Annotated in this window: 46 protein-coding genes and 1 tRNA gene (1 of these 47 running past the window's edge); 27 read left to right on the top strand and 20 right to left on the bottom strand. The window is 45.9% G+C overall.

The window, feature by feature from the left end; all coding sequences use genetic code 11:
- Nucleotides 1-134: 134 nt before the first annotated feature.
- From VFC92_09025 to VFC92_09040, 4 genes are all read left to right on the top strand, one after another.
- Complete coding sequence (locus tag VFC92_09025; GenBank protein HZK08330.1) at nucleotides 135-1,115, top strand: hypothetical protein; 981 nt, start codon at nucleotides 135-137, stop codon at nucleotides 1,113-1,115.
- 83 nt (nucleotides 1,116-1,198) lie between these two features.
- The gene (locus VFC92_09030) at nucleotides 1,199-2,602 is read left to right on the top strand and encodes a TlpA disulfide reductase family protein (protein HZK08331.1); all 1,404 of its coding nucleotides are present in this window, start codon (nucleotides 1,199-1,201) and stop codon (nucleotides 2,600-2,602) included.
- Nucleotides 2,603-2,659: 57 nt separating this feature from the next.
- Entirely contained in the window at nucleotides 2,660-3,829 is a 1,170-nt protein-coding gene (locus VFC92_09035; GenBank protein ID HZK08332.1) for a radical SAM protein, read from the top strand.
- Nucleotide 3,830: 1 nt separating this feature from the next.
- Nucleotides 3,831-4,637: an SDR family oxidoreductase gene (locus VFC92_09040; protein ID HZK08333.1), complete on the top strand. Its 807-nt coding sequence runs from the start codon at nucleotides 3,831-3,833 to the stop codon at nucleotides 4,635-4,637.
- A gap of 266 nt (nucleotides 4,638-4,903) precedes the next feature.
- Here VFC92_09040 and VFC92_09045 read toward each other — a convergent pair whose 3' ends face one another.
- From VFC92_09045 to VFC92_09060, 4 genes are all read right to left on the bottom strand, one after another.
- The gene (locus tag VFC92_09045) at nucleotides 4,904-6,160 is read right to left on the bottom strand and encodes a glycosyltransferase (protein HZK08334.1); all 1,257 of its coding nucleotides are present in this window, start codon (nucleotides 6,158-6,160) and stop codon (nucleotides 4,904-4,906) included.
- A complete protein-coding gene (locus tag VFC92_09050; protein ID HZK08335.1) occupies nucleotides 6,157-7,287 on the bottom strand; it encodes a DegT/DnrJ/EryC1/StrS family aminotransferase in 1,131 nt (376 codons plus the stop codon). The genes VFC92_09045 and VFC92_09050 overlap by 4 nt, the downstream gene beginning before the upstream one ends.
- Before the next feature lie 256 nt (nucleotides 7,288-7,543).
- A complete protein-coding gene (locus VFC92_09055) occupies nucleotides 7,544-8,686 on the bottom strand; it encodes a glycosyltransferase (protein ID HZK08336.1) in 1,143 nt (380 codons plus the stop codon).
- A gap of 11 nt (nucleotides 8,687-8,697) precedes the next feature.
- Nucleotides 8,698-10,098, bottom strand: coding sequence for a radical SAM protein (locus tag VFC92_09060; protein ID HZK08337.1), 1,401 nt, complete (start codon nucleotides 10,096-10,098; stop codon nucleotides 8,698-8,700).
- A gap of 394 nt (nucleotides 10,099-10,492) precedes the next feature.
- On the opposite strand from VFC92_09060, the gene VFC92_09065 reads away from it, so the two are divergent.
- The 8 genes from VFC92_09065 (at nucleotide 10,493) to VFC92_09100 (ending at nucleotide 20,560) form a co-directional block, all read left to right on the top strand.
- Nucleotides 10,493-11,650: a hypothetical protein gene (locus VFC92_09065; GenBank protein ID HZK08338.1), complete on the top strand. Its 1,158-nt coding sequence runs from the start codon at nucleotides 10,493-10,495 to the stop codon at nucleotides 11,648-11,650.
- 97 nt (nucleotides 11,651-11,747) lie between these two features.
- Nucleotides 11,748-12,239 carry a DUF305 domain-containing protein gene (locus tag VFC92_09070; GenBank protein HZK08339.1) on the top strand — a complete coding sequence of 164 codons (492 nt, stop codon included), beginning with the start codon at nucleotides 11,748-11,750 and terminating at the stop codon, nucleotides 12,237-12,239.
- A gap of 169 nt (nucleotides 12,240-12,408) precedes the next feature.
- Nucleotides 12,409-12,723, top strand: a complete 315-nt coding sequence (locus VFC92_09075) for a hypothetical protein (protein HZK08340.1) — start codon at nucleotides 12,409-12,411, stop codon at nucleotides 12,721-12,723.
- Nucleotides 12,724-12,815: 92 nt separating this feature from the next.
- A complete protein-coding gene (locus tag VFC92_09080) occupies nucleotides 12,816-16,688 on the top strand; it encodes an efflux RND transporter permease subunit (GenBank protein ID HZK08341.1) in 3,873 nt (1,290 codons plus the stop codon).
- 111 nt (nucleotides 16,689-16,799) lie between these two features.
- Nucleotides 16,800-17,021, top strand: a complete 222-nt coding sequence (locus VFC92_09085; protein HZK08342.1) for a hypothetical protein — start codon at nucleotides 16,800-16,802, stop codon at nucleotides 17,019-17,021.
- Nucleotides 17,018-18,244 (top strand): TolC family protein, encoded by a 1,227-nt coding sequence (locus tag VFC92_09090; GenBank protein ID HZK08343.1) that lies wholly within the window; start codon nucleotides 17,018-17,020, stop codon nucleotides 18,242-18,244. Before VFC92_09085 ends, VFC92_09090 begins: the two co-directional genes overlap by 4 nt.
- 118 nt (nucleotides 18,245-18,362) lie before the next feature.
- Nucleotides 18,363-18,713: a four helix bundle protein gene (locus tag VFC92_09095; protein HZK08344.1), complete on the top strand. Its 351-nt coding sequence runs from the start codon at nucleotides 18,363-18,365 to the stop codon at nucleotides 18,711-18,713.
- A 5-nt stretch (nucleotides 18,714-18,718) separates the two neighbouring features.
- Nucleotides 18,719-20,560 (top strand): efflux RND transporter periplasmic adaptor subunit, encoded by a 1,842-nt coding sequence (locus VFC92_09100; protein ID HZK08345.1) that lies wholly within the window; start codon nucleotides 18,719-18,721, stop codon nucleotides 20,558-20,560.
- 165 nt (nucleotides 20,561-20,725) lie between these two features.
- Here the strand turns inward: VFC92_09100 and VFC92_09105 are convergent, their stop codons facing one another.
- Nucleotides 20,726-21,115 (bottom strand): hypothetical protein, encoded by a 390-nt coding sequence (locus VFC92_09105; protein ID HZK08346.1) that lies wholly within the window; start codon nucleotides 21,113-21,115, stop codon nucleotides 20,726-20,728.
- 382 nt (nucleotides 21,116-21,497) lie between these two features.
- Nucleotides 21,498-21,580 (bottom strand) — tRNA-Leu (locus tag VFC92_09110).
- Between the two features lie 172 nt (nucleotides 21,581-21,752).
- On the opposite strand from VFC92_09110, the gene VFC92_09115 reads away from it, so the two are divergent.
- From VFC92_09115 to pth, 3 genes are all read left to right on the top strand, one after another.
- A complete protein-coding gene (locus VFC92_09115; GenBank protein ID HZK08347.1) occupies nucleotides 21,753-22,694 on the top strand; it encodes a ribose-phosphate pyrophosphokinase in 942 nt (313 codons plus the stop codon).
- Between the two features lie 36 nt (nucleotides 22,695-22,730).
- Nucleotides 22,731-23,429, top strand: coding sequence for a 50S ribosomal protein L25/general stress protein Ctc (locus VFC92_09120; protein ID HZK08348.1), 699 nt, complete (start codon nucleotides 22,731-22,733; stop codon nucleotides 23,427-23,429).
- Nucleotides 23,430-23,518: 89 nt separating this feature from the next.
- Nucleotides 23,519-24,082: an aminoacyl-tRNA hydrolase gene (gene pth / locus VFC92_09125; protein ID HZK08349.1), complete on the top strand. Its 564-nt coding sequence runs from the start codon at nucleotides 23,519-23,521 to the stop codon at nucleotides 24,080-24,082.
- 64 nt (nucleotides 24,083-24,146) lie between these two features.
- Here pth and VFC92_09130 read toward each other — a convergent pair whose 3' ends face one another.
- The 4 genes from VFC92_09130 to VFC92_09145 form a co-directional block, all read right to left on the bottom strand.
- Entirely contained in the window at nucleotides 24,147-25,700 is a 1,554-nt protein-coding gene (locus tag VFC92_09130) for an aldehyde dehydrogenase family protein (protein HZK08350.1), read from the bottom strand.
- Nucleotides 25,701-25,896: 196 nt separating this feature from the next.
- Nucleotides 25,897-26,289 (bottom strand): LysR family transcriptional regulator, encoded by a 393-nt coding sequence (locus tag VFC92_09135; protein ID HZK08351.1) that lies wholly within the window; start codon nucleotides 26,287-26,289, stop codon nucleotides 25,897-25,899.
- A gap of 186 nt (nucleotides 26,290-26,475) precedes the next feature.
- The gene (locus tag VFC92_09140; protein ID HZK08352.1) at nucleotides 26,476-27,027 is read right to left on the bottom strand and encodes a hypothetical protein; all 552 of its coding nucleotides are present in this window, start codon (nucleotides 27,025-27,027) and stop codon (nucleotides 26,476-26,478) included.
- Nucleotides 27,028-27,211: 184 nt separating this feature from the next.
- Complete coding sequence (locus tag VFC92_09145) at nucleotides 27,212-27,538, bottom strand: NifB/NifX family molybdenum-iron cluster-binding protein (GenBank protein HZK08353.1); 327 nt, start codon at nucleotides 27,536-27,538, stop codon at nucleotides 27,212-27,214.
- A gap of 178 nt (nucleotides 27,539-27,716) precedes the next feature.
- Between VFC92_09145 and VFC92_09150 the strand changes: the two genes are divergently transcribed.
- On the top strand, nucleotides 27,717-29,168 hold the full coding sequence (locus VFC92_09150) for a DUF2779 domain-containing protein (GenBank protein HZK08354.1): 1,452 nt from the start codon (nucleotides 27,717-27,719) through the stop codon (nucleotides 29,166-29,168).
- On the top strand, nucleotides 29,169-29,741 hold the full coding sequence (locus VFC92_09155; GenBank protein ID HZK08355.1) for a nitroreductase family protein: 573 nt from the start codon (nucleotides 29,169-29,171) through the stop codon (nucleotides 29,739-29,741).
- A gap of 117 nt (nucleotides 29,742-29,858) precedes the next feature.
- Here the strand turns inward: VFC92_09155 and VFC92_09160 are convergent, their stop codons facing one another.
- The 4 genes from VFC92_09160 to VFC92_09175 form a co-directional block, all read right to left on the bottom strand.
- Entirely contained in the window at nucleotides 29,859-30,767 is a 909-nt protein-coding gene (locus VFC92_09160; protein ID HZK08356.1) for an Omp28-related outer membrane protein, read from the bottom strand.
- A 21-nt stretch (nucleotides 30,768-30,788) separates the two neighbouring features.
- The gene (locus VFC92_09165; protein HZK08357.1) at nucleotides 30,789-32,540 is read right to left on the bottom strand and encodes a DUF6029 family protein; all 1,752 of its coding nucleotides are present in this window, start codon (nucleotides 32,538-32,540) and stop codon (nucleotides 30,789-30,791) included.
- A 41-nt stretch (nucleotides 32,541-32,581) separates the two neighbouring features.
- On the bottom strand, nucleotides 32,582-33,103 hold the full coding sequence (locus tag VFC92_09170) for a TlpA disulfide reductase family protein (GenBank protein HZK08358.1): 522 nt from the start codon (nucleotides 33,101-33,103) through the stop codon (nucleotides 32,582-32,584).
- A gap of 65 nt (nucleotides 33,104-33,168) precedes the next feature.
- Nucleotides 33,169-34,149 (bottom strand): type I phosphomannose isomerase catalytic subunit, encoded by a 981-nt coding sequence (locus tag VFC92_09175; GenBank protein HZK08359.1) that lies wholly within the window; start codon nucleotides 34,147-34,149, stop codon nucleotides 33,169-33,171.
- A gap of 38 nt (nucleotides 34,150-34,187) precedes the next feature.
- Here VFC92_09175 and VFC92_09180 point away from each other — a divergent pair, with 38 nt between their 5' ends.
- Complete coding sequence (locus tag VFC92_09180; GenBank protein HZK08360.1) at nucleotides 34,188-35,336, top strand: amidohydrolase; 1,149 nt, start codon at nucleotides 34,188-34,190, stop codon at nucleotides 35,334-35,336.
- A 169-nt stretch (nucleotides 35,337-35,505) separates the two neighbouring features.
- Here VFC92_09180 and VFC92_09185 read toward each other — a convergent pair whose 3' ends face one another.
- Both VFC92_09185 and VFC92_09190 read right to left on the bottom strand, forming a co-directional pair.
- Nucleotides 35,506-37,959: a polysaccharide biosynthesis tyrosine autokinase gene (locus VFC92_09185; protein ID HZK08361.1), complete on the bottom strand. Its 2,454-nt coding sequence runs from the start codon at nucleotides 37,957-37,959 to the stop codon at nucleotides 35,506-35,508.
- A gap of 8 nt (nucleotides 37,960-37,967) precedes the next feature.
- Complete coding sequence (locus VFC92_09190; protein HZK08362.1) at nucleotides 37,968-38,768, bottom strand: polysaccharide biosynthesis/export family protein; 801 nt, start codon at nucleotides 38,766-38,768, stop codon at nucleotides 37,968-37,970.
- Between the two features lie 176 nt (nucleotides 38,769-38,944).
- On the opposite strand from VFC92_09190, the gene VFC92_09195 reads away from it, so the two are divergent.
- From VFC92_09195 to VFC92_09215, 5 genes are all read left to right on the top strand, one after another.
- Entirely contained in the window at nucleotides 38,945-39,616 is a 672-nt protein-coding gene (locus VFC92_09195; protein HZK08363.1) for an inorganic pyrophosphatase, read from the top strand.
- Nucleotides 39,617-39,788: 172 nt separating this feature from the next.
- On the top strand, nucleotides 39,789-40,514 hold the full coding sequence (locus VFC92_09200; protein HZK08364.1) for a DUF6544 family protein: 726 nt from the start codon (nucleotides 39,789-39,791) through the stop codon (nucleotides 40,512-40,514).
- Nucleotides 40,515-40,529: 15 nt separating this feature from the next.
- Nucleotides 40,530-41,195 carry a TatD family hydrolase gene (locus VFC92_09205; protein ID HZK08365.1) on the top strand — a complete coding sequence of 222 codons (666 nt, stop codon included), beginning with the start codon at nucleotides 40,530-40,532 and terminating at the stop codon, nucleotides 41,193-41,195.
- Nucleotides 41,192-41,920 (top strand): tRNA threonylcarbamoyladenosine dehydratase, encoded by a 729-nt coding sequence (locus VFC92_09210; protein HZK08366.1) that lies wholly within the window; start codon nucleotides 41,192-41,194, stop codon nucleotides 41,918-41,920. The genes VFC92_09205 and VFC92_09210 overlap by 4 nt, the downstream gene beginning before the upstream one ends.
- A gap of 67 nt (nucleotides 41,921-41,987) precedes the next feature.
- Nucleotides 41,988-42,692, top strand: coding sequence for a phosphoribosylanthranilate isomerase (locus VFC92_09215; protein ID HZK08367.1), 705 nt, complete (start codon nucleotides 41,988-41,990; stop codon nucleotides 42,690-42,692).
- Between the two features lie 270 nt (nucleotides 42,693-42,962).
- Here VFC92_09215 and VFC92_09220 read toward each other — a convergent pair whose 3' ends face one another.
- The 4 genes from VFC92_09220 to VFC92_09235 form a co-directional block, all read right to left on the bottom strand.
- Nucleotides 42,963-44,018: an anhydro-N-acetylmuramic acid kinase gene (locus VFC92_09220; protein ID HZK08368.1), complete on the bottom strand. Its 1,056-nt coding sequence runs from the start codon at nucleotides 44,016-44,018 to the stop codon at nucleotides 42,963-42,965.
- Nucleotides 44,019-44,181: 163 nt separating this feature from the next.
- Entirely contained in the window at nucleotides 44,182-45,477 is a 1,296-nt protein-coding gene (murF, locus tag VFC92_09225; protein HZK08369.1) for a UDP-N-acetylmuramoyl-tripeptide--D-alanyl-D-alanine ligase, read from the bottom strand.
- A 115-nt stretch (nucleotides 45,478-45,592) separates the two neighbouring features.
- A complete protein-coding gene (locus VFC92_09230) occupies nucleotides 45,593-47,092 on the bottom strand; it encodes an SUMF1/EgtB/PvdO family nonheme iron enzyme (GenBank protein HZK08370.1) in 1,500 nt (499 codons plus the stop codon).
- Nucleotides 47,093-47,121: 29 nt separating this feature from the next.
- Nucleotides 47,122-48,141 carry a type IX secretion system membrane protein PorP/SprF gene (locus VFC92_09235; GenBank protein ID HZK08371.1) on the bottom strand — a complete coding sequence of 340 codons (1,020 nt, stop codon included), beginning with the start codon at nucleotides 48,139-48,141 and terminating at the stop codon, nucleotides 47,122-47,124.
- 256 nt (nucleotides 48,142-48,397) lie between these two features.
- Here VFC92_09235 and porU (VFC92_09240) point away from each other — a divergent pair, with 256 nt between their 5' ends.
- The 4 genes from porU (VFC92_09240) to ispF all read left to right on the top strand — a co-directional run.
- A complete protein-coding gene (gene porU / locus VFC92_09240) occupies nucleotides 48,398-52,210 on the top strand; it encodes a type IX secretion system sortase PorU (GenBank protein HZK08372.1) in 3,813 nt (1,270 codons plus the stop codon).
- A 56-nt stretch (nucleotides 52,211-52,266) separates the two neighbouring features.
- On the top strand, nucleotides 52,267-56,103 hold the full coding sequence (gene porU, locus VFC92_09245; GenBank protein HZK08373.1) for a type IX secretion system sortase PorU: 3,837 nt from the start codon (nucleotides 52,267-52,269) through the stop codon (nucleotides 56,101-56,103).
- A gap of 92 nt (nucleotides 56,104-56,195) precedes the next feature.
- Complete coding sequence (gene porV / locus VFC92_09250; protein ID HZK08374.1) at nucleotides 56,196-57,380, top strand: type IX secretion system outer membrane channel protein PorV; 1,185 nt, start codon at nucleotides 56,196-56,198, stop codon at nucleotides 57,378-57,380.
- A 213-nt stretch (nucleotides 57,381-57,593) separates the two neighbouring features.
- Nucleotides 57,594-57,671, top strand: partial view of a 2-C-methyl-D-erythritol 2,4-cyclodiphosphate synthase gene (gene ispF / locus VFC92_09255; protein HZK08375.1) — the 5' end (the start) only. The gene runs 402 nt beyond the window's last position; only the first 78 of its 480 coding nucleotides appear in the window; it begins with the start codon at nucleotides 57,594-57,596; its stop codon lies beyond the right edge, outside the window.

The raw sequence follows: 57,671 nt of genomic DNA on the forward strand, positions 1-57,671 counted from the left end.
CAATGAGAAAATTATTTACATTTTTTGCAGTCCTATTAACTGCAAGTGTGTTTGCTCAATCACCCGACAAAATGAGCTATCAGGCAGTAATCCGTGACAGTAACCTTGAGTTAATAACAAACACGGCAATCGGGATGCAAATAAGTATTCTGCAAGGCTCGGCAAGTGGAACAGCGGTGTATGTTGAAACTCAAACACCAACCACCAATGCCAATGGTTTGGCAAGCATAGAAATAGGAGCTGGAACAGTTCAAACTGGCGATTTAGCAACTATCGACTGGGCAAACGGACCGTACTTTATTAAAACAGAAACTGACCCTGAAGGAGGAGCCAACTATACCATAACCGGAACAAGCGAACTGCTGAGCGTGCCCTTTGCTTTGCATGCCAACGAAACTGACCCAAGAGTTCCGCAAGGCACAAGCCCCGGCGAAATGCAATACTGGAATGGCACAGAATGGGTAATAGTTGCAGCAGGTAATGAAGGCGATATTTTAACCTTCGTTGGCGGTGCGCCTGCATGGGAAGGACAACAAACTGTGGGCGAAGTAGAAAATCCAGCTACCGGCAAAATATGGATGGACAGAAATGTGGGAGCTTCGCAAGTGGCAACCTCTCCTACCGATGCAGCTTCCTATGGCGGAATGTACCAATGGGGTAGGTTGACCGACGGGCACGAAATACCGACATCTGCCACAACTACTATTCTTAGTACAACTGATGTACCTGGACATGGCGATTTTATAATCGTCGATAATTCTCCTAATGATTGGCGTACTCCTCAGAACGATAATTTATGGCAGGGCGTAGATGGAATCAACAACCCATGCCCAAGTGGTTTTCGTCTGCCTACTGATGCTGAATGGGATGCCGAACGTCTAAGTTGGAGCAGCAACGATGCTGCGGGTGCTTTTGCCTCACCACTTAAATTGCCCCTTCCGGGCAACCGCGACGGCAAGAATGGCGTAATTGGCTCAGCCGGCAGTTGGGGCACTTGTTATTCCAGTACTATTGATGGCATTTATGTGTATTCCCTGTACTTCTATAGCGGCGGTGCAGGCAGGGACAAGGGTGTCCGAAGACATGGATACTCTGTTCGCTGCATTAAGGATTAAATGTGTTAAAAGTAGAAAGTTTGTAAAGTGAGTCCTTTATGAACTTTCTACTTTTTTTTAAACGATATAGAATTTCCTATTTTATGAATTTCAAAAGGTTTCCTTCACTTTTAATTATTTGTTTTTTATCGTTTCATGTTTTAGCTCAGTATAACATCAACGGTAGTTTTCCCCCTTTGGCAGGACAACAAGTTAAATTGGTAGGCTTTCAGGATTTTGGCATTTATACCATTGATAGCACCATAGTATCTAAACAAGGCAATTTCAAAATGAGTTATTCCGACAAAGACCAAGGCATGGGCTATTTGTCAGCAGCAGATAATGAAGCCTATTTTGTGGTGCTCGCGAATGAAAATATCCAGTTAAAGGGCCAAGTTTTTAGCCTACCGGAAACTATCACAACCCTATCGGGAAATGAAAATAAATTGTTTACACAATATGCTTTAGAACATCCGCGCAGAGAACAAGCCCTGAGTGCATGGGATTATTTGACTAAAATTTATACGCTCGATACGCTATTTGCTGTTCAGCCAGTCCCTAAACAAGCCATAGCCACCGAGAAACAACGCATTAAAGCAGAGGATAGCCTTTTTTTGGCTACCTTACCCAAATATTCTTATGTAAGTTATTATTTACCGCTTCGCAAACTGGTAAGTTCGGTTTCTACCATTGCCCAATACCGCACCGAAGAAATTCCGTCTGCCATCGCTACATTCCGCAATATGGACTATACCGACCCGCGTCTTTATAAAAGTGGTTTGTTGAAAGAAACCATCGAGAGTCATTTTTGGTTAATAGAAAATAGCGGTCGTTCATTAGATTCGGTGTTTTCCGAGATGAATATCTCCATCGACTTTATGCTAGGAAACCTTGCAGGTGATCCGAAAAAACTGAACGAAATAACCGATTTCCTTTTTAAATTATTGGAACGTCGCAGTTTATTTAAACCCGCTGAATATTTAGCTTTGAAAGTTCTGAATGAAGTTAGCTGCACCATCAACGACGACCTTATTGCGAAATTGGAAAGCTATCGTGCTATGAAAATAGGGAATATAGCTCCCGACTTTGATTTCGAAGACGATTGTTTTGCACCGGGCTACGATGTTGCCGATTCTCCCAAAAAACTGTCGGACATAAAGTGCAAATATACCGTTGTAATATTTGCTGCAAGTTGGTGCCCGCAATGCCCCGAAGAACTTTCACAAATTGGCCGTTTGTACCAAAAGTGGAAAACGAATGACGTAGAAGTGGTTCATGTTTCTTTGGATGATGATGAGCAAATTTTCAGAAATTTCACCAGCATCTTTCCTTTTATCAGTGTATGCGACTATCAGAAATGGGACAGCCCGGTGGCAAATGCATACCACGTTTTTGCCACACCTACCATTTATTTATTAAATGATAAGCAAGAGATTTTGCTAAAGCCCACCTCTGTGAGGCAATTAGATTCTTGGGTAGATTGGTATCTTGTGCAAGGCAACAAATAAAAAGGCTTGTAGAAAATAGATTAATTTTGAAAAATTAACCGAAACATTTTTTTCAGGATGACATCCAAATTTACAAGACATTATCTCCCTGAACTATTTGCACTGAATTTCAGACGCTCGAAACCAAGCGTAGTAACCGTAAACCTCACCAGCCGCTGCAACCAGAGGTGTATTTATTGCGAAATTGGTAAAAACATACCAAGCTCCTCAAAAGAGGAATTGACCAAAGAAGACTTGTTTTGGATCATTGATGAAATGGCCGCAAACAAAATTCGCAGAATGGCTTTGTGCGGCGGCGAACCTTTTTTGTTTGATGGCCTCATGGACGTTGTGGCATATGCCGGAAAAAACAAGATCCGCTGCGCCATTACAACAAACGGCATGACCGCCTACAAACTCAGCAAAGAAGAGCTAATCCTGCTCAAAAAACACAAGACCGAAATCAATATTTCCATCGATTCCTTTCGCGATAGCATCCAGTCGTTTACACGCGGCACTCCGGCTGCCCTCGCCAATGCGCTGAAATCGATAAAGCATTTGAGCGATAACAATATTCAACCTACACTACTCGCAGCCATCTCAAAATATAACTATCACGATTTATCGGAGTTCTTTGCCCAGGCATGGGAAAAAGGTATTAAACAAGTTTTGTTTCAACCCATCATTTATTACTCAAATTACCCCGACAGGCCTGCCATTGATGAAAAATCACTACTAAATGTAGGTGTCGAAAATATTGATGCCCTTTTGGTTGAATTAAGAAAGATTTTGCATTTTGAACGAAAACATCAAATAAAAACAAACGTATATCGAATTTTACCCTGGATTGAATATTACCTGAAAACAGCAGCAGGCCAGGGTAGTAAATGGTTTTTTGATGGTGTGCTTGACACATTTTATTGCAGGGAAATTTACGCTATCATCGATATTACCTACGATGGTGGAATACAACCCTGCGGCCTGGCTCTGGCCTCAATAAACATACACCAAAACCGGCAGTCCGGATTATTGGTTCTTTGGTCGGCAGCAACACAAGAAATTAAAGAGGATTTAGAAAACCAAAGATATCGTGAATATTGTAATGGATGCTGTCATCACTTTAGCCGGAATATGCTGGCCTCGATTATGAAACATCCCATAAAAAACAGGCTTGCATTGTACCGCATATTTCCATTGATATTCTGGCGGACATTTTGGGGCGTTTCGAAAAATTTTAAAAAGGCATAGTATGAAAATAATACTGGTAACCGGGGGAAACAGAGGAATAGGTTTTGAAATTTGCAGACAACTGGATAAACTTGGGTACCAGGTAATACTTGGGTCGAGAGACCTGGAAAAAGGAGTAGCCGCGGCGGCCTTGCTAAGTAAAAATGTCTTTGTACATCAACTTGATGTTACCAGCGAAGAAAGCATCCAGAGCCTATTTGGATTTGTTAAAACCGATTTTGGAAAGATTGATGTGCTAATAAATAATGCAGGAATTGGATCGGATGAGCAGGAGAAAAAACATACCATGGCAAGTGGAGTGAAAAATGTTTTGAAAACAAATTTGCCTGGTGTTTGGAAAATAGCTAAGACGGCTGTTCCCGTGTTGCGAAAAGCCGGTGTCATCGCACAAAAAGAAGGAGCCAAAGACGTTTCATTACAAAATGTAAAATGTTTGATGGATACTAATTTTTTCGGGCCCTGGCGTATGATACAGGTTTTTGTTCCGCTCCTCCAAAAAAGCGAAAACGGCAGGATAATCAATATTAGCAGTGGAAGGGGCGAATTGCAAAGCCTGACCGGAGAATATCCCGCTTACAGTATTTCAAAGGCATCGCTGAATGCAATAACTATTATGTTTTCGAACGAGCTGAAAGGAAAAGGAATAAGCGTAAATGCGATGTGTCCGGGTTGGGTAAAAACGGATATGGGTGGCACAGATGCACTGCGTAATGTTGGTCAGGGTGCCGACACAGCCGTTTGGCTTGCCACTGAAAAAGAAATTACTACAGGTAGATTTTTTAGGGATCGGCAGGAGATTGATTGGTAATGGCACTTTAAAAATCGGCTCTTTTACAAAAAAAGGCAATAAGGTTTAAGTTCGTGAGGGGTAAATATTTCTATTAAGATTGGGTACAGAAGAATTAGGTTTGCGATTTTCTTCGATGACTGCTTTACGGATTTGAAAAAATGATTTTTTCTAATAAACCAAGGAAAGGAAAATCAGTTTTCATCTTTTGCCAAAACCTTATCAATATTTTTAACCTTAGTAGAAAAAAGCTTGCCTAATGTATTCAACCTTATTAGCTTATCATTTCATAACATATGTGTTTTTGTACCTAGCAGAGTATCGGGCGAAGCGAGGGTGGGTAAAAGTTTCTCATAGAATTTAATCATCTGCTTTGCACAGTTCAAATAGTGGTACTCTGAAAAAGCCCGGTCATGTGCAGTCTCACCAACTTTTTGGCAAAATGAACGGGATGCAACACACTTCTTAATTTGGTGAACGAACTCTTCGGGGGTATCCGCAACCAGCACATCTTTGCCATCCATATATTTCATGCCTTGCAAGCCCACGGTGGTTGAAATAATACATTTTCTGAGTGCCATTCCCTCGATAATCTTGGCTCTGATTCCGCTTCCGCTCAATAAAGGAACAATCATTATTGCCTTATCTTGCTGATATTTTAAGGCATCAGGCACAGTGCCTTCAACAATCAGATTCAGGCGTTTCATCTTTAAAAAACTATCAGGCATTTTCTTGCCGGCCATATATACTTTCAAATCAGGCAAGGCATTTTCGAGCAGCGGCAAAACCTCGGACACAAACCAATGCATTGCTTCTGTATTGGGTCGCCAATCCATCGAGCCGAGATGGTACACCACCGGGAAGTTCTCGTATTGTTTTTCAAAATCATACTCTTTTAATGTATTAAAAATAAACCCGACAGGAATATTAACAACAGGAATACCTTTGGCAAAAGATTCAAAAATTTGTGCGTCGATTGGCGATATGGCAATGATACCATCGACTTTCGAAACTATCTGCTGTTCAAATATTTTGAGACGCGATGCAGCTATTCGCAAAAACATTTTTCGTATGGGATGTCTCAGGTTTTTCAATAATCTCTCCCAAATAACAAACTCAACATTTTGAGGCCGCAATACAATTTTAGCTTTCGTGTGCCGGCGGATGGTTTCGATGTAAAGACACAGGTAAAGATGCTCAAGCTGAATAATATCGAATGTGTTTTTGTTTAAGATATCAATAAGCACTTTTTCAAATAATTTAGATTGGAAACGCTGGATAAAATAGGATTTCCTACCAAACAAATTCTTAATGGCATCTGGTATTTTTATTCTGTTATCCACTGGTACGGCCACAAATTTTGTTTGGCTACGGAATGAAGGCGGGATCGTTTCGATGTCAATTTTATCGCGCAAAGGATTCATGGCCAAAACATTCACATCAGCCCCGGCCTCCAGCAAGCCAATTGCGGCATTGTAGATAGCAAGCGACCCGCCATCCTGAACCGGATAAGGAATTTTATGACAAACCTGTAATATTTTCAAAGCCTTGGTTTTTGAAATTCGATGATTGCCTGAGTGATATATTTTATTTCATTAACCGAAATATCATGAAAAAGTGGAAGGCATAAAATGCGGTCAGCATTGAAACGGGCTGTTGGCAAAGCGCCTGTTTTGTAAATTTTAAACTCACGATAATCTGTAATGAGTGGATAAAAATAGGTGCGGGGAAATATATTCTTACTTTCCAAATAATGCAATAATTCATCCCGGCCGGCACCAAATTTTTCGGGATGCACGATTACCGGGAAATAGCCATAATTATAGCTCACCGATTTTTTATTATCAAAAAGGCTGAGCCCCTCTACGTTTTTCAAATGTTCACGATATAGCAGCACAGCAGCTTTGCGCAAACCAATGACCTGTTTCATGTGTTTCAGTTGTGCCAGCCCAATGACTGCCTGTATCTCATTCATCTTCGCATTCAGGCCATAGCCCACAAGTTGATTGTCGGAGCCGATCCCGCTATTTTTCAGCGCATCAATATGTTTTTTTGTGGCCTCGTCATGACTGATGATTGCGCCTCCTTCGATGCTATTCATCACTTTGGTGGCATGAAAACTTAAAATGGATAAATCACCAAAATTAAGAACAGAATTATCATTTATATTCACGCCAAAACAATGCGCTGCATCGTACACCACCTTCAGGCAATGCTTCTGTGCAATCTTATCGATGGCCTCTACATCGCAGGGATTCCCAAATACATGCACCGGAAGTATGGCCGAAGTGTCGGGAGTAATGGCGTGTTCAATTTTACTAATATCCATATTGAGATCGCAGCTACTAATATCTACGAAAACCGGTTTCAGATTGTTCCAGTAAATACTCTGCGCTGTAGATATCCAGGAAAACGGGGTGGTAATTACTTCTCCGCTCAACTCTAGCGCCTTCAGAGCCAAAAGCAAAGCCATCGTACCATTCGAAACTAAGCTGATGTACTTTACCCCAAGATACGCGCAAAGTGCCTGTTCAAAAGCAGCATGGAAAACCCCGTCATTTGTTAGCTGCCGCGATTCCCAGATCTCTTCCAAATAGGGGCGAACTTCATCGAAGGGAGGCAAAAACGGCTTCGTTATAAAAATCTTCTTATTGTTGCTGGTATCGTCCATTATCGTAAAGATCGTATATAATATTTGTTTAAAGGTAACTGTTTAGGTGGTTTTTTAAATTTACATTTAGTGCCTGGTTCTATGAATTTAGGATTACCCATCGCGCATCCCCTGCCCCCTAAAGGGGGGAATTGCCAACGCACAAGCGAAAGTGTGTGGGAGGCTTCCCCTTTAGGGGATTGAGGGGTAGCGCGGGCATTTTGGAAATAAAGATTCATATGTTGAATTTATGTTTTCAAAGATAGCAGCTAAATAGTTACGTTTTAAGAATCATCTTATTTTCGGCATCAAACCTGGATGCTTTGTCTTTGCGGGCAAAAAGATGCAACCAATTTTTTCGGCTCACTAAAATATCAACAAAAGCCACCAGATAATAGAGATTAATCCTGACAAGATTAACCAGTCCGGATTGAAATTTTGTAATCATTTGCAAAATTGCCAGGATTAAAAACAACGACCCGGTACCAAACAGAATAAGAAACGCAAGGCCTTGTGGGATAAGAATTCCGCAAGCAATATAGCTTAGAAATAATAGCACAGGAATAAAGATGCGCAGGTATTTGTGCCAGAGCAGCATGGTGATTTGTAATTTGCTCAAATTAAAAATAATGCCTCTTTGGAAGAGCAACTGAAGGAGCCCTGTTAAATATCTTTTAGCCCTTTGGTAATTGTATAGCTCAGCAAAATTATCATCGATGATGGCGCAATGCTTAATCATAACTATCTGCTTTGATTTTAATATGTGCAGGCTCAGGTATAAATCGTCAAGGATAATATGATTGGGGATTGGCGCGAAATATTGTTTTTTGATAGCATACAAAGGTCCGTAAACTCCCATGGTACTGCCGAGCTTGCTTTCGCACGTTTTTATAAAGTTTTCGTGCCGGCGGACAATCGAATCGCAATTGTCTTTGTCGATAGGCGACAAGCACCCCGACACGGCCCCGACGGTTTTGTTTTTTAATGGCTCAACGATGCGTTGAAGGCTGTTTGGACAAAGTTGTTGACGTTGATCGCAAAAGATAATAATTTCGAGTCGCGCCTCCAAAACACCGCGATTCATCGAATCGGCAATGCCTTTGCGTTTGGTTTTTCTGATAATTCTAACGCCCGGCTGATGGAGATATTGATCGAGTATTTGTTGCGTGGAATCCCTGCTGCTATCATCAATAATGATCATTTCGTGGTTTTCGAATACAGCAAGTTCATTAATAAGGAAATCAATTTTATTTTTCAGAAATGCTTCTGCATTGTAGGTGAGCAAAATTAGAGAAATGCCATCGATTTGTTCGGTTTCTTTTGGTGGGGTTGCCCTCGCAGAAAATGCCAGGCACAACCCTAATGGGTATATTAAATAGAGTACAATAAAAATAGCGGTTATCCAGAGTATCGTTAGCATCAGGGTACTTTCTAAAAATTGTTCTTTTTCACAAATTTCATTCGGTAAACAGACTTCATAAGCATATACAATCTTTCTCCCATTTCATCGGGCAACAGATTTTGCATTTTTCTTGACGTTTCTTTGGCCACGTCAAACCACCAGTTTTTCTTGTCCTGATTGCTGTAAAAGCCCGCTTTCTTAGCCAACTTGATAGCCTTGAGCCTGTCGGCGTAAGAGAACTCTGGCGTTTCGAAAACAATGCGCGGGTTTATCGAATGAAAGTCGTGGATGATATCCGTAAAAAAATGGCCATGTTCCTTCACATAGTCCCATTGCGGGGTTCCCTTAAACGGGAGTACTGAATAAAAATTCACAAAATCGCATCCCGAATCTTTCGCATAGTTTATTGATTCTGTAACGGTTTCGAGGGTGTCGTCCGGACTTCCAATAACGAATTGCCCTAACACTTCTATGCCGGCATTTTTAAAAATCTTAATCCCCTCACTAATTTGTTCTATCGTTGACTTTTTATTGATTTTTTTCAATATCTCATTGTTTGCCGATTCTATTCCAATAGCCACATTGTAGCACCCTGCCTTCTTCATTTTGTCGGCAAGGGGCTGGGTAATGATGTCGGCCCGGATGGATGCCGACCACAATATCCGGGTCTTATTTTCTAAAAGCAAATCGCAAAAATCTTCGACTCTTTGCAAATCAATATTGAAACTATTATCACCAAATACGAATATCTTTTTCCCGTAATTTTTTATCAATAGCTCAATTTCTTCCATAATATTTGCTGCACTGCGTTTTCGCCAGTTGTCGCCCCAGATGGAAGATGAATTGCAAAAAGCGCAGGCATACGGGCAGCCTCTGCTCGACACAATCCGGTGAAGGGGATACTTGTGCATAGGATAAATATCATAAGCCGGCAGGGGTATCGAATCGATGTCTTTGATTTGCGCTCTCGGTTTGTTTGTAATTATTTCGCCGGCGGCACTTTTATACATCAGTCCATCAATAGCTTCAATTTTACCCTTTCCCTTCAAATGGTTTATCAATGTCGAAAAGGTGATTTCGCCTTCACCGTAAACAACATAATCTGCAGGTGTTTCCGCGAAAACATCCTGCATAATGGTGGTTACATAAGGCCCTCCCAGACAAATTGGTGTGGTGGGATGTTGCTTCCTGATACGGCGAAAGAGGGATTTTACCTCAAAATAAACCGGGCAAAATACCGTCATGCCGATCAAATCGAAGTGGGTGTTGAAGAAGGCGTTGGTTTCTTTGCTTGAAGCTACGCGGGTATCGAGGTAGGTAAATTCCAAATCATCGTGATGCATGCGGGCATACGCCACAAGATATCCCAACCCAAGATGCATGGTCTTGTACCTTCTGTCCTTGTTCGGAAAAATCAATCCTATTTTCATGTTTGTTTTACTGTTGTCCGACTAAATTTTTGAAGAGATGCTCATGATAGATCTTACTACTATCCGACATGAATTAAAACGGCACAAATTAAACGCTATTTTTAACATTTCAAAGATACAATAACAATTCAAAATGGGCGCCTTCGCCACGCTATTTTAACCTGAAAGCACCTTGCTTTTCTATTGGGCCAAAGATAAATCCTTCCTAAAGGCCGGGTTTACTTGTAGAACTTTCTCCGCACCCGCCTTTTATTTCTGATTTTTAGGAAACCGGCGTGGCGCCTTAAACAGTTGATAGCAGGTGGATCGCGGTGTTTCTGGCTGTCGGCGTGCTTCTTGGCATGTTCTTTTCTCTTAGCTTTCTTTTCATTTTTATAAAAATAAACATTACAACATGAACCATTTCACATTGGACGATTTCAGGAAATTAGCACAAAAGCATCAACCCCATTGCGTAAGCATCTTTATCCCTACACACCGTGTGGGGCAGCAGGTAAAACAGGGCCACGACCAGTTGGTGTTGAAAAATAAGCTCAAAGCAGCCCGTCAGCAACTTGCCGAATACAAGCTGAGCGATCGTGAGATTGATGCGTTGCTGAAGCCGGCCGATGCACTGCTTTCCAACGGCAGCTTCTGGAGCAATCGTTCCGATGGGCTGGCTCTGTTTATCTCGCCCGGTGAGTTTCTCTTTTATTCGCTGCCGGTTTCTTTTGATGCTTTCTTGTTTGTCGACACACATTATTATTTGATGCCGCTCATCCCTTATCTGAACCATGAAGGACATTTTTATCTTTTGGCGCTCAGCCTCAATAAGGTGAAACTTTACGAGGGAACACCACACCATCTGGATGAGATCGAAGAAGCTGTACATCATTTACCCTCAGGTATGGACGAGGTTCTGGGTGACGATAGCCCCCAACGCAACCTGCAGTTTCGTTCGCAGCAAGGTGGTGGCGAGCACGCCATGTACCATGGTCATGGCGCTGGCAAAGAAGATGCTAAAGCGGAGGCTATGAAATATTTTAGAGCTGTAAATGATGGCTTGATGAAGATGTTGCGTGATGAGAAGGTGCCGTTGGTAATTGCTGCCGTAGAGTACCTGATTCCCATTTATGCAGAGGCCAACGGCTATAAATATTTATGGGAAAAATCCGTCACTGGAAATCCCGAACACGAAGACCTGACGACATTGCACCGCAAGGCGTGGGAGTTGCTGGCGAATCATTTCGATAGCGAGCGCTCCGAAAAATCAGGTTTGTTTGAAGAAGTGCTGGCCAATAAGCGCGCCGCCTACAAAATGGAGGAGGTCGTTCGTGCCGCCATCAACAAGCGTGTGGATACACTTTTTGTGAGCAAAGGCGAAGAAGTGTGGGGTACCTTCGACCGGAAGGAAAACGAAATACGGATAGAAAGCAAAAAAGAAGAGCACAATACCGGCCTGCTCAATCTGGCGGCAACATACACGCTGCTCAATGGTGGCCGTGTGTTTATGATGCCGCCCGATAAGATGCCCGAGAGTACCTCGAAACTTAACGCGCTGCTTCGCTACTAAAATGAGCAGTTTGATAAGGAAATAATTATTTAAAAACAGGAGGAGGTAGTTAATGGAAAAACATAAAAACCACAATAGTTACTTAAAATTTTTTGCCATGATCGGCACATCCATGCTGGTGATGTTCTTTTTGATGTACCTGAATTCTTACCAGATTATCGATCATTTTTGGTTTAGCGAAACCCGCATGTACATGACGCTCATCATGGGCGGAGCTATGATTATTATTATGCTGCTCTATATGCTCAAAATGTACTCCGATAAAAAGACCAACGTTGCTATCATTTTCGGTGGCTTTATTCTGATTGTTGCCTCGGTAATTTTGGTCAGAAGCCAAGTTACGGTGGACGATGTAGATTATATGGAGGGTATGATACCGCACCATTCTATCGCTATTCTTACAAGTGAGCGGGCACTCATCGAAGATGCACGCGTGAGAGAACTTGCCGATGGGATTAAGGACGCTCAACTCAAAGAAATCAAAGAGATGGAATGGTTGATCAATGACATCAGAGAAAATGGTTTGGCAAAAACAGCTGCAGAAGCAGAAACGCGTCCGGTGCCCAAATTCGCTCCTACCCCGGAGTAGGTGAATTTTAGAATATAGCGGAAGCGAAATTTGGACATTGCTGCCAGTTCAACTTATGATGAACTTATCAAACTTTTGCCTGTTTAATATTTCTCAGATAACAGTTTAAATCTTGAAAATATTCGGACATATCATTTTATCGCTCCTATTGTTGATTCTAACAACAGGGATGGCTGTGTCCGAGCATTATTGCCGCGAAAACCTGGTTTCCGTTTCAGTGTTTGCTGAAGCCGATTCGTGCTGCGACATGGGAAACTGCTGCCACAACGAAACGCGGGTTTATCAGCTCAAAGTTGATTTTTCAGCCCCTGCAGTTTCCGTCACCCCTGATTTAGTAATGCGTCAAATTTTAGGACATACACTGTTTGCTGTCGAAGTACCCGGTTTGCCCGAAGCTATGCTCGCTTACCGCGAATTTATAGAGCCGCTTCCGCACCCATCTTTGCAAGTGACACTTGCCCTTCGGCAATCTTTTCTTTTATGATTTTATAATGATTTCTACTAAGGATTTTGTGATTTCCACAAGAGTCCCTGTTACTATATGAGTCACTATTAAAATTCATAATTGAAATTTGTATGATAAACAAAGTCATCCGTTTTTTCCTCGAAAACAAGCTGGTTACATTCCTGGTATTGGTGCTTTTTGTAAGCTGGGGAATCGTAACTTCTCCCTTTGGCTGGGACACCGGTTTTTTGCCCAAAGACCCGGTGCCTGTTGATGCCATCCCCGATATTGGCGAAAACCAGCAAATCGTATTTACCCAGTGGCCGGGCCGTTCGCCACAGGACATCGAAGACCAGGTTTCCTATCCGCTCACCACATATCTTTTGGGAATTCCGGGCGTGAAATCCATCCGCAGCTCATCCATTTTTGGCTTTTCCAGCATCTTTATTATTTTCTCTGAAGATGTCGAATTTTACTGGTCGCGCTCGCGGATACTCGAAAAACTTGCATCGCTGCCGGCAGGCCTGCTGCCCGAAGGAGTTAAGCCTGCACTCGGCCCCGATGCCACCGCGCTGGGGCAGGTTTACTGGTACACCATCGAAGGGCGCGATAAAAACGGTAATCCAACCGGCGGCTGGGATTTGCACGAAATACGCACCGTGCAGGATTTTTACGTAAAGTACGGATTGAATGCCACCGAGGGCGTTTCGGAGGTGGCTTCCATTGGTGGATTTGTGCAGGAATACCAGATAGATGTAAACCCCGATGCTTTAAAAGTCTACAACATTCCGCTGCACAAAGTGATGCAGGCGGTACAAAGATCGAATAGAGATGTGAGCGCCAAAACCATCGAAATCAACCAGGCCGAATATCTGGTGCGTGGATTGGGCTACATCAAAAAGGTGGAAGACATCGAAAAAGCCGTAGTTACAATTCATGAAAATGTTCCCATCCGCATAAAAGATATTGCTGTGGTAACTCTGGGGCCGGCCAGCCGCCGGGGCGCTCTCGACAAAGACGGCGCCGAAGTGGTTGGCGGCGTGGTAGTGGCCCGCTTTGGAGCCAACCCGCTGCAGGTAATCAATAATGTAAAAGATAAAATCAAAGAAATTTCGCCCGGGCTGCCCAAAAAAGTTTTGCCCGACGGCACAGAAAGCCAGCTGACTATTGTGCCGTTTTACGACCGCTCGGGTCTTATTCACGAAACCCTGGGAACGCTCGAAGAAGCCATTTTGCTTCAAATCCTTATAGTTATTCTGGTGGTCATCGTCATGGTGTTCAACCTCAGAGCTTCTATTTTAATATCCAGTTTGCTTCCCATCGCTGTGCTCATGGTTTTTATTGCGATGCGCTATTTTCATGTGGATGCCAATATCGTGGCTTTGTCGGGCATCGCCATTGCCATTGGTACAATGGTCGATTTGGGAGTGATCCTCTCCGAGAATATTATCAAACATATCGACGAGGCTCCGCCCGAACAAAAGCTCATCACCACCATTTATAACGGAGCTTCCGAAGTAAGTTCCGCAATTCTTACTGCGGTTTCTACCACTATTGTTAGTTTCATTCCGGTGTTTACGATGCAGGCCGCCGAAGGCAAGCTTTTTGGACCGCTGGCGTTTACCAAAACGTTTGCATTGATTGCTGCCCTTATCATATCATTATTTATTATGCCCATGCTGGCGCATTGGTTTTTTGGTGTAAAAATTAAAAATAATAAAATCAGAAAGTGGCTGAACATCCTGCTGATCCCCATTGGAATTTTCGCCCTTATTGCCGGACAGACCTGGGGCGGATTGATTTTACTTGCGTTTGGCGTTGTGGGAGTAGTGAAAGAGTTCAGGAGAAAACGCTTTGGTATTAATAAAGAAAAATTAGAAACAGGAACAAGCGATTCGGCACCGCAGCAACGAATAGAGGTGTTTGCCTCCTGGATACTCGCACATGCCGAAGTCATCATAGTGGTTATTGGTGTTGTCTGGCTATTGGCCAAATACTGGCTCCCGCTGGGGCCTGCCAAAAGCCTGGTGATAAATGTGTTGTTTGTTGCGCTGCTCGTGACAATTATTTTAGGCTTTTTTCTAATCCTTGAATATTTCTATAAACCGATACTCCGCTGGTGTTTGAACAATAAAGTCGGCTTCCTTTTGATCCCTGCTTTTTTAATTCTTTTCGGGGCAGTTACCTGGATGGGATTCAGCAATATTTTTGGTTTTGTGGCCAAAGGCTTCGACGGGCTTGGATGGAATGTGCGTACCACCAAAGTATGGTCGGGATTAACGCACACCTTTCCCGCCATCGGAAAAGAATTCATGCCTTCGCTCAACGAAGGTAGTTTCCTGCTCATGCCTACCTCTATGCCCCATTCGGGTTTTGAATACAACCGCAAAGTGCTGGGGCAACTGGATATGTTGCTTACCAACATCCCGGAAGTTGAACTTACCGTAGGGAAACTGGGAAGAGCCGAATCGGCGCTCGACCCGGCACCCATCTCGATGTACGAAAACGTCATCAATTACCGGCCTGAATACATGCTCAACGAAAAAGGGCACCGGGTAAGATTTAAAGTGGATAAAAACGACCGGTTTATATTAAACAACGGTGATACGCTATCCAATACGGAAGCTTTAAAGAGTGGTGTAACACTGGCGGATTTAATACCTGACAACAAAGGCAACTATTACCGCAACTGGCGGCAGGAAATCAAATCGCCCGACGATATTTGGGATGAAATTATTAAAGTAGCAAAAATCCCGGGCGTAACTTCTGCTCCGAAACTGCAACCCATCGAAACCCGTTTGGTAATGCTGCAAACAGGTATGCGTGCTCCCATGGGGATTAAAGTGTATGGTCCTGACCTGCCAACCATCGAAGCTTTTGGGATGCAACTGGAAGAGGTATTGAAAGAAGTGCCTTCGGTAAAAGCTGAGGCGGTTTTTGCCGACCGCATCGTTGGGAAACCCTACCTGCATCTAAACATCAACCGCAGCGAAATCTCACGTTATGGATTGAATGTGGAAGATGTGCAACAAACCATCGAAACGGCCATTGGCGGGATGAAAATTACTTCTACCGTCGAAGGCCGCGAACGATTCCCGGTGCGGGTGCGCTACCCGCGCGAGCTGCGCGACGATCCCGAGGCGCTGGGTAAAATACTGATACCTACACCTACCGGAGCGCAAATTCCCCTCTCTCAAATTGTCGATTTTGAATACGCCAGAGGACCACAGGCCATCAAAAGTGAGGAGACTTTTTTGGTGGGTTATGTTTTGTTCGACAAACGGGAAGGTTTTTCAGAAGTAACGGTGGTGGATGATGCACGGGTTGCCATACGAGCCCGTATCGCTTCCGGCGATTTGAGCGTGCCGGCCGGCGTGAGTTACAAGTTTTCGGGAAGCTACGAAAACCAGGTACGGGCCGAGAAACGCCTGACGATTATCGTACCAATTGTTCTGATTTTGGTATTTCTCATCCTCTACTTCCAGTTTAAATCGGTCTCCACCTCTCTGATGGTTTTTTCCGGGATCGCAATGGCCTTCAGCGGAGGTTTTATGATGATCTGGCTCTACGGGCAGGGCTGGTTTGTCGATTTCTCCCTCTTTGGCACCAACATGCGGGAGCTGTTTCAGATGCACACCATCAATCTGAGTGTGGCCGTTTGGGTAGGCTTTATCGCCCTCTTTGGCATTGCAACCGACGACGGTGTTTTAATGGCCACTTACCTCGACCAGAGCTTTGTGCGCAACCGCCCCGGCAACCTGAAAGGAATACGGGCCGCTGTGGTAGAAGCGGGTTACCGTAGAATCAGGCCTGCGGCTATGACCTCGGCAACGACCATTATTGCGCTGCTGCCCATCCTTACCTCTACCGGACGAGGTGCTGATATTATGATACCCATGGCCATTCCGGCTTTTGGAGGGATGATATTTGCGGCGATTACCTATTTTATCGTGCCGGTGCTTTACAGTATGCGTGAAGAGAGGAAGATGGCAAAGGAAATATAATGGAGATACAATTGAAATATTTTGATAACAAGTTGAAATATGGAGATTCCAATCATCAGGCTGTTTTTATCTAACTTAAGTAGATATTCTATTACTTAAAATTTCTAAAAAATGAAGACGTCCAAATTTATTCCGCTTAAAGAACTGGTTGTTTATCAACTGGCTCGACAACTATCAACCATCGCGTGGAACATCTTTTCCAGTCTAACTTTTGACCAAAAAAAAATAATTGATGTGGCAACTTTTGACGAACTAAAACAAATACATGATTCTTTAGAAATCAAATTGAACAATTTTATTCCGGTAACTTATAAAAATGCACAAAACAAGTGAAAACACTATATCTCAACCTATTTCTATTAATTTTTCTGATCCCAAGCTATGAGGGGAATGCCCAGTCTTTGCAAGATTATTTCAAAATAGCTTCTCAAAACAATCCCGGCCTGCAGGCCAAATACAAGGAATTTGAAGCCGCTTTGCAAAAGGTGCCGCAAGTGAGTTCACTCCCCGACCCAACTTTTTCGTTCGGGTATTTTATTCCAAAAATGGGATCACAACGGGCAGAGCTGACCATCAACCAGATGTTCCCTTGGTTTGGAACCCTTGGCGCAAAGGCCGATGCAGCAGCGTTATCGGCAGAAGCCAAATACCAGACGTTTCTCGATGCCCGAAACCAACTGCTTTTTAAGGTTTCGGCAGCGTATTATCCTTTGTACGAGTTGAAGCGATGGCAGCAGATTGAGCGGGACAACATCGAAATTCTGGAAACTTATAAATCCATTGCCAACACAAAATTCAGAAACGGGTTGGCGCCCATGGTCGATGTCTTACGCGTGGACATCATGCTCGACGACGCAACCACCAATCTCGAAATCCTTAACCAAAAAGAAAAATCGTTGGTTACCACTTTCAACAAACTGCTCAACAGAGACGAAAATGCGGAAATTGAATTTCAAGATTCATTAGAAATTGAATTCGTAGAGATGAATCCCCGCAGAGATTCCTTGATGGCCAATAACCCGCTTTTGGAAGCATTCGAATTGCAAGTGCAGGCAAACAAGGCAAACGAAAGGGCAGCACAAAAACAGGGTCTCCCACAATTGGGTGTTGGTTTGGGATATATGATTATGGATAAAAATGCCGTCGGAGGCATGACCGACAACGGTAAAGATGTGCTGATGCCAATGGTTTCGGCGAGCATCCCCATTTTCAGGAAGAAATACAAAGCAGCTAAAAAAGAAGCGCAAATGATGCAGGAAAGTTACGCCCTGCAAAAAGAAGAAGCTGCCAACACGCTTGTTTCAAATTACGAAACCACCTGGTTTGAACTCCAAAGCCAACAACATTTGATCGAACTCTACAACCAACAAATACAGGTGTCGGAGCAGGCGCTGAATCTTTTGTTTAGTGCTTACAGCAACTCAGGGGAGCAATTCGAAGAGGTTTTGCGCATGCAACAACAACTATTGAAATACGAAAAAATGAAAGCCACGGCAGAAATGCAGTATCAAATAGCTGTGGCCAAACTGAATTATTTAACGGCTTATGAGGATTGATGTGGGGATGGGGGGATGTGTTGATGTGCTGATGTGCTGATGTGCTGATGTGCTGATGTGAGGATGTGAGGATGCGGGGATGTGTAAAATTAATATGAACGTTAAAAAATAGATAATTATGGAACGTAGAAATGAGATTTTGGATTTAAGCTTTGAATTTGCTTTGGACATCATCGAATTTTCAGAATTGTTAGAAAGCAATCGTAAATACGTGATCGCACGTCAAATATTAAAATCGGGAACAAGTATAGGAGCCAATATTCGGGAAGCACAAAGTTGTGAAAGCAGAGCTGGTTTTATTCATAAACTTAAAATAGCCCACAAAGAAGCAATCGAAACCGATTACTGGCTTCTATTATGCGAAAAAGTAGAAAATTACCCACCCCCTCCTATCGCGATGAAAACTATGATGCTATCCATCGAAAAGTTGCTCAATAAAATAATCTCATCTGCAAAATCTAAAAAATAATAAAAATGAAATTTAATAGACGAACTATAGTAATGCTGATTGCCGTTTTGCTCGCCGGAGGTTTGCTGGGATATTTAGTAGGAAACCATGTTCCATCAAATCAACCCATCAACCAATCAACACATCAGCAAATCAACCAATCATCAAACCAACAAATCTGGACCTGCTCCATGCACCCGCAAATCCGAAAAAACGAGCCGGGCGATTGCCCAATATGCGGCATGGATTTAATCCCTTTGGAAGATGAACAGAACGGAGAAATCGACCCGATGGCAATCAGCATGTCGCCAACGGCTATGCAACTGGCCAATATTCAAACTGCAGTTGTGGGCTTGATGGATCCGGTAAAAAAAGTGCGCTTAGATGGTAAGATTCAGGAAGATGAGCGGCGGGTTTTTTCGCAGTCGTCGCACATCCCAGGAAGACTTGAAGACCTGAAGATCAATTTTACCGGCGAATATGTAAAAAAAGGGCAGGTGATTGCTTCGGTATATTCGCCCGACTTGGTTACCGCGCAGGAAGAACTGTTTGAATCGCAAAAGATAAAGGAAACACAGCCACAGCTTTTCAGTGCAGCCAAAGAGAAGCTGAGAAACTGGAAGCTCACCGACGATCAGATTGAAAAGATTTTGCAGTCGGGCACTACTGCCGAAAGTTTTCCCATCCGCGCCGATGTTTCGGGTTATGTGATCAAAAAAATGGTGAACCCCGGTGACTATCTCCGCAGGGGTGAAAGCATTTTCCAAATTGCCGACCTCTCGAAAGTGTGGGTACTTTTTGATGTATATGAATCGGACATGGCCTGGATTAAGAAAGGCGATGAAGTAGCCTTTACTGTTGCCTCACTTCCCGGGGAAAGCTTTACCGAAACCATCTCCTTCCTCGATCCTGTAATCGATCCCATAACACGAGTGGCAAAAGCGCGGGTAGCAATTGCTAACCCTGATTTGAAGTTAAAGCCCGAGATGTTTGTTTCGGGCACGGTTCGGGCGCAACTCCCCAAAAAATCTGATGTTGTAGTGGTTCCGAAATCTGCCGTAATGTGGACCGGCGAGCGTTCGGTGGTGTATGTTAAATCAGAAAGCGATCAGGGCATAAATTTTATCATGCGCGAAGTTACACTTGGCCCTGCCCTGGGCGAAAGCTATGTTATTAAAAATGGTTTACAAAAAGGTGAAGAAATAGCTGTAAACGGCACCTTTAGCATCGACGCAGCCGCTCAGCTGGCCGGAAAACCCAGCATGATGAATCCCGAAGGCGGGCCGGCCATGACCGGGCACGACCACGGTGGAACAAAAATGCCCTTAGCAGGTCAGGCAAGTGCGGGTTCCATTCAAAGTAAGTCCGCTTCAAGTGAGGGGTCGAGTGAGGGTTTCACTCAAAGTGAAGCCCCCACTAGCAACCCGGCATTTAAAGCACAGCTAGCAAAAGTGTACAAGACTTACCTTGAAATGAAAAATGCTTTTGTGGATACGGACAACGAAAAAGTCAGGAGCAAAGCAAAAGATGTAAATGCAGCTTTAAAGCAGGTAGAGATGGGTTTGCTCAAAGGCGAGGCACATATTTTCTGGATGGAACAATTGGAAAGCCTGAACAGCTCGATTGAAGCGATCTCAGGCTCCGGCAACATCGAAATGCAACGCAAGGCCTTTGCTCAATTTAGCCAAGCGTTTTACGCCGCCCTTAAAAACTTTGGCCTGGACGAGCACACAGCTTATTATCAATACTGCCCCATGGCCTTTGATAACCAAGGAGCCTATTGGCTAAGTGATATCAAGCAAATCAGAAATCCCTATTTTGGGGATAGGATGCTCAAATGCGGCGAAACCCGCGAAACACTTAAATAATACAGTCCATGGGAATAAGCATCTAAAATATGTTATGCGACCGTTGCATTATGACGATGAAGCAAATATTTGGAGAAAACACGGTTGCAAGCCAGGTTTTGTAATTGTTAATTTAAAAAAACCAAAAGCGCAACAGTATCTGCGGATGCCTGTTGCGCTTTGTTTTTATCGGCCGTTGGCTCTATTGTCGGTGAGCCACAGGTAGGCTTCCTTTTTCGATGAAAATTGCTCCACGCGCGCTTCCACCAGGTTTTCGTTGAGTAGCTCACTAAGACGGTAGCCAAAGTTGAGTTGATCCATGGTTTTGGTAAGGATAGCCACCGACTTATTTTCGATGATGACTTTGTTGCGCACCAGCCAGGCAAAAAACTGGTTGAGTTTTTCTTTGCTAAAATTGATCTTCATCTTGCGCAGATCCATCACGATACCACGGATGCGTCCGTAGTCGGTGTCGTCGATCTGGTTTTGTTTCATGCGGATGAATTCGCCTGCGTTGAGGCTTCCCGAGAAATTCTCGATCAGGTAGTTGTCTTCCAACAGATTGTATGTAATCATGCTTCTTAAAGTATTAAAAGTTAAAAGCGTAGATCATTTTATCATACAAGCTATCTTTTGATTTTTACAAATGTTTTCAGCAATACAACGGTGTATTCCTGGTATTAATATCCATAAAAATTAAGCCGTCGAAACCTTTTGCAGGACTGGTTTTGTATGCTTCACGCAATGTGTTGAACGTCTTGATGGTAACAGCTGAAATGTTGCATCCCGCACTGCTAAAGGAATAGGTTAAAAATTGTTATTGGAAAACGGGATATGTTTTAGATGGCGGAAAGATCAAAGTCCAAATTCCAAAAACCAAAATTCAATGTGATTTTCATCGGACAAAAAGATAAAAACAAAACGGCCTGTTAATCGACGATTAACAGGCTGTAAATAGTACCCGAGGCCGGAATCGAACCGGCACGAACATAGTTCATTGGTTTTTGAGACCAACGCGTCTACCTATTCCGCCACTCGGGCTTGATTTTTTTAAGAACTGCGAGGGAAAAGTAGCCCCTTTTTTAGGGTCGCAAAAATAGTGATTTTCTTGAATGTAAGATTAAAACCCTAAAAAAATGTTCCCTCCGGATAAAATGTGCTAATTTCGCAGTCTCATCATAAGAGCATTTTTAAGCGTAAAAGGTTCATTATCATGGCACCAACAGTAAATATCTTTTCGGGTGACGGCTCCAAATACCTGGCTGAGCGTATTGCTAAGGCTTTTGGCGCCGAACTGGGCAAGGTCACCATCACACATTTCAAAGATGGCGAGTACCAGCCTTCGTTCGAGCAGACCATCCGTGGTAACGATGTGTTTCTGGTGCAATCCACCAATCCACCTGCCGATAACCTTTTCGAGCTGCTGTTGCTCATCGACGCTGCCAAGCGTGCCTCGGCGCAAAGAGTGGTGGCACTTATCCCGTATTTTGGTTTTGCCCGTCAGGATCGTAAAGATAAGCCCCGCGTTTCTATTGGCGCCAAGCTCATCACCAATCTGCTGGTAGCCGCCGGCGTCGACCGCATCATCACTATGGATCTGCACAGCGATCAGATTCAGGGCTTCGTCGACATTCCGGTAGACCACATGTACGCTTCTTCCATTTTCATACCTTATCTCAAAACCCTTAATCTGCGCAATCTTACCATGGCTTCGCCCGATACCGGTGGGACAAAAAGAGCAGCGGCTTACGCCAAATTTCTCGACACCGACCTGGTTATCTGCTTCAAGCAGCGCAAAAGGGCCAACGAGGTGGATACCATCCGCATCATCGGCGACGTAAAAGACAAAGACATTATTTTGGTCGACGACATCATCGATACCGCCGGCACCATTACCATTGCTGCCAACATGATGATGGATCAGGGCGCCAGATCGATACGTGCTGTATGCACACATCCTGTTTTCTCCGACCGCGCTTTGCAACGCATCGAAGAGTCGGCGCTATGCGAAGTGCTGGTAACAGATACCATCCGCCGCGAATCGTCCGGCAAGATTACCGTGCTCAGCACTGCCGAAATCTTTGCCGATGTAATTGATCGTGTAAACAGAAATCAATCGATAAGCACTCACTTTGAGTTCTTCACGATGTTATAGTTCATTATTTTATTTACTAATTTATTTTTTTAAAACATGAAAGCATTAAAATTGAGCGGTTCTCTTCGCGAGAACGTAGGGAAAAAAGATGCTAAAATGCTGCGCAAAGAAGGCAAAGTGCCTTGTGTGCTGTATGGAGGCGACAAACAGATTCATTTTGTGGTAGCCCAGAAGGCTTTTAAAGAGTTGATTTATACTCCTAAGACTTATCTGATCGAGCTTGAGCTGGAAGGGAAAACCTATAACGCTATCCTGCAGGACGTGCAATTTCATCCTGTGAGCGAGAGTATTCTCCATGTGGATTTTATGCAGATTTTTGATGACCGTGAGGTAGCTATCCCGGTGCCGGTGCAAATTACTGGTACGTCTAAAGGCGTTCTTAAAGGCGGGACTATGTATAAAAAATACCGCAAATTGAGGGTTAAATCGCTGCCAGGCGACCTGCCTGACGAAATCGTAGTTGACATCACTCCGTTGAATCTCAACGAAAGTATTAAGGTTTCGGATTTGTCACGCGAAAATCTTACCTTCCTTGATCCGCCTACTTCAGTGGTGGTTCTTGTTAAAACAGCCCGTGTTATTGAGGAAGAGGAAGACGAATTATTAGAAGATGCCGAAGGTGCTGAAGGTGCTGAAGGCGCTGAAGGTGCTGAAGGTGCTGAAGGTGCTGAAGGACATAAAGGCGCCGAGGGTCATAAAGGCGCTGAAGGTGAAACCCATGGGAAAGGTAAATAATTTCCTTTTCGGAATAATCATAAAAGAGGTACAGAGCACGCGCTTTGTACCTTTTTTCTTATTAATAAAAAAATTGCGATAAATATTTTATGAAATACCTCATAGCCGGGCTGGGAAACATTGGCGGCGAATATGCCAACACACGCCACAACGCAGGGTTTCTGGTAGCCGATGCACTGGCGCAAGCAACAGGAGCTTCGTTCGAAACATTACGGCTGGCCCAGGTAACGCAAACTCGTTTTAGAGGCCGGCAGATGGTAGTGATAAAACCTACCACCTACATGAACCTGAGTGGAAAGGCTGTGAAGTACTGGCTCGACAAAGAAAAGATTCCCGTCGAAAACCTGCTCGTGATCTTTGATGACATCGACCTCGACACGGGTGTGCTTCGGATGCGTCCCAAAGGTAGCGGCGGCACGCACAATGGAATCAACGACATCATAGACACACTCGGAACGAATGAATTTGCACGTCTGCGCGTGGGGATCGGCAACGATTTTGCGCGTGGTTTTCAGGTGGATTATGTGCTGGGGCAATGGACCAAAAGTGAGGAGAAGATCATGCTCGAAAAAATACCCATGGCCGTGGAGGTAATTCAAAGCTTTGTATTCGCGGGAACGCAACAAACTATGAACCGCTACAACAATAAATAGGTTGTCGGGGAGAAAACAGTTGTCGGGTTGACAACTTCTTCTTTTTCACCCCGACAACTTTTCTTTAATCATCAAACAAATCGAACTTGATTCCTTGTGCCAGCGGAAGTTCTTTGCTGTAGTTGATGGTGTTGGTTTGGCGGCGCATGTAAGCTTTCCAGGCATCGGAGCCTGACTCACGGCCACCGCCGGTTTCTTTTTCACCACCAAAAGCTCCTCCGATCTCGGCACCGTTGGTAGCAATGTTTACGTTGGCTATGCCACAATCGGAGCCGACATGTGATAAAAAGAGTTCCGTTTCGTGAATGTTCTTGCTAAAGATGGCCGACGAGAGTCCTTGTGGTACGCTGTTGTGCAGCGCTATGGCTTCCTCGATGGTTTTGTATTTGATAAGATAAAGCAGTGGTGCAAAGGTCTCTTCCTGCACTATTTCCCAATGGTTTTCTACTTCGGCAATGGCGGGTCGCACATAGTATCCCGACGGATATTCGCTATTATCGAGCACTTCGCCACCATAAATTATTTTGCCACCGGCTTTTGTCACTGCTTCCTGCGCCATCACAAAAGTTTCTACAGAGGCTTTATCTATAAGCGGCCCGACGTGTGTGCTTTCATCCAGCGCATGGCCAATTTTCAATTGATTATAAACTCTGATAAGTTTTTCTTTAAAAAGATCATAAACCACTTCATTGATGATCAGCCGGCGGGTGGAGGTGCAGCGCTGACCGGCAGTAGCAGTGGCGCCAAAGATAGATCCACGCAATGCCAGGTTCAGGTTGGCATATTGTGAAATTATAATGGCGTTGTTGCCGCCGAGTTCCAGAATGGTTTTGCCCAGACGTGCGCCTACAATATTATTTACACGTTTGCCCACGCGTGTGCTGCCCGTTACCGAAACGAGCGCTATGCGTCGATCTTTCAGAAAGTCGTCGCCCACATATTTGGAGCTTGAGGCTACCAGACTGAGCACGCCTTCGGGCAGGTCGTTTTCACGCATTACTTTTTCGATGATATTGTGGACGGCAATTGCGCTAAGCATCACTTTCGACGAAGGTTTCCACAGCACTAAGTTGCCGGCGATGAGTGCAATCATTGCATTCCAGGCCCACACGGCTACCGGGAAATTAAAAGCGGAGATCACGCCCACGATTCCCAGCGGGTGATACTGGTCGAACATGCGGTGCATATCGCGTTCGCTGTGCATGGTGTATCCGTATAGCTGCCGCGACTGCCCCACGGCGAAGTCGGCAATGTCGATCATCTCCTGCACTTCGCCCAGCCCTTCCTGATAAACTTTTCCCATCTCGTATGATACCAGCCGACCCAGTGCCTCTTTGTTGCGGCGCAGTTCGTTACCAATCTGGCGCACTATTTCGCCACGCTTTGGCGCCGGCACCATTCGCCATATTTTAAAAGCCTCTTGCGCTTTAGCAACTACATTTTCGTAGTCGTCCCAGGTAGCCTGGCGGATGCCGGCAATGCGCCGGCCGTCGTTGGGTGAGAAGGATTCGAGCACGTCGCCATGTGTGGTTACCCAACCGCGGCCGGTATGCAATCCATTATTAATATCAGTAATCCCAAGCTCTTTAAGCGTTTCTTTGATGTTGTAATCTTTCATTTTCTACTTTTTATCTTCTAATGATTTATTATTGACTTTGTAATACACTAAACTCAAAACTAACCAAAAAGATTAATGGTAGCCCAAATTTTCTCAAAATAGTTTTTGGAAATGCTTTCCTGCAAAGGAAAAACGAAAATTGATTTTCTGTCAGGAAAGTCGGTTTGGTGAGGCTTTCCCGATGAATGACAACGGTCTATTCTATTTTTTCGAGTTCGTGCAAAGTATCGCGGAAAGTATCGAAGGCTTCGGCCACCACTTCATCTACGCGACTGTGGAAGCGGTCGAAGGCGGTGGTGAGCGCTTTGCCTTGTGGCGAAAGCTCCGACATGCCACCTTCTTTGCCGCCACGGCTTTTGTTGAGCAGCGGAAAGCCAAGTTGCTGTTCAATTTTTTTCAGGTCGCCCCAGGTGCGGCGGTAGGTGAGTCCGAGCTTTTGGCAGGCACCCGTTAGCGTGCCTTCCTGTTCCACGGCTTTCAGGATTTTCCATTTGCCGTCGCCCAGGATGCCCTGACCATCCGGGGCTTCGAGCCACATCTTATGATGCAACAAGATATCTTCGATGTTTACTTTTTGATTTGCTGGCATAACTGATTGGTTAATGCTATTTGTAATTGACATTTAATTTTCATCAGATTCTCCTGATTATTAAAACCAGAAAAAACAAAGATAAAAAAACCGTGTATAGTCTTTACTTTTCAATAGCTCAGGCCGCCAGCTGACGGACGGGGGTTTTTAATCCTTCAATTCAATCGCTTACTAAAAGGACAAACACTAATTAAGCGGGTTTGCCGTCATTTTTATGGTGTAGCGAAATTTTATGGTGAAGTCGAGTGGCGCTGTGTTGCAGGCGTTGGTGTAAGTAAGTTTAAAGCTGTGCGGGTTGTTTTTTATCAGCTCCTCCATGCGGTCGAGGCCGCCTTGCTGCACTGCCAAACTTTGAGGATTGTTGACCAGTTGGCTTAGATTCACATCCGCAAGGTTGGCGATGGTGGCCATTCCCTGATCTGTGAGGTCGGAAACCTGCAGGTGTGCTTCGATAATTTTTTGGTCTTCGGCACCCTGGTGCATCGTTAGCCAATACGTTACGTCAGTGATCTCGATAGATTTGATTTTGTTGCCGTAATCATTGATAATTGAACTTTTTTCAGCCATATCCACCGCTTCCACAATGGTGCTTAAGGTGTCGGTGGTGTAAATGGTAAATTCGTTTTCGAAGGTAAAAGTTTCGCTAATGTCGAGCAGATCACTTTCGCAGCTTTGTAGCCAAAGCATTGCTGTTGCCGCAAACATCATCAGGAGAGTTGGTTTGAAAAATTTCGTCATTGTTTAAGTTTTAGAATTTATAAAAAGAGATGCAAGTATAAAACTTTTTTACGGAAAGAGCTGGGCGCAGGACGCAAAGAGCGTGGCGCATGGCGCATGGCGCAAAGAGCATGGCGCAAAGAGCGTGGTGCAAAGAGCGTGGTTCGGGCTGTTGACTGCCGCCTGAGGACTGCCGACTGTTTTCTCAGATTATCGTATCATTTTCGGAGAGATAGTATTGGATAGCGTCGGCAATGGATTCTTCGCTGATTTTCTCGAATGGTATGTTCGCTTCTTCGAGTGAAGCAATCATGTTTTCGCCGATATTTCGCACCAGCATTACCTTGCAATCGCCAAGTACTTCGGTGAGTTCGTGGTGGCTGTTTTCATCGTCAGTGCAGATCGGATTGGGACGAAATTCCAGATGGCTGATGCTGTTGTTGGCGATGGTGGCTACAGCAAAAAAAGTAGCTTCATCAGCGTGGGCATCTACATGGTTTTTGTCGGAGGTCGGAATGGCTATTTTTATCATGATGTATCAAAAGATTATGTGTGATTTATTTTGATAACAAACACAAAGGGAAAAGAGTTTTTGAGTAACGCCTGTCTTTAAGCGAAATTTTCACCGCTGAAGTTAGATACTTCTTGAAAACCTGTGGAGGCATTTTGCTCGTTTGGTTAGCTTTGCACATTCATCAATAGAACATAAATTGGAAAAGCATCTTCTTAGCAAATCAACTTTTATTCGTGGGGTACAGTGCAACAAATCGTTGTATCTGCACAAGCACCGCCCTTTCCTGCGCGACAGGCTCTCACCCGAACAACTCGCCCGTTTTAGCCGTGGCACCAATGTGGGTTTGCTGGCACAAAATCTTTTTCCCGGAGGCATCGACTGTAAACCTGGCTCCCCGCGCCAATATGCAAAATCGCTGGAAAAAACCCAACAGATTGTTCAGGAGGCTTCCGCCAATGTTATCTACGAAGCCGTTTTTCAACACCAGCAAGTGCTCATTATGCTCGATGTGCTGGTGCACGAAAATGGAAGTTGGAATGCCTATGAAGTGAAGAGTTCACTGAAGATTTCCGAAACATTTTTGCTGGATGCAGCCCTGCAATATTACGTGATGAAGGGCGCCGGGCTGGCGTTAAACAAATTTTTTCTGGTTCATCTCAACCCCGATTATGTCCGCGACAGCCAGCTTGATCTGCACCAATTGTTTACTAAAACCGACGTTACCGATCAGGTGCTGCAGCGGCAGTCATTTATAGCACAAAAGATCGGCGAGCTGATTGGGGTGGTGGCGCTCACCAAATCTCCCGGAATCCCTATTGGTACCCATTGCAACAATCCATATCCCTGCGATTTCATAGGTCATTGCTACAAAAATGTTCCGGCTGGTTCCGTTTTGGAACTAACCCTTTGGAGTGATGAAGAAAAGTTTGCAATGTATTATGCAGGGACGATAGCGCTTGCTGATATTAATAACACAACAGAACTGAGTCAGGCGCAGCAAATCGAGCTGCATTGCCGGCAAGAGGGTCGCGAGCATTTCGACACCGGCGGGTTAAAAGATTTTTATAATAAAATTTCTGATGCTCCGGTATTTTTCAGTTTGTTGAGCCATCGGCAGGCAGTGCCGGCATGGAAAGGTTACAGGCCTTACGACCAGCTTCCTCTTTCGGCAAGTTTTGGTAATGGAAATAAAAATTCAACTTTTGTTAATGATTCTCTGGATGCCCCAGACGAACATTTCTTCGATTTTCTGCAACCGCTCATCGCCAGCGGAAAAAGTGTTGTGGTTTTCGATGCTGCCAGATTCCGGGAATTGTTGCAACGAATGGCCCACCGCCACAGCAAAATGAAGTCGGATGTCGAAACTTTTGCCGCGCGCATCATCGATTTCAAAGAGGTGTTTTCACAAATGCTTTATTACAATCCACACGCTGGTCAGGACTTTTCGTTACTGCAACTTTCAAAGAATCTTTTTGGCAACAGCCACCTCACCAATGTTCCTTTTGCCAGCGATGCACTCGCTACCGACAGGTATCTCAAAGCTGATAAACCCATGCCGGAAGCTACCACGCAAATGCTTGAAGGCTATAGCTATGGGCTGCAGAACATGACAGAAGCTTTTTATAAATATCTAAAAGAGAAATATTAAATGATGACTATTCACGACCTTGTGCTCAAAAGCCGCTCCTGCCGCCGGTTTAAAGAGCAGGAGCCCATAAGCCGGCAGCAACTTGTCGATTTGGTAGAGCTGGCACGGCTCTCACCGTCAGGAGCCAATTTGCAACCGCTCAAATACATGCTTTCGTATGAGTCCGATTCCAACCAAAAGATTTTCGATTGCGTGAAGTGGGCAGCTTATTTCAAAGAATGGAAAGGGCCGCAACCCGGCGAACGCCCTGCAGCATACATTATCATGCTGGCAGATAACAATTTACGCGCCGAATCATGCCACGACCAGGGAATTGCAGCACAAAGCATTATGCTTGGCGCCACCGAAATGCGGCTTGGCGGCTGCATGATTGCCAATATCAACCGAAGCCAGCTTCAGCAAGCTTTCAATATTCCGCAACACCTGCACATCGCTCTGGTGCTCGCCCTGGGTGTGCCTGCCGAAACCATTGTCATCGACGAGATTAAAGATAACAACATCCGCTATTGGCGCGACAGCGACGGGGTGCATCATGTTCCCAAAAGAAAAATTGAGGATCTTATTATTATTTAAAAAAAATAGGAAATTAATGGTTTTAACGGCAGAGGCGGAGAGGTGCAGAGATTAAAAAAGATTTTTCTTTTCCTCTGCGTCTCTCCGCCTTTGCGGTTTTTCTTTTATTACTAAGTCCTACTCCGTCTTCACGGCAAGCTCAACTACCTGAATGATTTCGATGAGGTTGTAGGTTGCGTCGTATTTTCCGAGGTAGGCAATCAGATTGCAGTGCTCTATGTTCCAGTCGGGGTTGACGGTGTAATTGTAACGTTTGGTATAAATTTCGCCGGAAACAAGTCCGGTACTCTCAGTAACATATTCCCCGTAAGTGCCGTTGATGGCGTCGCGCAGCACGTTGTGATGCACATAGTTCATCAGCGTGTCAGCACCAATTTGTGGCTTATTGTTGAGCTGCGGCGAAATAATGCTGTCTTCAACCAAATAAACAGCCAGCCTATACTCTCCGACAGTTTCGACGAGAAACTCTGTTTCGACTGCAATTGTTACGGTGCTGAGTTTGGGAAACCACGTGCTGACAAGCTTCAGGTTGGCAACGTTGGGTTTGGCCAGCTCGTCAGTAACCATCCCTTCCCAGTCTCCTTTAAGAATCGTATACATCCCCTGTTTTTTCACACGATCGATCATCGCAGAGGGATAAGCCCAAATTCCGAAATCAAGATTTAGCTTGTTGCCCACCGTACTTCTAAAATCAGTATTGAAGCATGTGTTGAGTTGAGGCTCTGCAAAGTTGCCGGAGTGCACGTTGTAGATGATCAGCCGGTGGTCGAGGGAAGCCGCCAGTTGGTGCACCATCAGCGAAGCTTCCGGGCAGTTTACACACCGGTGCCCGGTAAACTCTTCTAGCAGCACCTGACGCAGGGTGGTGCTTATCGAATCTTTAAAAAACAAAGTGTCGTCAGGGTTTTCAGGATAAATTTTGTGGTCGACAACTTTTATCGGCTCGTCGATTTTTTCGCACGACATCCAGCCAAACGAACCGATGGCGAAGGCGAGCACTATGGTGAAGAAAAATTTCCTTGTCATAATTAACAATGTTTTATTGTTTTAAAACGAACTGGTGATGGTGAGGGTAAGACCGGTAGAGGCCGGCACATAGCGGCATACGCCACCCACACAAAGCAATCCTTCGCGCTGGCGTCCGTAGCGCAGCGAAAAACGGTTGGATTTCTGGGTGTATCCAAAAGAGACATTATAATAATGTAGCTGTTTGTCGTTCACCGGATTTCCATAATTAAATTCATCCTGGATACTAAAAAACCAGGTCGGCGACACGTTGTATTCGAGCAACAGCGCCAGCCAGTCGCCATCGTCTTCTTTTGTAAAGAGGCCTTGCAACTCGGCGCGCAGCGAATTGCGACTGTCGAATTTGTAGGTAACATCCAGCACGCCAATGTTGGCATACACCATATTGCCGTCGTCGTAGATGTTGTCTTCGATCACATGCAGGTTATAAGTTTGATGAAAATAGGCAGCTTTGGCTTTTACTTTAGGGCTAAATTTCTTGTCGATGCTCAGGTTCAAATCCTGATAATAGGTAAGATCGCCCACCGAGAAGAAATTGCTTTCGTAGCCTTTGGTGCCAGTGATGCCGCCGGTAACGTCGGAGTATATCGAATCCTTCTCGATCGACTTGGTCAGCGCGTAGTTAAAGGTAAGTGTGGTACCATATTTTCCGCCGAGAGTCGATTTTTTAGGGATGGTGTAGATCACCTGTCCCTGCAATCCAAACTCGCCATTGGGCTGGGTTGCATAAGGATACATGGTGGCCATGCTGTATTGGTGCTCCTTGCTGATGGCCGGCAGGTAGTTGATGTCGAGCATGGCGGGGTTTCCCGATTCGCTGAGCTTGGATTTGTAGCTCATGTTATCAATCCATTTGGTGGCCAGGAAAATTCCAAGCCCTTTGGTGCTGTAGGAAAGCGTCGAATAGAGTGCAGAGCCTTTCCGGTAAATGTAGTCGTTGGTAGCATTCGGGTCGGCATCTTTGCGGGCATATTCGCCATAAAAGTTGAAGCCGCCATGGGCAATGTTGGCGCGCGCTGCCCAAGAGGCCACATTGTGTGGGATGGTCATTTCGTAGGTTGTCGTTTCGATCCACTGCACCGAGTCGCGCAAAAATTCGCGGTTGCGGGTATAAAAAACATTGCCTGTCTTTTCGTACTTGCTCACGAAGCTGCCGCCCAGAGAAATCTTGGTTTTTGCGTCGGCCATTCTGTCAAACATTTCGTTTAGATAGAAATCACCGTCGAAACCTTTCACGATGCCGCGGTTACCTGCTTCGTAAGGCTCCCAGAAGTAGCGCTGTGTTCCTACAAGTCCTTTTAGCATTACCCCTTTGTAGGGCGAAAAATGCGCATTAAAACCATAAAAGTTGTTGTCGTATCCGAGGGTCCATTCCTCCCAGCCGCGCAACAGCAGGCCGCTGCCAAATTGCTCATAAAAGTGGCCGGCAGTCATCTCCAGTGTTCCTACTTTGTATTTGGCAAACCAATAGGGAACGCCTACGCCTTCGTAGCGGTCGTCGAAGCCGAGCATCGGGTTCAGGTAACCCTCAAAGCGCAGCCCTGCCGAGAAGTCGCCGTTGGTGTAAATAACGTTGGAGAAGGCGTTAAGCCCAAATTTGCGGTAGTTGAGCAGCGAGTCGGTGATGCCCAGCTTGTCGTCTTCGCTGTAGTATTGGGCGTCGATTTGCACGTTACCGTTGACGTGACCATTCTGAATAAAATTCTGTGCGCGGGCGGCCAGCGTTGTCATCATCAACAAAGCCACCATAGCGCTTACGTGTAGGTTTTTCAAGATAATGTAGTTTTTGATTGGCTGTGAATGATCAGGAGCATTTAGTCGATTTTTTTACCGGCGGCTACTTTTTTCACTATTTCAATATATTGCTGTTCGTCGCCTTCCAGATAGCCGATGTGTTGCCACACCACGTCACCTTGGCCATTGAGGATAAAAGTATGGGGCGGGATGTTAACGTTCATGGCGCGTTTCAGTTCGCCATTGGGGTCGAGCAGCACATCAAATTCCCAGCTTTTACCATTTACCGTGGGCAGCACGTTTTTGCTCGAACGGGCGTTGTCGATGGAAATCGCGTACAATTTTACGCCAGTTTCGTCCACCCAGTCTTCGTACACTTCGTTGATGGCGTCGTGCTCTTTCATGCAGGGTTTGCACCAGGTAGCCCAAAAAGTGATAATTACCGGCTTGCCATCGTTCGTAATTTGTTTGGTATTAAAAGGCGCGCCCTGCACCGTTTGTATGTTAACTTCGGGAAGTGAGAACAGCGCTTTGGTTTCTGACTGGCTGTAGCCAAAAGTCACAAACAATAAAGCAGCAATAAGAAATACGTAGTTTTTCATAATTTATAGAATATTAGCTGTAAATTTTAGAGTGGCAAAAATAGGTTTTTATGACAATAGCAATCTTACAAGATATAAGTTTCCAATAATTTAGAATCTGTCGAAGGGTGCAAATCAATGCGGTTGATTACGTTTGGGATGAGCACGCATTCTCCCATTTTGAGGGTAAGGCTGCCATCGGGATATACCAGCGTGAGGTGGCCGGCAACGCAGGTATAAATCACAAATGAATCGAGCTCCTCGTAGTTTTTCATCAGTGGCTTGTCGATGTGCAGTAGGTTGGTAGTAAAAAATTCTCCTTTCACCACCTCCACAGTTTCATTTTTGGTGTCAGCATATTGGCTTTTGTAATCATCATACACATTGTAGTCGATGGCTTCGAGGGCTTCTTCGGTGTGCAGCTCGCGTGGATGGCCATTTTTATCGATACGATCCCAGTCGTAGATGCGGTAAGTAACGTCGCTGGTTTGTTGTATCTCGGCAAGCAGAATTCCCGGTCCCAGCGCATGCACACGGCCGGCGGGCATGTAGTAAACTTCGCCGGCCTGCACCTTTTCTACATTCAAAATTTCTTTAAGCGTTTTATTATTAAGATGATCGAGATAGATTTTCTGGTTTACCTTTTGGCCAAATCCGCTGATCAATTCAGCATCTTGGTTCGCGCTGATGATGTACCACATCTCGGTTTTGCCGTTGGCCAGCCCGCGTTTATGCGCCAGCGCATCATCGGGATGCACCTGTATGCTCAGGTAGTCGGCGGCATCGATAAATTTTACCAGGATCGGAAACTCGTTTTCATATTTTTGATACACCTTTCCGCCCACCAGATCGTCCATGTACACTTCCACCAGCTCATTGAGTTCGTTGCCGGCCAAAAATCCATCGGCAACCACTGTTTCATCGCCGGCAACACCCGACAGTACCCAGGCTTCACCACAACTTTCTATTCCTTTGCAATCCATTTGCAATGCATCTTTAATTTTGTGGCCACCCCAGATTTTCTCGCGGTAGCGTGGCTTGAACTTTAGCGGATAGAGCTTGTTCATTTTTTCTTATTTTTTGTTTACAAAAAGATTTTTTCTTAATGAATATTTCAAACGATGACTTGCGTCAAATAATTGCCTTTCGGTACCTGCTGCACCAGCACCCTGAACTATCAGGAAAAGAGACCGAGACCGCCAAAAGGATCAAGGAGTATCTTGCAAAATTCAATCCCGATCAAATTTATGAAGGACTTGGTGGCGCCGGACTGGCTGCCGTTTACAAAGGAAATGCCAAAGGCCCCACGGTTTTGTTGCGTGCCGATATGGATGCATTGCCTATCGACGAAACCAACGATTTTGATTATAAATCGAAAAACAAAGGTGTAGCGCACAAGTGCGGTCACGACGGCCATTCCGCAATACTTTCTGGGGTGGCGCTGGCATTGCATCAGCAGCGCCCTGCCCGTGGGCGTGTGGTGTTGCTGTTTCAGCCTGCCGAAGAAACTGGCCAGGGAGCCAGACGGGTAATCGACGACCCGCAATTTGCGGAGCTGCAGCCGGATTATGCGTTTGCTTTGCACAATCTGCCTGGCTTTGCCGCTGGTAGCGTGGTGGTGCGCGACAACCATTTTGCAGCAGCAAGCAAAGGAATGATCATCCGGCTCACCGGCAAAACTTCGCATGCCGCCAATCCTGAGCATGGCATCAGTCCGGCAATGGCGGTTGCTGATATTATAAAAGGGCTTACGAAACTTTCGATGGAAAAAGACGGGTTTCAGGATTTTAAACTTGTCACCGTCATCCACACGCGGCTGGGTGAAATAGCTTTTGGCACCACGCCCGGCTATGCCGAAGTAATGGCTACGCTGCGTAGCTTTCGCAACGACGACATGCAGCGGCTTACCAATAAAGCTGTAGATATTGCCGAAAAGGCAGCAGACCAATATCGCCTGCAAGAAAAGATAGAATGGCGTGAGGAATTTCCTGCTACCGTTAACCATCCTGAATGCGTGGAATTAATCCGGCAAACGGCTACTGGAAATAATTTGAAAATTGTGGAGCCTGAAACGCCTTTCCGCTGGTCAGAAGACTTTGGATATTTTACTTCCAAATACAATGGCGCTCTGTTTGGCATTGGCTCCGGCGTGAAGCATCCCGATTTGCATCATCCCGACTACGACTTTCCCGACAAGATAATTCCACAGGCCATAGCCATGTTCGATGGTATCATCCGAAATATTTTGGGTTGAAAAAAGCCATGGAGGCATTTTCGGGGAAATTCCAAAAGCCAATAATTCAAATCACAAACAGCCTCCTTTTTGTCTATTACACCAAAAATCTCAATAACCAAAACTAAGAGCGTTTTGGTTATTGAGATTTATTTGGAAATTGCGTATTAAAATTTTGTTTTAGATGTGACTATGCTTTTCCAAAAAGCTTGCTGATGATGGACTTTTTCCCTTCTTTTTCGTCTTCCGAATAATAGCCGTATCCATACCCATAGCCGTATCCATATCCATAGCCGTAGCCATATCCGTAGCCATATCCATACCCATAGCCGTAGGAGCCTTTGCCCAGTTTTACGTCGTTGATAAGGATGTACATATTGGGCAACTTGCGGTTTTCGATATCTTTTATAATCGATTCAAAAATTTTCTTGTTGGTGTAGTTCTGACGCACCAGGAAAAGGTTGGCGTCGGTGTACTTCATCAGAAGGAAAGCATCGGTAACCAGACCTACCGGCGGCGTGTCGATGATTACAAAGTCATATTCTTCCATCACGCGTTTCATCAGCTCGTCGGTTTTGGCTGAAGCGATAAGCTCGGCAGGGTTGGGCGGCACAGGTCCGGCCATGATGATGTCGAGATTCTTCACCGGTGAGGTTTGAACGATATCTTCAAAAGAGCTCTTATTGATAAGGTAGGAGCTGATCCCTTCGGTATTGGTGAGGCCAAAGTCCTGATAAATTTTGGGCTTGCGCAGGTCGAAACCCATCAACAGGGTTTTTTTATCATACATGGCAAAGATGGAAGCGATGTTCATAGCAACAAACGTCTTGCCGGCGCCCACCATGTCGGAAGTTACGAGAATCACCTGCTTTTCCTTGCCCTTGGTGAGATACTGCAGGTTGGTTCGGATAGAGCGAAACGACTCGGCAATACTAGACTTGGGCGACTCACTCACTACGATCGCCGACTCTTTGCTGTTGTGAATCACATGCCCGACAATAGGCACATTGGTGATCTTTTCGATGTCTTTACGTTCGATGATTTTATCATTAAAATAGTCCTTGCCCAGAATGTAAGCTACCGGCAGCAATAAGCCCAGCACCAGCGCTATAAGGTAGTTGAGGCTCTTCTTGGGGAAAACTTGTTCGCCGCTACGGGCATTATCAACAATCTCGTTGTCGGGCAGGTTGCTGGCCTTGGCTATTTGTGCTTCGGATCGTTTCTGCAGCAGGAAAGTGTACAGCGCATCGTTGAGTTTGTATTTTCGCTGAATGCCCACCAGGCGACGCTGGGTTTGGGGCAGGCGGTTCATTTCCCGGTTGAGCAATGCTATGCGGCCGTCGATGTCCTGGATAGAAATTTCGGAAGTAACAACAATGTTCTGAATGTTTTCAAGAATGGTTTTTTTGGTGGTGCGGATTCGCTGATCGATGGCTGCTACCTGCGGGTTTTTCTCCGATGAGTTGTATAGGATGGTGGCACGTTGGGCATAAAGGTCAGCCATGCCACTGATGAGCTGTGTGAGCAATGGGTCTTCGATGCCCATCGACGAAGGAATGACGATGTCGTCGATATTTTCCTGGTTTTTCTTTAAATAATCCTGCAGGTTGCGATAATATTTGGCCTTGACGATGAGCTGCGCTTTCTGATCCTGGTATTGCTTCATGCTCTCAAACACTTGAGCCGATTTGAAATCCATATCCATAAACTCATTGCTCACCCTGAAGTCTTGCAGCTCGCCTTCGGTGTAAGTCAGCGAGTCGGTGATATCTATAAGCTCTGAGTTAATAAAGCGAATGGTGTTCTCGGCAATCTGATTTTTCTTTTCCATGCCGCGCAGCAGATACTGGCTGGTAAGCTCGTTGAGGTAATCCGAAAGTTTTTCGGTATTGCCTCCTTTTATCGAGATCTCGATAATAGAAGCCTCGCGGTTGATGGGCTCCAGCTTGGTGCTTCTAAAGGTGGTAATCAAACTCTTGTAATCATTAAAAACAAACGACAAGTTTTGGTTGATGGCTTCCTTGTCGAAATGTTCGGTGAGATAGATGGTGAATTTAAAGAGTTTGGATTCAACCTCCTCACCAAATTTGTAGGTTTGATTTATCACGATGGGCTCGTCGACGGTGGAAAGTTCGGTGCGTTTGCCAAAACTGTACAGCGAGGCGTTTTCGGCCTGCAGCATCAGTTGGTAGGCAGAGTTGCTGAGTATGCTGATGCTGAACTTTACATTGGTCGGCTGCACGTGTGCGGTATCCATTATTACCTCAAAAGGCGACGTTTTGTACAATTCGCTTGTGATAAAATTATCTTCTTTAAAATAGGATACTTCAAAGTTCAGGTTATCGATGGTGCGCGAAGCCATTGCATAGGAGTTGATGACCCCCATTTCGTTTTGCAGGTTTTGCTGGTTGTTTACGATGCCAAGGCCGATCAGATTCTGCCCGGCTTTGTCGTCCTTAATCAGCACGGTGGTCTTTACCTCATACACCGGCTTGGTGTATTTATTAAAAAGAAAAGCGATCACCAGAGCTACAAAAATGGTAAGAGCAAAGAAATACCAGTATCTGAAAAACTTGATAAATAACAGTTTGATGTCGATCGATTCTTCCTGAGTCGATAATTGGCTGTTGAGATTAGTTTCCACTTATTGTATTAGTTTGATTGGAAAAAATTAATAAGAAGCAGCGTGGTGGAGATGGTCGAAAATACCAGTGCGTAAGGGAATTGGCTGAACGCAAAGTTTTTGCCTTTTACCGGCGGCACGTAAATAACGTCGTTGGGTTGTATGATGTAATATTCGCTGCCAAAGATTGATAAATCGTTCAGATTTATTTTTTTAGTTTTAATGCCATCGGGGTTTTCACGTATTATTATCACCTCGTTGCGGCGGGCAAAGTCGGTCATATCGCCGGCCATGGCAATCGCATCAAAAATGGTTACCTGATTCTGATAGATACTCACTTGTCCGGGTCGTTTCACCTCGCCCAGCGCCGAAATTTTAAACAGCGCCAGCCGCACCACTACCGTCGATTCCTTGATGTAATCTTTCACGATTCCCGAGATCAGGTCTTTGGCCTCCTCCACGCTCAGGTCTTTCACATAGATGCTTCCCACATAAGGAAAGTCGATGAAGCCTTTGTCGTTTACCAGATAGCTGTTCAGGTAAATGCCCGCATCAGTGTAATAGTTGTTGCTAGTTCTGTTGCCTTCTTCTGCAAAAATGTTTTCAGAGACGGCCATCACACTATTCACCTTTATGTACAGGTTGTCACCAGCCTGAATACGGTAGGTGGTAAGATTCAGATTCTTAAAATGGGTGCGGGCGGTATCACCTTTACTAACTTCCTGTCGCAGGTATTCGATGCGTTTCATCGGGATACACGACGAGAAAAACAGTGACCCCGTTAAAAGCAAAACGAGGACACGAAAAATATAGAACATTGGTTTTTTCATCACTTAGGACTTTAGCAGCTTGTTCGTCATTGTATAAAATGAGCGCAAAAATAGGTTATTTTATCAAAGGCAGTAATTTATTTACCCTTTGGCTCACTGGTTTCCTTATTACGATTTATGTGCAAAAATATTATCAGTAATTTTGCAACAAAATTAACGCAAGAGCAACCAACGTTATGAGCAACAAATTGATGGACCCCATCGGCAAGCTAATGGGACTGCGCTACAAATCACATCCGTGGCATGGTGTGGATATTGGCGATAATGCCCCCGAAATTGTAACCTGTTTTATCGAAATGGTTCCTACCGACACGGTGAAATACGAAATCGATAAAGTGTCGGGTTATTTGAAAATAGACCGGCCACAAAAGTATTCCAATGTCATCCCCGCCTTGTATGGTTTCATTCCGCAAACTTTCTGCTGGGATAAAGTAGCAGAATATTGTATGGAAAAAACGGGTCGTACCGACATTACAGGCGACCGCGACCCGCTCGATATCTGCATCCTCACCGAGAAAACCATTGCCCATGGCGACATACTGGTGCAGGCGCGTCCTATTGGTGGATTCAGGATGATAGACGACAGCCAGGCCGACGACAAAATTGTGGCGGTGCTGGCCGACGATGCCGTCTATGGCGGATACAATGACATGGGCGATTGCTCTCTGATGGTCATCGACCGGCTAAAACATTATTTCCTCACTTATAAAGATTTGCCCGGCCGCCAGCGCGACGCTGAGATCACCCATACTTACGGCATAGAGGAAGCCCATGAAGTAATTGTCCGCAGCATGACCGACTACCAGCAGAAATTCGACCACCTGCGATCCATGCTTTCTAACGTGTAACCAGCGGAGCACAATAAAAAATCCCTGTCACAACTGGGCAACAGGGATACAAGTAATCCTCCTTCATAAACGGTGGTGGGCAAAGTAACGTAAAAATTTTAATACACAACCATTTTTTAGATTATTTTTTTAATTTAGGGTACGATTGGAAATTAATAAAAATAGATTGATAGTGAACCGCGACGAAATTCTTGCCGAATTATCATCCTACAGCAGCAGCGGCTTCGACCGCATGGAGCTGCTCAAGAGTTATCCCGAACCCGTAGCAAGATATTTCCGTCATCATCTGCCGCAGGGTATTCCGGGAGGAACGCTCATAAGCACGCGCCTTCGTGGCATCATCAAGTTGGTAAACTGGTCCAACTTTAAATCGACACTTTACACACATCCTTTCAAAGGTTTCTATTGGGAAGCCACGGTACATATGGGCATTTTGCCGATAAAAGGATATGATTATTTTGTTAAAAATACCGGTGCCATGCAGTGGCGGATGTTTCGAGTAATACCGGTAATGAAATCTGATGGCGCCGACGTAAGTCGCTCTGCCGAAGGGCGCGCCCGGCTTGAAAGCGTTTTTGCACCGCATTTGCTCATCGACCCCGCCGTAATATGGGAAGTCGTGGATAAGAATCATATTACCGCCCAATGGAAAATTTACACCGAAGACCAGCCGCTGCATCTCATCATCGATGAACAGGGTGCCTTAAAAGAGGTGTGGATGAAACGGTGGGGCAACCCAGGCGAGGTGAAAACTTTTGAATACCACACTTTTGGCGGACACATCGACAAAGAGATATTATATCAAAACCGACTGATCCCACACAAAGGTTCGATAGGCTGGTGGTATAGTGAGAAGGGGTGGGACGATGGCGAATTTTTTAGATTTGAAGCCTATTAATGTAGATTGATCATCATGCATTTTTATTACGACGTACATACACATAGCAATAAAAGTCCCGAAAACGTGGTGCAGGTGCGAAGTCTTTTCCATGACCAGTTGCAACTAATCCAGGACTTGCCAGATGTGTGGTACGCGGTGGGATGGCATCCCTGGCATGTCGATGCCGAAAGTTCTGATGAAATATTTTCATTGCTCGAAAAGGTAATTCGAAATGAAAAGGTGATTTCTTTGGGCGAAACAGGCCTCGACCGAAGCATCAAAATTCCGATAAATCTTCAGGAAAATATTTTCTCCCGACATCTTTCTCTGGCCGAAAAAGCCTACATGCCTGTGATCGTCCATGCAGTAAAATCCTATCCCGATATCATCCGGGTTTACAAAGAAGCTAAAGTGGATATTCCATTGATAATTCATGGCTTCAGGGGCAATCTGCAGTCAGCGGAGCAGCTCCTCAGGCATGGTTTTTACCTCTCATTTGGTGAAGCTTTATTAAAACAAAACTCCAGGCTGGAACAAGTTTTTCAAAATATTCCGTTCGGACAATTGTTTCTGGAAACTGACGACACCGACACCGACATCAGGAAATTGTATGAGAAGGCTGCTGTACTGCGTAATTTGGAACCTGAGAAGTTGATGGAAACTATCGGGAGTAATTTTAAAAACTGTTTTGGTAAATGATTCAATCTGACGAAAACTGGCGCAGCCGCACAGGGTTGCTACTTGGGGAGGAAAAGCTGGAGCGGCTGCAGCACAGTCATGTGTTGGTGGCCGGCCTGGGAGGCGTGGGCGCCTTTGCTGCCGAACAGTTGTGCCGTGCAGGAGTTGGCAAGCTCACCATTGTGGATGGCGACAGTGTGGCGCCCAGCAATCGCAACCGTCAGTTGCTCGCGCTCGCCAGCACACAAGGCCAGCGCAAGGCACAACTCATGGCCATGCGACTGCGTGATATCAATCCCGATGTGGAGCTTGTTGTTGTTGATGAATTTATAAAAGACCAACGAACAAACGAGTTGCTTAGTCATCCATACGATTATGTGATCGATGCTATCGATACGCTCTCGCCCAAGGTGTTTTTTATCCTGGCGGCTTTGCGCAACAACCTCCCTTTGGTAAGTTCTATGGGCGCGGGGGGTAAGTTAAACCCGGCCATGATTACCGTGGCTGATATCTCCGAAACTTCCGGCTGCAAGCTGGCTTTCTACATTCGTAAGCGCCTGCAGAGATTCGGTGTCAAAGAGGGTTTCCAGGCAGTATTTTCGCCGGAAACGGTCGATAAAAGTGCTGTCAAACCCGTTGATGACGAACCCAACAAAAAAACCACCGTCGGAACCATATCCTATATGCCGGCCATGTTTGGCTGCTACTGCGCCTCGGTGGCTCTTCGCCAACTGATAGAAAAGTAGCGTCCGGCGGAATTACGAAGTAGATTTCATAGGCTGGAGTATTTTTAAGTTTGCATGTTTTAATATTATGACAGTTCCCATTATCCAGATTGCCGGGGTTCGTAATTGGGACGAAGCCTTAATGATCAGTGCTTCCGGCGCCACACATATTGGCTTTCCATTGCGTTTGGACGTTCATCGTCCTGATCTTAGCGACGAAGCTGCTGCCGAAATCATCAGGCGGCTGTCGCCAAACATCCGTCCGGTGCTGATTACATATTTAGCGAAAGCTACCGACATTTATAAATTATCGAAACAAATTGGCTGCAACATCGTGCAGTTGCATGGCGCTATTTCAGTGGTGGAACTCGAAAAGCTGCGGCGGTTGACCCTGCTGAGTTCTTGGCCGGAGCCACCTTTTGAAATCTGGAAAAGTCTGGTGGTAAAAGCCGGAAATGAACAGGAGTTGCTGCAAACGCTTCATGCAACCGATTCTTTTGTCGATGCCTACATCACCGATACTTACGATTCAACTACAGGCGCTTCGGGGGCTACCGGCAAAATTCACGACTGGAAAATCACAAAGAGCATAGTTGCGCATAGTGCACGTCCTGTGATCGTTGCTGGCGGGCTTCATCCCGGCAATGTTGCCGAAGCCATTCGCATCACAGGCGCTGCCGGTGTAGATGTGCATACCGGCGTGGAAGATGCAAATGGTTGCAAAGACCCGCGGCTGGTAAAGGAGTTTGTGATTAGGGCAAAAGAAAGTTATAGGAAAGCGTTAGGGTTTTAGAGTTATCAGGTTGTTGATGCTGAAATTAATTTGATAATTACCAAAATGTAAATTGTCCTGGAGTTAGGACGAGGCTGTGCCTCTTTCTTTCTATTTTTACAGGCTCAGCCTGTATTTTTGATTCGGAAAAGCAGGCAAAGCCACAGCTGAACGTAACCGAGGGAGGAAAAAGTTGTCAGGTTGTTGGTACAGATATAAATTTTAGAATCAGAAATTTTAAATTGTCTCACTGGCAAATCCGAAATAACAGCTTCAGGAATTTTTAAAATCCTATCCCCAAATACTTCCACCGCAATTATCCATGCGCGCACCGGTCACCGAGGCTAGGCAGTTGTTGATTCCGCGTAAGCGCAAAACACCAAGGAAGGCAAATACCAATGCTTCTTTGTAATCGATGAGCAAAGGCTCAGGAATAATAATAGTGTGATGGCTGAGGTGGTCAATGCGTTGCATGAGAAAATGATTGTGGGTGCCGCCGCCTGTTGCCAGCAAAGTAGAGGTTGGCACCACATCAGCCGCAGCAGCTACCTGTCGGGCAATGTGTTCGGTGAGGGTGCGCAAAAGATCGGCAGGGGTAGCATCGTGCGCCTCTATCAGCGGCAGCATTTGTGCCTCAAACCATTCGCGTCCCAGCGATTTGGGAGCCGGTTGCTGATAAAAAGGCAATGCGTCGAGTTGTTCCAGCAGCGGATGGATAATGGCGCCGCCGGCAGCCATAGCTCCGTCTTCATCGTAAGGCTTTCCGGCGCGGCGGGCCAAAAAGTTGAGCGCCATATTTGCTGGCGAAATATCGCTGGCAAGACGTTGATCGCCGGACTGGTAAGAAATATTTGCAAAACCACCCAGATTGAGACACAGACCGAAGTGGCCAAAGAGCAAAGCATCGCCAACTGGAACCAAAGGGGCTCCCTGTCCGCCTAGTGCCACATCCAACGAACGGAAATCATTCACGACTTTTATACCTGCCGCAGCAGCCAGATGTGCGCCGTTGCCGATCTGTAGCGTGAGTCCCAGCTCCGGCTGATGAAAAACTGTGTGCCCGTGTGAAGCTACGAAAAGCGGTCGGCATTTGTTGCGATGAATAAATTCTGCTGCCTGTTCGCCTGCATAGCGCCCAAAATCGGCATCCAATCTCGTAAGATCAAAACCACTTAGCTGCGGCGCCTGGTCAAGTCGCTGACGCCACGTGTCGGAGTAGCGGATGGTTTCGGCATAAAGAATTTCATATTTCCATCGATCGTCTGCCAGGTTAAAGCGGCAGCAAGCAATGTCGAGGCCATCCAGCGAAGTGCCCGACATCATTCCCAAGGCAGTGATTGTTTCCATAATTATCATTTTGTAGAGACGCACGGCCGTGCGTCTTTACATTCCAAAAATAAATAGATGTTAGGATAATGCAACCGCACGGCCGTGCGTCTTTACATTCCAAAAATAATCAGATGATAATAATACATTAGGCCGTGCGTCTTTACATTCCAAACAAATTGAATTATAAAATATCAAGAATTTTTTCCAGCCGGATACCACGCGAGCCTTTCAGCAGAATGGTTTTGTTTTTTAAGGTCATTTCATCAATAGCTTTACGCGCTGCATCGGCAGTTTCAAAAAATAAGAATTTCACAGAGCCTTCATCAGCGAAAGCTGAAAACTGCGCTCCGACAAGTACCACTTTTTCAAAGTCAGCCTGACGCGCCATTTTGATGATGGCGGCATGCTCGGCATGGCTTTCAGCGCCAAGCTCCAGCATATCGCCCAGGATGAGAATTTTGTTGTCGTAAGGTGCCTGGGCAAAGTTTTCGATTGCCGCAGTCATGCTCCCGGGGTTGGCGTTGTAAAGGTCGATGAGTAGCTTGTTTCGTGAAGTGGTTTGCCATTGCGAGCGATTGTTTGCAGGCTGATAATTTCGCAAAGTTTCAGCAATCTCATGTATGTCAGCGCCGAAATAACGTGCAATGGCAACAGCAGCCATCACATTGGAAAAGTTGTAGCTGCCGGCCAGCCGGGTGTTGATGGTGGTTCCCTTGGCGGGATGGGCAAGTTGCAGCGCCAGATTGGGATATTTTTCAGTAATGAATCCTTGAACATCGGCGCCAGGCAAAGCGCCATAAGTGGTGCGCGGGTTGCCGGCAGATTTCTCCATCAATAACTCATCATCGTGATGAACGAAGAGATGCCCGCCATTGGCACGGATAAAATCGTAAAGCTCTGTCTTGGCTTTTATCACACCTGCATAACCACCAAAGCCTTCGAGGTGGGCGCGCCCGATATTGGTAATGATGGCGAAGTCGGGACGGGCAATGCGACACAGCGCCGCAATTTCCCCCTGATGGTTAGCGCCCATTTCTATCACCGCCATTTCAGTGTCATTGGTAATGGAAAGAAGAGAAAGCGGCACGCCGATGTGGTTGTTAAGATTGCCACGGGTAGCCGAAGTTTTATACTTTGTTTGCAACGCCTGGCTGATGAGTTCCTTGGTGGTGGTCTTGCCGTTGCTGCCTGTGATCCCGATAACGGGAATTTGAAGTTGCCGGCGGTGATGCTGCGCCAGTTGCTGCAAAGCCTCTAGCACATCATCCACCAGGATCATGTTCGGATGGTTTTTCAAATCAGCATTGTCGACCACTGACCGGGTGGCGCCCTCGTCCAGTGCATTTTCTGCAAAGCAATTCCCGTCGAAAGTATCGCCTTTCAAGGCAAAAAAGATACTGCCAGCAGCAACGTTTCGTGAGTCGGTGCTGATTTTCGGGTGTCGTTTATAAATTTCGTAGAGTTCTTCTGTTTTCATAAATCACAGTTGTGATGGCAAAATAATTGAAAAAAAGCTGATAAAAAAAACGCTGTATCATTTTTTGTAAAACAGATACAGCGTTTTTTTGATTTATTGATAATCGGAGCGAAGCTTATTTTCTATGTGCCACAGAGGTTCCTACGCGATCCATTGCACAGCGGAAGCCCAGGAAATCGGTAGCATTGTTTTGGTCGAGGTATCTGCGCACACCCGGGCTGAGGTAGTAAGAGCCGTCTTTCCAGGAGCCGCCTTTGTAAACACGTGCCTGGTCGTTCACAAGGCTGCTGCTTTTGTAGTCGTACATCATGTTGGTGGAATTGGCGTTGTTCACGTCGTCGAGCCATTTGCCGGGATCGTTCACCGAGCGGTTGTCGCCGTCGAGGTAGTTTACGTTGTCGGCTTCGCGGTAGTTAAATCTGTCTTGTGCTTCGTTTACGGTTATTTCGCGATAGCGAATGCGTCCCAGGCTGTCTTTTTCGGCGATGTTGCCTTCGGCGTCGAGTACCGGGGTGGTAAAGATATTTCCTCTGAAAGGGCTAAAGTCGGCAACATCCTCGTGGCTAAGGACACGATACACATCTTGCACCCACTCCGCTACGTTGCCGGCCATATTATACAAGCCGAAGTCGTTGGCCGGATAAGTACCTACCGGTGCGGTGATATCGGCGCCATCGTTGAGGCTTCCGGCTACGCCCATATAGTCGCCGCGCGCACGCTTAAAGTTGGCCAAATAGTTGCCATATTCTTTTTTGTTGCCGGTACTGCGCACCAGGTGTCCGTCCCAGGGATAGACGCGGCGTTCGGTGATAAGTTCATTTTGCCCTTGCAAACCTAAGGCAGCATATTCCCACTCAGCTTCGGTAGGCAGCCGGTAATTGGGAAGCATAATGCCGTCTTCCATGCGGGCATTACGGCCACCGGTGCTGCTGGGATCCAGATCTTCGATAGGCTTGCCCAGTCCGGAATATTGTCCTGTCAGATAAGCCTCGGTATTGAAGTTGTTTTCGTTGCGCTGGTCAGGATCTTCTGACAATACGCCCGCTTTGATGAGCAACATTTCGTTTACACGGTCGCTGCGCCACTGGCAGTAGTCGGAGGCTTGCACCCAGGTAACGCCAACCACAGGATAGTCGTGGTAGGCGGGATGACGAAGATACAAATTGGCCAGCGGTTCGTTGTAAGCCAGTCGTGAGCGCCAAACCAATGTGTCGGGCAGTGCTTTGCGATAAACTTCCGGATAATCAGCTTTAAAAACTCTGTTTAGCCAGTAGAGGTATTCCAGATAATCGAGATTGGTAACCTCTGTTTCGTCCATATAAAACGAACGAACCGTAACACGACGGGCAGGAGCATAATTTTCGTACATCGGGTCTTCACCCATCTGTCCCATCACAAAGGTTCCACCTTCTACGAAAACCAATCCGGGACCGGTTTCCTGCTCGTTGATATCCGAAACAGCAAAGCCGCCGTTGGTGCTACTGTTGTAGTCCCATCCGGTGGTATTCGAGGTTTTCTTTTTCGATCCAAAAATTCCGCTGCACGAAGAGAGCGTGAGCACTAATGCTACAACGGTGATCAGGCTTATGATCTGCTGATTTTTAATACGCATCATTAATATTTTTTGCAAATAGATTGAATTAACTAAAACGACGGACATTTTATTGCTCTGGAACGTTTACTTTTTTTGTTGCAATCAAAAAGCCAGCCGACGGATATTTCATGTGCTCCACCACTGGCGATGGCCAGTGAGGACAAGGTGTAATCGAAACTATAACCAAGTTTCAGACTGTTATATTGTAATCCCAGCAACACAATGACGGCATCGGGATTCTCGAAAGCGTGGCGGTACCAAAGGCCGCCAACAAAAGGCTCAAGCGTAAAATAGGAGCCAACATTGAGCTGCCGGAAGTCGCCTTGCTGCTGATAAAGAATATTAGGCGAAATGGTTAGCTCCGGACTGCGGCTCCGGTAGCTGCGGCGGTCGCCAGTTTCAATGTTCGCCCCGGCGTGTATTGTAATTTTCATCGGCAGCTTGTAGTCGCTTTCACTGATGAAGCCTATGTCGGGCGTGGTAAGATGGTGCACGGCGCCACCCACAAAAAATTTCTCATCAAAACCTACCACAAAGCCGGTAGCGAAATCCGCGTAGTTGACGTTGTCGCGGCTGTCGGGAGGAGGTCCCGATGTACCCACTGTGCCGTCGGGTTTAATTTGTGAAGGAAAGATGAAGTCATTCCAGTTGACTCCCCGCTGACCAAAGGCGGCTTCAAGCGCCATGCTTGCCTGCCAGCGGTCGGAGATGTCGAGCCGGTAAGCATACATCCCGCCAAGGCGAAACTGACGAATACCTGCTTCGCCACTTTTGTCGTATTGAAACTGCACCCCCACGCCGCCGGAAACAAAATCGACATATTGATCATAAGAGGCGCTGGTGGAAATAAACGCCGCCGGCAATTGTGGCCATTGGTCGCGGTAATTGAGCGTGATGCGCGGACAATTGTCGGAGCCGGCAAGGGCAGGATTGAGGTAAATTGGATTGGCGTAAAACTGCGAATAGGTATAATCCTGAGCTTGCAGACTCGCAGCAAGAACAAGGGATAACAGCAGAATAGAAAGCTTTTCGGGCTTTTTCATGATGATGATACCGGAGATGTTACGCAACCTTTCACGTGATTATTAACTCTTTATTTTTCGGGATATTTTAACAACGATCGTTCTGATGCTCTCAGCGTGCAAATATAGGCAGAGCAAGGAAGCAAACGGAAAAACGGCAATATTGCCCAAAAAGTTTCGTTTTTCAAGCTATTAATATCTGGTAGTTATCCGGGTGAAGGACAGCAGCATCAGCAAAAACAACTCCCATAAACAATTGTCTGCATCATGGTGTTGGCTCTTTTTTTAATAAAATAATAATCCTATGATCAAGCGTCATTTTTTTACAGTTTTTCTGGTACTATTTTCCGTCATGGCATCTGCCGGCGAATTGGTGCAACATTACCAGCTCACGTGGCAAATGATCCATGAGCAGCCTACACCCGAAGCACCTAAAACTTCGCGCTTGTTTTTCAAGGGCGCTGATTACGGAATTCAATACGCAAATCTGCCTCTGTTTTCGATCAAGGTTCCTCTGGAAAATGCAGCCACAGCGGTGAAAGCAAAACTGCTCAATCCGCAATATTTGCCATTGACGCCTGACGAGCTGATGCTGGTGGATAATCTGATAATGATCACGCCGACCATTGAACCACAAAGCCACATTGCCGGAGCGCGCGGAGTATCCGTTGCCATGGTGCATTTGCTTCCTTTCAGGCTCAGCATGCTCAGCGGGAAATATGAGAAACTGGTATCGTTCGATCTGAAGCTGACGCCTGTGGAAGGATTAAAAAATACAACAGCCGCTAAGGAATATGCCGCCAACTCGGTGTTGGCCAATGGCGAGTGGTTCAGGATAAGTGTGCAGGAAACCGGCATTTACAAAGTTACCTATGAACAGCTTACGCAAATGGGCATGAATCTATCGGGAGTGAGTTCGGCTACAGTTCGCCTTTACGGCAATGGCGGCGGCATGCTGCCCGAAGCCAACAGCGAATACCGCCCCGACGATCTCATCGAAAACGCTATTCAAATGATGGATGGCGGCGACGGGCGCTTCGATCCGGGCGACTATTTCCTGTTTTATGGCCAATCGCCAAACGCATGGAAGTACAATCCTACCGCGCTGAAGTTTGATCATCAACAAAATATTTATTCCGATTACACTTATTATTTTATCACTATTAGTGCCGGTACAGGAAAACGCATCGCTACGCTTCCACAGGCCACGCAGGCCGCTACGCACGAGGCCACCACTTTTGTCGATCACAAGTTTCATGAGAAGGACAATCTGAGCGTTTATAAAACCGGCCGCCAATGGCTGGGAGAGGTCTTTGATGTGCAGACAACCCACAACTTTTCTTTTTCATTTCCCAATATAGTTACCTCAGCTGAACACACCCTGATGATAAGAGCTGTTGCAAAATCAATAGTTTCTTCCTCGTTTTCAGTTTCGATGAATGGTAACAATGTTGCAACCATTCCTATCCAGGGTGCTCCCGAAACTTCACAGGGCGATTACGGCAAAGACAATACGATCACAAAGCGGCTGGAGATTTCGGGCAGCGATGTGAATGTAAGTCTCAAGTACAACAAATCCGCAAACAGCTCCATTGGCTGGCTCGATTACATCGAACTAAATGTGTTGCGCAATCTGGTTTTCGACGGGTCGCAAATGGATTTTAGAAATACCGATACCTTCGGAGAAGGAGAGATCACCCAATTTGTACTCGGGAATGCAGCCTCAGGAGTTAAAGTCTGGGACGTAACTTCGCCAACCGATGCGCAGCAGGTGCAAACCACGCCTCAAAATAATGCCCTGCGCTTCCGCCTCGAAACACCCGTAATCCGCCAATTTATCGCTTTCGATGGCAGCCAGTTTCTAACTGCAGAAGCAGCCGGAACGGTGGCCAACCAAAACCTGCACGCCCAGCGCAACATCGACTACGTCATCGTTTCACATCCCGACTTTATGGAGCAGGCCAATCGCCTGGCCGATTTCCATCGTGATTTTTCTAACCTGTCTGTGCTGGTTACTGCGCCGCAGGCTGTGTACAACGAATTTTCGTCGGGAGCGCAGGATATCACCGCCATCAAAGAGATGATGCGCATGTTTTATACCCGTGCCGACAATGGTGAGGTGATGCCGCGCTATCTGCTGCTTTTTGGCGATGCTTCCTACGACTACAAAGACCGGGTGCAAAACAATACCAACTTTGTCCCGACTTACGAATCCCCTAATTCGCTCTCCTATATCGCCTCTTTTGCCACCGACGACTATTTCGGATTTCTCGATCCAAACGAAAGTGTAAGCGAAAGAGATTTGGTGGATATTGGCATCGGGCGCTTTGTGGTGACTTCTCCCGAAGAAGCCAGGCGAAGTGTGGACAAGGTAATCCATTATGCCACCAGCCGCAAATGTATGGACGATTGGCGCAATGTGATGACTTTTGTGGGCGATGACGAAGAAGGCAATTTGCACACCAATCAGGCCGACGATCTGGCAAAGCTTATCGAGAATTATTATCCACAATACAACACCGACAAGATTTATCTTGATGCCTACACACAGCAGACTACTGCCGGTGGACAGCGCTATCCTGAAGTGAATGAGGCCATCAATAGCCGCATCGAAAAAGGTACGCTCGTTATGAATTATACAGGCCACGGTGGCGAGGTGGGCTGGGCACATGAGCGTGTTCTGCAAAATTCTGACATCAACAGCTGGAAAAATTTCGACAAGATGGCGGTATTTATCACCGCTACCTGTGAGTTTGCCCGCTATGATGATCCCGGTCGCACCTCGGCAGGCGAGTATGTTTTCCTGAATCCCAAAGGCGGTGGCATCGCGCTATTTACAACTGCACGCGCCACTTACGCCGGCTCCAATTACAGCCTCAACGAAAAGCTTTATCAAAAGATGTTTTCCAAAAATAATGGCGCTTACTACGCTATGGGCGATCTTATCCGCTTGGCCAAACGCGAGAGCAATACGCTGGGCAATGGTCTGAAGTTTCTGTTGATCGGTGATCCGGCGCTCAAAATTGCTTATCCTGATTACGAAGTGCACACTACCGCCATCACTTTTACAGAAACCGGGCAAGTGGCTGATACAATCAGAGCGTTGTCGAATGTAAAAATAGAGGGAATCGTTACCGATAACAATGGTGCCGTTCAGTCGGATTTTAACGGGGTATTAAAAGCCATTGTTTACGACAAAGAATCGGTGGAAAGTACGCTGGGACAAGACCCTTCGAGCCTGGTGCGCACTTTCAAACTGCGCAAAAATGTAATTTACAAAGGACAGACCGAGGTGACGAACGGCGTTTTCTCTTTCAGTTTTATCGTTCCCATCGACATAGCCTACAATTACGGACAGGGCAAAATCAGCTATTTTGCCGAAGACGGCGTGAAAACGGCCAATGGATATGATTTTAACCTTATCGTTGGCGGTTTCGACGAAAACACCACAGCCGATAAAGAGGGTCCGGAGATAGACCTTTATATGAACGACACCACCTTCCGCTGGGGCGACTTTACCAACGAAAACCCTGTGCTACTGGCGCACGTATTCGACCGAAGCGGTATAAACACTGTGGGCAACAGCATTGGTCACGACATTACCGCTGTGCTCGACGGAGATACTGAAAAGCCTTTTAAACTAAACGATTATTATGAGTCGGCTGCCAAAGGTTACACCAGCGGCACGGTGCGTTTCCCTTTTAGCAACCTGGAACCGGGCGAGCATTTGGTTACTTTCAGGGTGTGGGATGTTTTTAATAACTCCTCCGAAGCATCGCTTAAATTTGTTGTGGTGGGTAACGATCAGATCGTTATTGATAAAATCTACAGCTATCCAAATCCTTTTACCAACGAAACCTGGTTTGAGTACAATCACAATCAGGCCAACGAGCTTACAGAAGTGAAAATAGAAATTTACGACCTCAGCGGCCGGCTGTTGACTACCTTGCAACAAAACAACCTGAGCAGTGGTTTCTATGCCGAGCCTATCCGTTGGGACGGCACCACCGACAGTGGCCGGCGCCTGGGTGGCGGCGTGTATGTGTACAGGGTGCAAATTAAAGATGAAATCGGACGTGCGGCCTCTGCGGTAAGTAAACTCGTGATTGCACGTTAGTTTTTTAAAAAAGTATTTTTGATAAATAAAATTGCTGATAATTCTTTGAGGATACTATGAAAATTTTTTATAAACCTTTGCTGCTGCTGATTTTGTTCACGGCAGCTTTTGATGCCGACAGCCAGACGGTTTCTGAGCATCACCTTTTGCAGTGGAACGCTCCGGTGCCGTGGGTTGCTTCTGCAAAAGAATCGACGGAGCTGGTACTGAATTTCGACGAGGCTACCTTTGTTGACAGCTTCGGACTGCTGCCCGTTTTTACCCGGCGCATCCCGATGGACGAAAATACAGAGCGTCTTAATTTTGAATTAAAAAATGTGCAATATGCTCCCGTAGCTGCGGATATGGATTTGATCGAAGACACGCAACTGATCACTGACGCACCACAACATTTGGAGCAGATTGCCGTGACACGTGGCGAGCGGCACACCATTTTCCGGTTGATGCCACTGCGCTTCAATGCAACCTCCGGCAATTTCGAAAAGATAATCTCATTTGATCTTTCATGGGAGGTGTCGCCTTACGGAGCAAATATCCGCGTAAAGCACGATTCCATCCCTGACTATGCCGACAATTCGGTGCTGGCCACCGGAGTGTGGTTTAAAATCGGCATCCTCACCGATGGTATTTATAAAGTTACCTACGATCATTTGCAACAGCTCGGTGTGGCGGGTAGCGTTCCCTCTTCGGCAATAGCTGTGTATGGCAATGGTGGCGGCATGTTGCCGCAGCTCAACGATGTGTTTCGCTACGACGACTTGCAGGAAAATGCCATCGAAATGTTCGACGACGGCGATGGCTCCTTCGATGCCGGCGACTACTTCGTTTTCTATGGGCAATCGCCACATGCCTGGAACTACAACAATATGAAGCAGGCTTATGAATATTCGCTGAATAAGTTTTCGGACACAGCCTTTTATTATGTTACCACCTCAGCCACTGCGGGTAAACGTATTGAGGTGCAGCCGCAACAGATCCTGTCGGCCGAAAATATTGTAACTACCTACGATGATTTTGCCACGCACGAAATCGACTCCATCAATCTTATCCGATCGGGCCGCGAATGGTACGGCGAAACCTTTAGCGAACAGTTGAGCTACGACTTCTTCTTCCCTTTCCCGCACCGCGACGTAAGCTCCAACACCTACATCAGTACCGACTTTGCCGCGCGCTCAGCAATCACTAGTAAATTTGTGATCTGTGCAAACGGCGACTCCGTTTATTACGACAACGTGAGTTACGTTGTTATGAATTCGGCTACCAAATATGCCAACGTTTCTAACAAAGCGCGTTGGTTTGAAATTAACGACACACCCGACGTAACCATTAACATCAGCTACCTCAGGCCCGACAATTTTTCGACGGGATGGTTGAATTTTGTTACCGTAAATGTTACGAGTCATTTGGTGTACGATGGTAAATTCTTCTCGTTCAGAAATCGCCTGCAGGCAATTCCAAATCGTGTGAGCCAGTATGTAATTGGTAATGCCGAAACGAATTTTAATGTTTGGAATATCACCAATCCATTGTTGCCCTGCCAGATGGCTACCACTTTTGATGATGGCGTGTGCAAATTCATCATTCAATCCGAAACCATCAATGAATTTGTAGGCTTTACGGCCAATGATTATCGTTCGCCGCAATTGATGGGTTCTGTCGAAAACCAAAATCTGCATCAACTTGGCGCTGCTGATTTTGTCATCGTCACCCATCCGCTGTTTTTGCCGCAGGCCGAGCGGCTCAAAGCACTTCACGAAGAGGTGGATAATATGGTGGTTCATGTGGTAACTACCGACCAGATTTATAATGAGTTTGGTTCGGGAATAGCCGACCCGTCAGCTATCCGGGATTTTGTTAGGATGATTTATTACCGCTCGCCGGAAGCGCCAAAGCTCAAGTATCTGTTGCTCTTTGGCGACGCTTCCTATGATCCCAAAAACCGTGTTGGCGAGAATCAAAATATGGTTCCTACGTTTGCTGCCAGAAATTCGCACTGGTATGCCGGCTCTTTTGCCACCGACGACTTTTTTGGTATGATGGATCCGGGTGAAGGTCTGGAATCGTCGGGGAGCATCGACCTGGGCATAGGAAGATTTCCGGTGGTTACGCAACGACAGGCTACCGATATGGTGGACAAAGTAGAAAGATACATGCGTCTTAACAGCAAAAATCAGGGCGCCTGGCGCAACCAATTGTGCTTTATGGCCGACGATGGAAATGGCAACCTGCACGTGATGCAAGCCGATACCATCCTGGTGCGCAACATCATGCGTAAAAACCGCGATGTGAACATCAACAAAATTTATATAGATGCCTATCCGCTCGAAAGCACCGCCAACGGAAACACTTTTCCGCAGGCCAACAAAGCTTTCAACGATCAGATGCAGGAAGGCGCTTTGATAGTGAATTATACCGGTCATGGCGGCGAAACCGGTCTTACCGGCGAAGGAGTGGTAGAGATCACTGACATACTCTCCTGGAAAAACTACGAGCGGCTGCCGCTCGTAATTACAGCTACGTGCGAGTTTAGCCGTTTTGATAATCCCGCACTCACCTCCGCCGGCGAGCTGGTGCTGCTCAATCCGCACGGTGGGGGCATCGCATTGCTGACAACGGTGCGCGTTGCTTTTGCAAGCGTGAACCTGATCCTCAACAAGCGCATTTACGACACCCTTTTTATGATACACGGCGGCAACGATATCCGCTTTGGGGATTTGATTATGAAATCGAAACTGCCGACCAGCTCCAGTCTTTTAAACTTTGTGCTGCTCGGCGATCCTGCACTCAGATTGGCAATGCCTCAGCACGACATCATCACTGATTCCATCAACGGACAGCCGGCTATTCATTTTAAAGATACGTTGAGCGCCAATAGCACCATCACCATCAGCGGGCATGTGCAGCAACATAATTCTCCTGGAATGGTGCTTACCGATTTTAACGGAACCATCTACCCGGTGCTTTACGACAAACCTGAGGATGTTACCACATTGGGCTCAGCACACGATAGCTATCCGTACACTTTTAAATTACAAAATACCATCCTGTGTCAGGGAAAAGCCAGCGTCAAAAACGGAAGATTTACCTACACATTCATGCTCCCGCGCGACATCGACTATAATTTTGGCTACGGAAAGCTGAGCTATTATGCTGTTGACAGCACGCGCGATGCCAGTGGCTACTTTTCAGGAGTGATGGTGGGCGGCACGCCGCAAAATGCACAAGCCGACACGGAAGGCCCCGACATCAAAATGTTTCTTAACGACAGCACTTTTTTACCCGGAACGGCCATCAATCCTGAGCCACTGTTTCTGGCGCGTCTTTCCGACCCGTCGGGCATCAACGCTACCGGTACCGGCATTGGACACGACATTGTGCTTACCATCGATGGAAATACTTATCACTCGATAATCCTCAACCATCTTTTTGATCCCGAACTGGACGACCACAGCAGCGGAAACATTGCACTGCCGCTCGGGCCATTATCCAACGGGATGCACACGCTGCGTTTGCGCGCCTGGGATATGTATAACAATTCTTCGGAAAAGACACTGGAGTTTTTTGTCTCAGACAGTATTGGCGTAAGCCTGCTCAATGTTTTTAACTTTCCCAACCCATTCCGCGACGGGACCTGGTTTACCTTCCGCCACAATCAATTCGAAGGAAATCTGACGGCTACTGTCGAAATTTACGATTTTTATGGTAAGTTGGTAAAAACGCTGGAATCGCAAACAGTTTCCACAAGCGGCTATGCTATCGAACCCATTTACTGGGACGGCACCAGCCGCGGCGGCGAGAAGCTGGCGGCGGGCATGTACATATATCGCATGCGCGTCGGCAACTTCAAAGGCCAGTTTACCGAACGGGTGCAAAAACTCATTATTACAGACTAATCCCGACGGTTTCTGGTCGATAACATAAAACAATATTAAAAATGAATGACCGTTTACCTTCATTATTTCAACAAAAAGTAAATCCGATCTTTATGATTAAAAAAACCCTTGTAGTCGTTACTGCATGTTTGATGCTGACAAACCTGGCCTGGTCGCAGGGTAATGAGAAACCCAACTATCTCGGGCAAACCAACACCATCACTACGGCAGTGCCATTTCTGCTGATAGCCTCCGATGCCCGTTCGGGTGCCATGGGCGATGTTGGTGCTGCCACCACGCCCGATGCCGCCTCCATGCACTGGAATCCTGCCAAATACGCTTTTATCGAATCCAAAGCCGGCTTCTCGGCATCGTACAGCCCGTGGCTGCGTGCATTGGTCAGCGACATCAACCTGGCCTATGTGTCAGGCTTTTATCGTATCGACGACAAGCAAACGGTTGCGGCTTCGTTGCTTTATTTTACTTTGGGTGATATTCAATTTACCAACATCGAAGGTGGACTCATTGGCAACTACCGGCCCAACGAGTTTTCGGTGGATGCTACCTACAGCCGTAAATTCTCCGAAACCTGGTCAGGAGCCGTCGCCGCTCGCTACATCCACTCTAACCTTACACAGGGCGTGAGTGTTTCAGGACAGGCTACCAAGCCCGGACAGTCAGTGGCAGCCGACATTGCGGTGTATCATCAGCGCGAACTCGACTGGAGCAACTTTGAATATGCCGAATTTGCTTTGGGTATTAATATTTCCAATATCGGATCTAAAATTTCATACTCTGATGCTACCACCCAAAAAGATTTTATTCCTACCAACCTGCGTATCGGGCCGCGCCTGACACTCGACCTGGACGATTATAATCGGTTGTCCTTTATGCTTGATGTAAACAAGCTGTTGGTACCCACCCCGCCAGATTATTTCCCTGACTCGACCAATGCTGAAGGATTTCCGGTAATCCGAGGCGGTATGAATCCGGATGTAGGCCCTATCGAAGGTGTATTCCAGTCGTGGTACGATGCGCCCGGCGGCTTCGAGGAAGAGTTGCGTGAATTTTATTTCGCCACAGGCGTCGAATACTGGTACAACAAGGTTTTCGCTGTTCGTGGTGGTTTCTTTTATGAAAATAAAAACAAAGGAAATCGTAAATATTTCACTCTGGGAGCAGGGCTCAAGTACAATGTGTTTGGATTGGATTTCTCTTATTTGATTCCGTTGGAGCAACAAAACCCATTGGAAAACACATTGCGTTTTACCCTTAGCTTCGACTTTGCTGATTTTTAGTAGCAAAGATTCCCTTTAGTAAGTGTTAAATTTATAGAACTATGACCGGGAGAAAATCATTTCTCCCGGTTTTTTTATGTCCCAACTTCCCCACATTGAAGCCTGAAAATGGGAATTCCAAAATCCTAATAAACTTCAATCCCGACAACCCGACAAATTCTCCCTTTCCTAAATCAGATTTTAAAATTACTTTCGTGAATTAAAAAGCAGTCTATGGATTTTCGGATAGGTTTTGGATATGATGTACATCAGCTTGCCGAAGGACGGCGGCTGATGATTGGTGGTGTACAC

This window comes from Bacteroidales bacterium, from assembly GCA_035647615.1.
Classification (GTDB): domain Bacteria; phylum Bacteroidota; class Bacteroidia; order Bacteroidales; family 4484-276; genus SABY01.

Coding starts and splice junctions, on each gene's coding strand:
- VFC92_09075 (HZK08340.1), top strand. CDS start 12,409: ATGGCTGTGTCCGAGCATTATTGCCGCGAAAACCTGGTTTCCGTTTCA.
- VFC92_09140 (HZK08352.1), bottom strand. CDS start 27,027: ATGACGAAATTTTTCAAACCAACTCTCCTGATGATGTTTGCGGCAACA.
- VFC92_09205 (HZK08365.1), top strand. CDS start 40,530: ATGCATTTTTATTACGACGTACATACACATAGCAATAAAAGTCCCGAA.
- VFC92_09060 (HZK08337.1), bottom strand. CDS start 10,098: ATGAAAATAGGATTGATTTTTCCGAACAAGGACAGAAGGTACAAGACC.
- VFC92_09230 (HZK08370.1), bottom strand. CDS start 47,092: ATGATGCGTATTAAAAATCAGCAGATCATAAGCCTGATCACCGTTGTA.
- VFC92_09120 (HZK08348.1), top strand. CDS start 22,731: ATGAAAGCATTAAAATTGAGCGGTTCTCTTCGCGAGAACGTAGGGAAA.
- VFC92_09080 (HZK08341.1), top strand. CDS start 12,816: ATGATAAACAAAGTCATCCGTTTTTTCCTCGAAAACAAGCTGGTTACA.
- VFC92_09095 (HZK08344.1), top strand. CDS start 18,363: ATGGAACGTAGAAATGAGATTTTGGATTTAAGCTTTGAATTTGCTTTG.
- VFC92_09180 (HZK08360.1), top strand. CDS start 34,188: ATGAATATTTCAAACGATGACTTGCGTCAAATAATTGCCTTTCGGTAC.
- VFC92_09100 (HZK08345.1), top strand. CDS start 18,719: ATGAAATTTAATAGACGAACTATAGTAATGCTGATTGCCGTTTTGCTC.
- VFC92_09210 (HZK08366.1), top strand. CDS start 41,192: ATGATTCAATCTGACGAAAACTGGCGCAGCCGCACAGGGTTGCTACTT.
- VFC92_09170 (HZK08358.1), bottom strand. CDS start 33,103: ATGAAAAACTACGTATTTCTTATTGCTGCTTTATTGTTTGTGACTTTT.
- VFC92_09130 (HZK08350.1), bottom strand. CDS start 25,700: ATGAAAGATTACAACATCAAAGAAACGCTTAAAGAGCTTGGGATTACT.
- VFC92_09105 (HZK08346.1), bottom strand. CDS start 21,115: ATGATTACATACAATCTGTTGGAAGACAACTACCTGATCGAGAATTTC.
- VFC92_09055 (HZK08336.1), bottom strand. CDS start 8,686: ATGCTAACGATACTCTGGATAACCGCTATTTTTATTGTACTCTATTTA.
- VFC92_09050 (HZK08335.1), bottom strand. CDS start 7,287: ATGGACGATACCAGCAACAATAAGAAGATTTTTATAACGAAGCCGTTT.
- VFC92_09040 (HZK08333.1), top strand. CDS start 3,831: ATGAAAATAATACTGGTAACCGGGGGAAACAGAGGAATAGGTTTTGAA.
- VFC92_09065 (HZK08338.1), top strand. CDS start 10,493: ATGAACCATTTCACATTGGACGATTTCAGGAAATTAGCACAAAAGCAT.
- porU (HZK08372.1), top strand. CDS start 48,398: ATGATCAAGCGTCATTTTTTTACAGTTTTTCTGGTACTATTTTCCGTC.
- VFC92_09160 (HZK08356.1), bottom strand. CDS start 30,767: ATGACAAGGAAATTTTTCTTCACCATAGTGCTCGCCTTCGCCATCGGT.
- VFC92_09025 (HZK08330.1), top strand. CDS start 135: ATGCAAATAAGTATTCTGCAAGGCTCGGCAAGTGGAACAGCGGTGTAT.
- VFC92_09085 (HZK08342.1), top strand. CDS start 16,800: ATGAAGACGTCCAAATTTATTCCGCTTAAAGAACTGGTTGTTTATCAA.
- pth (HZK08349.1), top strand. CDS start 23,519: ATGAAATACCTCATAGCCGGGCTGGGAAACATTGGCGGCGAATATGCC.
- VFC92_09215 (HZK08367.1), top strand. CDS start 41,988: ATGACAGTTCCCATTATCCAGATTGCCGGGGTTCGTAATTGGGACGAA.
- VFC92_09220 (HZK08368.1), bottom strand. CDS start 44,018: ATGGAAACAATCACTGCCTTGGGAATGATGTCGGGCACTTCGCTGGAT.
- porV (HZK08374.1), top strand. CDS start 56,196: ATGATTAAAAAAACCCTTGTAGTCGTTACTGCATGTTTGATGCTGACA.
- VFC92_09135 (HZK08351.1), bottom strand. CDS start 26,289: ATGCCAGCAAATCAAAAAGTAAACATCGAAGATATCTTGTTGCATCAT.
- VFC92_09035 (HZK08332.1), top strand. CDS start 2,660: ATGACATCCAAATTTACAAGACATTATCTCCCTGAACTATTTGCACTG.
- VFC92_09195 (HZK08363.1), top strand. CDS start 38,945: ATGAGCAACAAATTGATGGACCCCATCGGCAAGCTAATGGGACTGCGC.
- VFC92_09070 (HZK08339.1), top strand. CDS start 11,748: ATGATCGGCACATCCATGCTGGTGATGTTCTTTTTGATGTACCTGAAT.
- VFC92_09115 (HZK08347.1), top strand. CDS start 21,753: ATGGCACCAACAGTAAATATCTTTTCGGGTGACGGCTCCAAATACCTG.
- VFC92_09155 (HZK08355.1), top strand. CDS start 29,169: ATGATGACTATTCACGACCTTGTGCTCAAAAGCCGCTCCTGCCGCCGG.
- porU (HZK08373.1), top strand. CDS start 52,267: ATGAAAATTTTTTATAAACCTTTGCTGCTGCTGATTTTGTTCACGGCA.
- VFC92_09030 (HZK08331.1), top strand. CDS start 1,199: ATGAATTTCAAAAGGTTTCCTTCACTTTTAATTATTTGTTTTTTATCG.
- VFC92_09175 (HZK08359.1), bottom strand. CDS start 34,149: ATGAACAAGCTCTATCCGCTAAAGTTCAAGCCACGCTACCGCGAGAAA.
- VFC92_09145 (HZK08353.1), bottom strand. CDS start 27,538: ATGATAAAAATAGCCATTCCGACCTCCGACAAAAACCATGTAGATGCC.
- VFC92_09190 (HZK08362.1), bottom strand. CDS start 38,768: ATGAAAAAACCAATGTTCTATATTTTTCGTGTCCTCGTTTTGCTTTTA.
- murF (HZK08369.1), bottom strand. CDS start 45,477: ATGAAAACAGAAGAACTCTACGAAATTTATAAACGACACCCGAAAATC.